50 protein-coding genes (2 of these 50 cut by a window edge) are annotated in these 57,671 nt (G+C 63.3%); 15 read left to right on the top strand and 35 right to left on the bottom strand.

Annotation, left to right across the window (positions count from 1 at the left end):
* Positions 1 to 445 carry the 5' end (the start) of a hypothetical protein gene (locus AC1RWL_RS02850; protein ID WP_493093348.1) on the bottom strand. Its footprint begins 725 nt before the window's first position, so the window shows 445 of its 1,170 coding nt (coding positions 1-445); the start codon lies at positions 443 to 445; its stop codon lies beyond the left edge, outside the window.
* Between the two features lie 316 nt (positions 446 to 761).
* Positions 762 to 1,994 (bottom strand): polysaccharide pyruvyl transferase family protein, encoded by a 1,233-nt coding sequence (locus tag AC1RWL_RS02845; protein ID WP_493093349.1) that lies wholly within the window; start codon positions 1,992 to 1,994, stop codon positions 762 to 764.
* A 340-nt stretch (positions 1,995 to 2,334) separates the two neighbouring features.
* Here AC1RWL_RS02845 and AC1RWL_RS02840 point away from each other — a divergent pair, with 340 nt between their 5' ends.
* Positions 2,335 to 3,819, top strand: a complete 1,485-nt coding sequence (locus AC1RWL_RS02840; RefSeq protein ID WP_493093350.1) for an oligosaccharide flippase family protein — start codon at positions 2,335 to 2,337, stop codon at positions 3,817 to 3,819.
* 13 nt (positions 3,820 to 3,832) lie between these two features.
* Positions 3,833 to 4,810 carry a glycosyltransferase family A protein gene (locus AC1RWL_RS02835; RefSeq protein WP_493093845.1) on the top strand — a complete coding sequence of 326 codons (978 nt, stop codon included), beginning with the start codon at positions 3,833 to 3,835 and terminating at the stop codon, positions 4,808 to 4,810.
* A 23-nt stretch (positions 4,811 to 4,833) separates the two neighbouring features.
* On the opposite strand, the gene AC1RWL_RS02830 is transcribed toward AC1RWL_RS02835, so the two are convergent.
* The 8 genes from AC1RWL_RS02830 to AC1RWL_RS02795 form a co-directional block, all read right to left on the bottom strand.
* Positions 4,834 to 5,688 carry a class I SAM-dependent methyltransferase gene (locus tag AC1RWL_RS02830; RefSeq protein ID WP_493093351.1) on the bottom strand — a complete coding sequence of 285 codons (855 nt, stop codon included), beginning with the start codon at positions 5,686 to 5,688 and terminating at the stop codon, positions 4,834 to 4,836.
* Between the two features lie 270 nt (positions 5,689 to 5,958).
* Positions 5,959 to 7,020 carry an aldo/keto reductase gene (locus AC1RWL_RS02825; RefSeq protein WP_493093352.1) on the bottom strand — a complete coding sequence of 354 codons (1,062 nt, stop codon included), beginning with the start codon at positions 7,018 to 7,020 and terminating at the stop codon, positions 5,959 to 5,961.
* Positions 7,021 to 7,090: 70 nt separating this feature from the next.
* Positions 7,091 to 8,128, bottom strand: coding sequence for an L-glyceraldehyde 3-phosphate reductase (gene mgrA, locus AC1RWL_RS02820; RefSeq protein WP_493158214.1), 1,038 nt, complete (start codon positions 8,126 to 8,128; stop codon positions 7,091 to 7,093).
* A 105-nt stretch (positions 8,129 to 8,233) separates the two neighbouring features.
* Complete coding sequence (locus AC1RWL_RS02815; protein WP_493093354.1) at positions 8,234 to 9,142, bottom strand: LysR family transcriptional regulator; 909 nt, start codon at positions 9,140 to 9,142, stop codon at positions 8,234 to 8,236.
* A gap of 64 nt (positions 9,143 to 9,206) precedes the next feature.
* A complete protein-coding gene (locus tag AC1RWL_RS02810; protein ID WP_493093355.1) occupies positions 9,207 to 10,064 on the bottom strand; it encodes an ABC transporter permease in 858 nt (285 codons plus the stop codon).
* Positions 10,061 to 10,942 carry an ABC transporter permease gene (locus tag AC1RWL_RS02805; RefSeq protein ID WP_493093356.1) on the bottom strand — a complete coding sequence of 294 codons (882 nt, stop codon included), beginning with the start codon at positions 10,940 to 10,942 and terminating at the stop codon, positions 10,061 to 10,063. The genes AC1RWL_RS02810 and AC1RWL_RS02805 overlap by 4 nt, the downstream gene beginning before the upstream one ends.
* Positions 10,935 to 12,005: an ABC transporter ATP-binding protein gene (locus tag AC1RWL_RS02800; RefSeq protein ID WP_493093357.1), complete on the bottom strand. Its 1,071-nt coding sequence runs from the start codon at positions 12,003 to 12,005 to the stop codon at positions 10,935 to 10,937. The genes AC1RWL_RS02805 and AC1RWL_RS02800 overlap by 8 nt, the downstream gene beginning before the upstream one ends.
* A gap of 69 nt (positions 12,006 to 12,074) precedes the next feature.
* Positions 12,075 to 13,202 (bottom strand): extracellular solute-binding protein, encoded by a 1,128-nt coding sequence (locus tag AC1RWL_RS02795; RefSeq protein WP_493093358.1) that lies wholly within the window; start codon positions 13,200 to 13,202, stop codon positions 12,075 to 12,077.
* Positions 13,203 to 13,444: 242 nt separating this feature from the next.
* Here AC1RWL_RS02795 and AC1RWL_RS02790 point away from each other — a divergent pair, with 242 nt between their 5' ends.
* The gene (locus AC1RWL_RS02790) at positions 13,445 to 14,374 is read left to right on the top strand and encodes a sugar phosphate isomerase/epimerase family protein (protein ID WP_493093359.1); all 930 of its coding nucleotides are present in this window, start codon (positions 13,445 to 13,447) and stop codon (positions 14,372 to 14,374) included.
* Positions 14,375 to 14,396: 22 nt separating this feature from the next.
* On the opposite strand, the gene AC1RWL_RS02785 is transcribed toward AC1RWL_RS02790, so the two are convergent.
* Complete coding sequence (locus AC1RWL_RS02785; protein WP_493158212.1) at positions 14,397 to 15,368, bottom strand: GlxA family transcriptional regulator; 972 nt, start codon at positions 15,366 to 15,368, stop codon at positions 14,397 to 14,399.
* Between the two features lie 134 nt (positions 15,369 to 15,502).
* Here AC1RWL_RS02785 and AC1RWL_RS02780 point away from each other — a divergent pair, with 134 nt between their 5' ends.
* Together AC1RWL_RS02780 and AC1RWL_RS02775 are read left to right on the top strand one after the other, a co-directional pair.
* A complete protein-coding gene (locus AC1RWL_RS02780; protein ID WP_493093361.1) occupies positions 15,503 to 16,144 on the top strand; it encodes an HD domain-containing protein in 642 nt (213 codons plus the stop codon).
* Between the two features lie 130 nt (positions 16,145 to 16,274).
* A complete protein-coding gene (locus AC1RWL_RS02775; protein WP_493093362.1) occupies positions 16,275 to 17,780 on the top strand; it encodes a S10 family peptidase in 1,506 nt (501 codons plus the stop codon).
* Between the two features lie 4 nt (positions 17,781 to 17,784).
* Here the strand turns inward: AC1RWL_RS02775 and AC1RWL_RS02770 are convergent, their stop codons facing one another.
* Together AC1RWL_RS02770 and AC1RWL_RS02765 are read right to left on the bottom strand one after the other, a co-directional pair.
* Positions 17,785 to 18,375 (bottom strand): 3'-5' exonuclease, encoded by a 591-nt coding sequence (locus AC1RWL_RS02770; RefSeq protein ID WP_435264540.1) that lies wholly within the window; start codon positions 18,373 to 18,375, stop codon positions 17,785 to 17,787.
* Between the two features lie 64 nt (positions 18,376 to 18,439).
* Positions 18,440 to 19,648 (bottom strand): ROK family transcriptional regulator, encoded by a 1,209-nt coding sequence (locus AC1RWL_RS02765; protein ID WP_493093363.1) that lies wholly within the window; start codon positions 19,646 to 19,648, stop codon positions 18,440 to 18,442.
* A gap of 158 nt (positions 19,649 to 19,806) precedes the next feature.
* Here AC1RWL_RS02765 and AC1RWL_RS02760 point away from each other — a divergent pair, with 158 nt between their 5' ends.
* The 6 genes from AC1RWL_RS02760 to AC1RWL_RS02735 all read left to right on the top strand — a co-directional run bounded on the left by AC1RWL_RS02760 (position 19,807) and on the right by AC1RWL_RS02735 (position 26,560).
* A complete protein-coding gene (locus tag AC1RWL_RS02760; RefSeq protein ID WP_493093364.1) occupies positions 19,807 to 21,360 on the top strand; it encodes an FGGY-family carbohydrate kinase in 1,554 nt (517 codons plus the stop codon).
* Positions 21,361 to 21,530: 170 nt separating this feature from the next.
* Positions 21,531 to 22,544 carry a substrate-binding domain-containing protein gene (locus tag AC1RWL_RS02755; RefSeq protein ID WP_256115052.1) on the top strand — a complete coding sequence of 338 codons (1,014 nt, stop codon included), beginning with the start codon at positions 21,531 to 21,533 and terminating at the stop codon, positions 22,542 to 22,544.
* Positions 22,545 to 22,691: 147 nt separating this feature from the next.
* Positions 22,692 to 23,678: an ABC transporter permease gene (locus tag AC1RWL_RS02750; RefSeq protein ID WP_493093365.1), complete on the top strand. Its 987-nt coding sequence runs from the start codon at positions 22,692 to 22,694 to the stop codon at positions 23,676 to 23,678.
* Positions 23,678 to 24,460, top strand: a complete 783-nt coding sequence (locus AC1RWL_RS02745; protein ID WP_493093366.1) for an ATP-binding cassette domain-containing protein — start codon at positions 23,678 to 23,680, stop codon at positions 24,458 to 24,460. Before AC1RWL_RS02750 ends, AC1RWL_RS02745 begins: the two co-directional genes overlap by 1 nt.
* 52 nt (positions 24,461 to 24,512) lie before the next feature.
* A complete protein-coding gene (locus AC1RWL_RS02740; protein ID WP_493093367.1) occupies positions 24,513 to 25,544 on the top strand; it encodes a hypothetical protein in 1,032 nt (343 codons plus the stop codon).
* Positions 25,541 to 26,560, top strand: coding sequence for a carbohydrate kinase family protein (locus AC1RWL_RS02735; protein ID WP_493093368.1), 1,020 nt, complete (start codon positions 25,541 to 25,543; stop codon positions 26,558 to 26,560). Before AC1RWL_RS02740 ends, AC1RWL_RS02735 begins: the two co-directional genes overlap by 4 nt.
* A gap of 55 nt (positions 26,561 to 26,615) precedes the next feature.
* Here the strand turns inward: AC1RWL_RS02735 and AC1RWL_RS02730 are convergent, their stop codons facing one another.
* From AC1RWL_RS02730 to AC1RWL_RS02690, 9 genes are all read right to left on the bottom strand, one after another.
* Positions 26,616 to 27,305: a pentapeptide repeat-containing protein gene (locus tag AC1RWL_RS02730; protein WP_493093369.1), complete on the bottom strand. Its 690-nt coding sequence runs from the start codon at positions 27,303 to 27,305 to the stop codon at positions 26,616 to 26,618.
* 241 nt (positions 27,306 to 27,546) lie between these two features.
* On the bottom strand, positions 27,547 to 28,842 hold the full coding sequence (locus AC1RWL_RS02725) for an aminotransferase class III-fold pyridoxal phosphate-dependent enzyme (protein WP_493093370.1): 1,296 nt from the start codon (positions 28,840 to 28,842) through the stop codon (positions 27,547 to 27,549).
* A gap of 39 nt (positions 28,843 to 28,881) precedes the next feature.
* Complete coding sequence (locus AC1RWL_RS02720) at positions 28,882 to 29,970, bottom strand: ABC transporter ATP-binding protein (RefSeq protein WP_493093371.1); 1,089 nt, start codon at positions 29,968 to 29,970, stop codon at positions 28,882 to 28,884.
* Between the two features lie 74 nt (positions 29,971 to 30,044).
* Positions 30,045 to 30,968, bottom strand: coding sequence for an aminotransferase class IV (locus AC1RWL_RS02715; RefSeq protein WP_493093372.1), 924 nt, complete (start codon positions 30,966 to 30,968; stop codon positions 30,045 to 30,047).
* A 1-nt stretch (position 30,969) separates the two neighbouring features.
* Entirely contained in the window at positions 30,970 to 31,761 is a 792-nt protein-coding gene (locus tag AC1RWL_RS02710; RefSeq protein ID WP_493158210.1) for an ABC transporter permease, read from the bottom strand.
* A 20-nt stretch (positions 31,762 to 31,781) separates the two neighbouring features.
* Positions 31,782 to 33,047, bottom strand: coding sequence for an ABC transporter permease (locus tag AC1RWL_RS02705; RefSeq protein ID WP_493093374.1), 1,266 nt, complete (start codon positions 33,045 to 33,047; stop codon positions 31,782 to 31,784).
* A 73-nt stretch (positions 33,048 to 33,120) separates the two neighbouring features.
* Entirely contained in the window at positions 33,121 to 34,167 is a 1,047-nt protein-coding gene (locus AC1RWL_RS02700; RefSeq protein WP_256115080.1) for an ABC transporter substrate-binding protein, read from the bottom strand.
* Positions 34,168 to 34,208: 41 nt separating this feature from the next.
* Entirely contained in the window at positions 34,209 to 35,456 is a 1,248-nt protein-coding gene (locus tag AC1RWL_RS02695; protein ID WP_493093375.1) for a 2-oxo acid dehydrogenase subunit E2, read from the bottom strand.
* Complete coding sequence (locus AC1RWL_RS02690) at positions 35,449 to 37,623, bottom strand: alpha-ketoacid dehydrogenase subunit alpha/beta (protein WP_493093376.1); 2,175 nt, start codon at positions 37,621 to 37,623, stop codon at positions 35,449 to 35,451. Before AC1RWL_RS02690 ends, AC1RWL_RS02695 begins: the two co-directional genes overlap by 8 nt.
* A gap of 327 nt (positions 37,624 to 37,950) precedes the next feature.
* On the opposite strand from AC1RWL_RS02690, the gene AC1RWL_RS02685 reads away from it, so the two are divergent.
* From AC1RWL_RS02685 to AC1RWL_RS02675, 3 genes are all read left to right on the top strand, one after another.
* Entirely contained in the window at positions 37,951 to 38,526 is a 576-nt protein-coding gene (locus AC1RWL_RS02685) for a VOC family protein (protein WP_493093377.1), read from the top strand.
* Positions 38,527 to 38,632: 106 nt separating this feature from the next.
* Positions 38,633 to 39,289: a GntR family transcriptional regulator gene (locus AC1RWL_RS02680; protein WP_493093378.1), complete on the top strand. Its 657-nt coding sequence runs from the start codon at positions 38,633 to 38,635 to the stop codon at positions 39,287 to 39,289.
* Between the two features lie 176 nt (positions 39,290 to 39,465).
* Positions 39,466 to 40,374 carry a LysR substrate-binding domain-containing protein gene (locus AC1RWL_RS02675; RefSeq protein ID WP_493093379.1) on the top strand — a complete coding sequence of 303 codons (909 nt, stop codon included), beginning with the start codon at positions 39,466 to 39,468 and terminating at the stop codon, positions 40,372 to 40,374.
* Positions 40,375 to 40,407: 33 nt separating this feature from the next.
* On the opposite strand, the gene AC1RWL_RS02670 is transcribed toward AC1RWL_RS02675, so the two are convergent.
* From AC1RWL_RS02670 to AC1RWL_RS02620, 11 genes are all read right to left on the bottom strand, one after another.
* Complete coding sequence (locus tag AC1RWL_RS02670) at positions 40,408 to 41,664, bottom strand: hydroxymethylglutaryl-CoA lyase-like TIM-barrel protein (RefSeq protein WP_493093380.1); 1,257 nt, start codon at positions 41,662 to 41,664, stop codon at positions 40,408 to 40,410.
* Between the two features lie 18 nt (positions 41,665 to 41,682).
* Positions 41,683 to 42,777, bottom strand: coding sequence for an ABC transporter ATP-binding protein (locus AC1RWL_RS02665; RefSeq protein WP_493093381.1), 1,095 nt, complete (start codon positions 42,775 to 42,777; stop codon positions 41,683 to 41,685).
* A gap of 4 nt (positions 42,778 to 42,781) precedes the next feature.
* Positions 42,782 to 44,512, bottom strand: coding sequence for an ABC transporter permease (locus AC1RWL_RS02660; protein WP_493093382.1), 1,731 nt, complete (start codon positions 44,510 to 44,512; stop codon positions 42,782 to 42,784).
* The gene (locus AC1RWL_RS02655; protein ID WP_493093383.1) at positions 44,509 to 45,888 is read right to left on the bottom strand and encodes an MmgE/PrpD family protein; all 1,380 of its coding nucleotides are present in this window, start codon (positions 45,886 to 45,888) and stop codon (positions 44,509 to 44,511) included. Before AC1RWL_RS02655 ends, AC1RWL_RS02660 begins: the two co-directional genes overlap by 4 nt.
* Positions 45,888 to 46,937, bottom strand: coding sequence for an ABC transporter substrate-binding protein (locus AC1RWL_RS02650; protein WP_493093384.1), 1,050 nt, complete (start codon positions 46,935 to 46,937; stop codon positions 45,888 to 45,890). The genes AC1RWL_RS02655 and AC1RWL_RS02650 overlap by 1 nt, the downstream gene beginning before the upstream one ends.
* 31 nt (positions 46,938 to 46,968) lie before the next feature.
* A complete protein-coding gene (locus AC1RWL_RS02645) occupies positions 46,969 to 49,047 on the bottom strand; it encodes a hydantoinase/oxoprolinase family protein (protein ID WP_493093385.1) in 2,079 nt (692 codons plus the stop codon).
* A 1-nt stretch (position 49,048) separates the two neighbouring features.
* Positions 49,049 to 50,836 (bottom strand): hydantoinase B/oxoprolinase family protein, encoded by a 1,788-nt coding sequence (locus tag AC1RWL_RS02640; protein ID WP_493158208.1) that lies wholly within the window; start codon positions 50,834 to 50,836, stop codon positions 49,049 to 49,051.
* A gap of 234 nt (positions 50,837 to 51,070) precedes the next feature.
* Positions 51,071 to 52,231 carry a tricarballylate utilization 4Fe-4S protein TcuB gene (tcuB, locus tag AC1RWL_RS02635; RefSeq protein WP_493093387.1) on the bottom strand — a complete coding sequence of 387 codons (1,161 nt, stop codon included), beginning with the start codon at positions 52,229 to 52,231 and terminating at the stop codon, positions 51,071 to 51,073.
* 1 nt (position 52,232) lies between these two features.
* Entirely contained in the window at positions 52,233 to 53,639 is a 1,407-nt protein-coding gene (gene tcuA / locus AC1RWL_RS02630) for an FAD-dependent tricarballylate dehydrogenase TcuA (protein WP_493093388.1), read from the bottom strand.
* An 81-nt stretch (positions 53,640 to 53,720) separates the two neighbouring features.
* Entirely contained in the window at positions 53,721 to 54,656 is a 936-nt protein-coding gene (locus AC1RWL_RS02625; protein ID WP_493093389.1) for a LysR family transcriptional regulator, read from the bottom strand.
* 238 nt (positions 54,657 to 54,894) lie between these two features.
* Positions 54,895 to 55,647, bottom strand: coding sequence for an SDR family oxidoreductase (locus tag AC1RWL_RS02620; protein WP_493093390.1), 753 nt, complete (start codon positions 55,645 to 55,647; stop codon positions 54,895 to 54,897).
* Between the two features lie 118 nt (positions 55,648 to 55,765).
* On the opposite strand from AC1RWL_RS02620, the gene AC1RWL_RS02615 reads away from it, so the two are divergent.
* Positions 55,766 to 56,383, top strand: coding sequence for a TetR/AcrR family transcriptional regulator (locus AC1RWL_RS02615; protein WP_493093391.1), 618 nt, complete (start codon positions 55,766 to 55,768; stop codon positions 56,381 to 56,383).
* A 9-nt stretch (positions 56,384 to 56,392) separates the two neighbouring features.
* Here AC1RWL_RS02615 and AC1RWL_RS02610 read toward each other — a convergent pair whose 3' ends face one another.
* Complete coding sequence (locus AC1RWL_RS02610; RefSeq protein WP_493158206.1) at positions 56,393 to 57,226, bottom strand: PIG-L deacetylase family protein; 834 nt, start codon at positions 57,224 to 57,226, stop codon at positions 56,393 to 56,395.
* A 79-nt stretch (positions 57,227 to 57,305) separates the two neighbouring features.
* On the bottom strand, positions 57,306 to 57,671 hold the 3' end of the coding sequence (locus AC1RWL_RS02605; protein WP_493093393.1) for an ROK family transcriptional regulator. Its footprint extends 822 nt past the window's final position; only the last 366 of its 1,188 coding nucleotides appear in the window; its start codon lies beyond the right edge, outside the window — the gene reads right to left on this strand; it ends in the stop codon at positions 57,306 to 57,308.

The following is a 57,671-nucleotide window of genomic DNA, read 5'->3' as shown; positions in this document are numbered from 1 at the left end:
GCGCCAGTTCGGCGGCTTCCGAGCGGCGGCCCGCGATAACGATGCGATCGAAGTAGAAAGCAAGGCCGAAAAGGATGATGCAGAGCGCGAGGGAGGAGCGGCGATGGGCGAAACACAACAGCGCAATCGCGAGCCCATAGGTCAGCATTTTGGCGAAGAACAGATAGGCCACCGCCGTACCGGTCAGAAAGCCGCGAAGGCGCTCCTCGTCGGCAAGCTGACCGAACCGGTAGAAGAAGTAGGCGCCCACCAGTGACAAACCCGCAGCGTAATAAAGCAGGCGCTTTTCACTGAAGACCAGATCGGGTCCCAATTTGGAATGTTTGCCAAGCTGCCACCCGACAGAGCACATGACGAGGCAAAGCCAGGAGAAAAAGATGGCGCCAGACAGCGCGGAATTCTGCGGCATGAAGCGGTCGTCGATCAGGCCCGGGATCTGCGGCAAGACGAATGTCAGGAACATCGCCGCGGCGAGAAAGGGGAAATCGAAGAAGCCGCCGCGTCTCCACAGACCCGAGACGAGCATGGCGATGGACGTGAAGAGCAACAGAACGACGCCAAGCCATGCCATGTCAGCCCCTCGACCCCTGATGCCTCCATGCTGGCAATGACAACCGAGTTAAGCAACTTACTCATCAGGCGTAGGGAATTGCCGCGGACAAAACCCCAGGTACGGTATCGGCGAATGACGGAGATGGAATCCACCTTTGATGGAACCCATCTACCGCTTTTGGATGAAGACGCGGCCGCGGCGATGGCCGTCAGCCAACCGTCGCGTGGGGAATGTAAACGGGCTTGAGCCCTCCAAGGCGGTCGGCGAGGATATTCTCCTGCGCCGTCAACCGTTGGCGGAAATCGGCGTTTGCGCCGAGTATCCGGCTGCGAATGGCCGCTCGATCGTCGAACATCCGCTGGAACTGCCGCTTCAAGAGTTCTAGGTCGAGATCCTCGATATGCTGGCAAAAGTCCCCCAGGCCCATTTCATCCATCAGGGCCTGGTTCTTTTGTGAATATTCGATCGAAATTGCCGGACGGCCGAGCTTCAGGGCACTGACCAGATTATGGTAGCGCGTCACGACGACGGCGCTGGTCTGGTTGATCTCGTCCATCAGGCCACGCAGATCGCTGGTTCGCACCGCCTTGACGCGTTCCTGCCCGGAATGCGTTATTGCGTCGGACGATGCTATCCGTTTGCGCAGATCCTCGACAGCCGGCCAATCCCCGACATCCCCCGTCAAAAGGCGGATATCGTAGCCTTGGTCGAGCAGCCAGGCGATGAACGCCTCCAGTTTTTGCAGGTATGTCTGGTAGATGCCCGCGCCGTTCACATTCGCCTTGAGCCAGCCAAAATAGGACATGACGCCCACGCCGACGACACGAAGGTCGTTGGCAGGATAACGCTCCGAGCCGGGCGGCAGGCTGAAGACGATATCCGGGTACACCCGGTCGTCGCTGACATCGAGGCCAAGGCTTTGCATGAATTGGCGCGAGTTCTTGTCGCGATAGGATCGGTAGCTCGCCATGCGCGCCACGCTGACCAGGAAGAACCGGCTGAGCGGATGCCGGATAGGACCCGCCCCGATGCTGACCAGGAAAATCTTCCGGCGCCAGATCCAGGCTGCCAGACACCATTTGAAGGCCATGAACGGCCAGCCGAAAGGGTTGTCCTGAAAGTCGTCCAGAAAGCCCGTTCCCGGCACGATCAGGATATCCACGGTGCGGGCGGATCGAAACGCGTACCATATGCCCATGATCCGGCGCGGGAGGTGCCAAAGCAGGGCGTCCATCCAGCGGGATACCGGCGTCGCAAAGCCGGCGGGGCTGCTTTCAATGGAGGAAACACCGTGATCCCGCGCCACGGCCTCGGGATTCGGGCAAATGCAGGTTATGGAATCGTCGGGGCGAAAACGGCGCAGGAAAATCAGCATCGAATCCAGGGATGCGTCGTTACCGCTGTTGCCGCATCCAAAGAGCCCGAAAAGCCCGATTTTCATGCCGACCTCCAAGCGGAACGACAAACTCGCCATTGCGGTCGGCAAGCCCGTTCGTGGCGCGCAACACCTCGTATAATGAGGCTTTACTGAAATGACTACCTGTCCTTTCGGCGAATGGCCGGGCGCGTGGGATGGTATCGGGACAGTTAGCGTCAACCGCGGCATAACCCGTTGATTCTATTCCCTTACAGGTGGCGCTTTCGTACGAAGCGACTACCCGGACGACTATTGCCCCTACTCCCTATGGCCGCGTTCCCGTTGTGACCAGTTCATATACTCTGGCATGCTCGCAGCCATTGAGGGCCTTGCAAGAATGATACGTGTTCGCAGCGCATTTCTGATGGCGACGCTTGGGCAGTATCTCGCGCTGGTGGTGAGCTTTGTCACCATAGCCGTCGTTTCCCACCTGATGACGCCGGCCGAGATTGGTCTTTCGGTCATCGGCGCCAGCGCGATAACAATGATCTTCTCGCTCCGCGAATTCGCCACGTCCGACTTCCTGATCCAGCTCGATACCGTCGAAAACAATGACGTGCGGACCGCCATGACCGTGATGGTCATCCTGACCGTCTTGCTGTCCCTCGCCTTGCTCATGGCCCTGCCGGCGCTAGTCAGTTTTTACAAGAGCGACGTGCTGAAGCCGTTCTTTCTGCTGATGATTCTGGCGGTGGCCATCGAAGGCCTCTCGTTTCCGGGGATGGCGCTTTTGCGCCGAGACATGCTGTTTGGCAAGGTTACCGTCATCAAGACCATTGCGGCGGTGGTCAATGCCGGAGTCACGATCCTGTTTGCCGTGCTGGACTGGAGCGTCGTCAGTTTCGCGCTGGGGGCAATCGCCGGTAGCGTCACGACGACAGGGCTGACACTGCTTACCAGAAAGGACTGGTGGAGTTTCAAGCCGTCGCTGAAGTCGCTTGCCGCGGTGAGCGAATTCGGGCGCTACAAGGGCGCCACGAACGTCGTCGACCGCTTTTACGATGCCCTTCCGCAAATCCTTCTCGGCAGCATCATGCCTTCGGCCGCGGTTGGCAAATATAGCCGGGCGGTCACCATCTCGGGCCTGGCGGATCGTCTGGTCCTGTCGGCGGTCTTTACCGTGGCTTTTCCGGCGCTGGCAGCCGCGGTACGCGAGAAGGTCGACATTCGACAGTCGTATTTGCGCGCCATCAGCTTCATTACCGTCGTCTACTGGCCCGCGCTTCTCATGCTGGTCCTCCTGATCACACCCATCTCCGAGGTTCTCCTTGGCGCTGGCTGGGACGAGGTGATCCCGGTCGCCCGCCTTTTGGCCCTGTCGGCCGTCTTCTGGTTTCCCGTCGTGCTGACCTATCCGGTGCTGATCGGGCTCGGCGCCAATCGTTCGGCCTTCACTTTCAACATCGTGTCGCGCTCCTTGTCCGCGATCATCATCTGTGGTGCCGGCTTCTTCGGCCTCATGGCGATCGCCTATAGCCAGTTCATCGCCCTGCCCATGCAGATGCTGCTCGCGCTGATTTATGTGCGCCGTCACGCTTACTTCGCCTGGTCGGAATTGTTCGCGGTCCTGTGGCCGAGTTTCGTGGTTTCGCTCACGACCATATCCGGCCCCGTCATCCTCATCGCCTGTCTTGGGTTCCGGCTGAGTTTTTCAGGCGCGGAGGCAATCTACATCAGTTTTCTGGGCGCCGTCGGCTGGTTCGCAGGCATCCTGCTGACGGCCCATCCCTTCCGCGACGAGATCCTGGCGGCGATGGGAGATGGCAATCGATGGCTGCGCGCATGGTCGCCGTCGTCTTTGAGAAGCGCGCCTTCGGAGGTTGGCGAGCGCACCAGCATAGGAGGGTAGAGCCGTGGCACGCATGGACATAGCGATACCGAACTATAATTACGGCCGTTTCCTGCACGAGTGCATCGCAAGCGTCTATCGGCAGGACATCGAAGACATTCGCATCCTCATCATCGACAATGCCTCCACGGACGACAGTGTCGCCATCGCGCGTGATCTGGCGGCGAGAGATCCAAGGATCGAATTGTGCCTGCGGCCGGAAAACCTCGGCCAGCACGCTTCCTTCAACACCGCCGTCGATTGGGCGCAGTCGGACTACTTCGTCATCCTCTGCTCCGACGACTACCTGCCGGACGGCGCGCTGGGCCGGGCAGTCGCAGCATTGGATCGACATCCCGAGGCTCATCTGGCGTTTGGCGATACGCTTTTTCTCACGGATGGTTCGGCACCCCCTGCCCGGGCAATACTGCCAGCAGATGAACGGGTGTGGAGTGGTGAGAGTTTCCTTCGAACATCGTGCCAGAGAGGGCGCAATCTCATTGGCGGCCCAATGGCCGTGGTGCGAACAAGCGCCCAGAAGCGGGTGGGGAATTTTCGACGGGACCTGCCGCACACGGACGACATGGAAATGTGGCTGCGCTTCGCGGCCATGGGCGCCGTCGTCGAGATCGACCATGTGCAAAGTATCGTTCGCATCCACGGCTCGAACCAGTCCGCCGTCGTGTCGAACGTGCATCATTGGAACGTCGCGTCCGAGGCGGCGTTCGAGGCTTTCTTCACAGGTTTCGGGCGCAGCCTGCCGCAAGCGCGCGAGCTTCTCGCGCTCGCACGGCGAAGCCTCAGCGACCGGGCTTACTGGTGCGCCGTCTCGCATGTTTTGCGGGGAGAACCGGGCGTGTGGGACCTCGCCAGATATGCGGTAAAACTTCGACCGACGAGCGCCGTCTTTCCGCCTCTCGGTTACGCCTGGCGCAAGGCGAGCTTATGGCAGCGGATGAGGACCATGCTGTTCGGCAGAACTCGCTTTCATGCTCAACAAACCGATCCTTGATCGATCCACTTCAGACGTGGTCGCTATGCATAACGGCGCCATGCGCTGCCGCCCGCGTCCGCCTCCATTTTACCCATCTCGCTGACGGCCGGCCCTGCCTTCTCAAGGATGAAATAGGCATAGCGTTCATCATCAACGAGATCGTCCTTGGGCCGAAGGGAAACGTATCTCGGCGTAAACGCAGCGGTTTCCGCCCGGTGCCAAAAGTCATCGATCGGGTAGGTCGTCATGTTCGCCAGGTTTCTGCGATATCCCCACTTTCGCGATTGCGTACGGCGTTCATGGGTTTGATATTTTATCTGGATGATCGCAAACCCGCCCGGCCGCAAAAGCTTGTACGCAAGATGCAGGATGCGCTGGCCATAGTCCTGGGACGGAAGCAGTTCGAAAACATAGGTACAGAGAAAGACGTCGGCCGTTGCAATGAGATCTTCGGCTGATTTTTCCGGCTCCGAGACATCGACCAGCAGCCGAGAAAAATTGTCCTGCCCGACGTTTCGCAACACCTTTTCGCACTCATCGAGGGACGCGCTCGACACATCGACGCCGACGAACGACTTGGCAAGCGGCGCGAAATGCACAGCATTCGCACCACCCCCGCACCCCCATTCGATGATCCGCTCCAGCGGAGCCGACTGGCCGCGAATTTTCATGTGCTCCTGGAGAAGCTGAACATGGGGCCTGCCAAGCTCCGACCAGACCTCTTCGCGAAGCCCGCCCTCACCCTTCCAGTGCGAATTCGAGTGAAACGCCGTTTGAGCCGGGTCCTCCCAGTATTTTTGCGCTTCGTTGGCGAGGCTGAGGTCTGACGGCGACCTGGGGAGGCGCTCAAGCAGCTGATAACCCGCACGTCGAAGCGCTCGAAATATCTGTCTCATTTGGCATCCTTTCTGCAACGAAACCGCGGCGCCCATTGATGGGCATCCGGTCGCCTCCCTTCAGGCAGAGGACCAGCCTAATCCCCTGCAAATGCCGGTAAAGATGGACAAAATAGAAAGCCACCGGGGTCTCTAAGCCAAAAGGTGGTGTCGTAATAGGCAAACACGCGCCTCAGCACAGCGTTCGGGCATGGCACAACGCATTCACGGCGCAAACGCGCCGCGAACGAGAGTGAGGATGTGGGTTGACCGCGAACTACCCGCTGCGCCTCAGGCGTCCTTCAAATAAGGGCCGATGAGAGCGAGATCGGCATCGCTCAGGCGATCGTTTGCCGTATTCCTCTGGTGCCAGTAGGGGTACTGAAGCCAGGGCTGGCTGATCTTGTCGAGCTTCGCGCGCTCTTCGTCGGTCAGCTTCAGCTCGGCGGACGCAAGGTTATCCTTGAACTGCGCTTCCGTGCGGCCGCCGATAATGACCGAGGTCACGCCCTTGCGGCCGATCAGCCAGGCAAGCGCGACCTGCGCCGCGGATACGCCGCGACCATCGGCAATTTCCACCAGCGTCTCCACGATATCCCAGAGACGGTTTTCGTCGCGGATCGGCGGCTCGGTCCAGCCGGCGAACTGGCGCGTGCCTTCGGGCGCCGCCTGATCGCGGCGATGTTTGCCGGACAGGAGGCCGCCGGCGATCGGGCTCCAGACGAGGATGCCCAGGCCTTGATCGATGCTGATCGGAACCAGCTCGTTCTCGGCATCGCGGGTTTCCAGCGTGTAGTGGATCTGCTGGCTGACGAAGCGCTGGTAGCGTTCACGCTCGGAAACGCCCAGCGCCTTCATGATGTGCCAGCCCGAGAAATTCGAGCAGCCGATATAGCGCACCTTGCCCTGGCGCACGAGCGTATCGAGCGCCTCCATGGTCTCTTCGAGCGGTGTCTGACCGTCCCATTCATGCACCTGGTAGAGGTCGATCACGTCCGTCTTCATGCGCTTCAGACTGGCCTCGCAGGCGGCGATCAGATGCTGGCGCGACAGGCCGCTCTGGTTCGGCCCGTCGCCCATCGAAAATCGGGCCTTGGTGGCGATCAGCACGCCGTTCTTGCGCGGGCCACCGATGATCTCGCCGAGGATTTCCTCGCACACGCCCTGGGAATAGGCATCCGCCGTGTCGATCAGGTTGACCCCGGCGTCGAGGCATATATCGACGAGACGGCGGGCGTCATTGACGCCCAGGTCCCCCACGGTCTTCGCCCAGCCGACGCCGCCGAAGGTCATCGTGCCCATGGTGATCGTCGAAACCTTGAGGCCAGAGCGGCCTAGCAAACGGTATTCCATTATCGCGCTCCTTGAGTAAGTCAGGCTGCGGTTGCGATGGGTTCGGCAAAACGCAGCGGAGAAAATAGCATCAAACTGCGTCTATGAGGCCTCGCCAAAGGTCAATGCTGCCTTCGGTGGCGTGGGTGTCGATCTCCTTCAACTCCTCGTCGGAGAAGGCCAAGTTGTCGAGCGCATCGAGCGAATCGTCAAGCTGAACGAGATTACGCGCGCCGATCAACGCGGATGTCACGCGTGCATCGCGCAGGACCCAGGCGATCGCCATCTGCGCCAGCGACTGGCCGCGCCGCTTGGCGATCTCATTGAGCGCACGCACGCGGGAGAGATTGTCGTCGCTGAGCAGTTTTTCGTTGAAGGACCCGCCCCGCGCCGCTCGGGCATCCTGCGGAACGCCGGCGAGATATTTGGAGGTCAGCAGGCCCTGCGCCAGCGGCGAAAAGGCGATGCAGCCGACGCCGAGTTCGCCGAGCGTATCGAGAAGCCCCTCCTCGATCCAGCGATTGAGCATGGAATAGGACGGCTGATGGATGAGGAGCGGTACGCCTTCGGCGCGAAGGATGCGCGCGGCTTCACGCGTGCGTTCGGGGCCGTAGGAAGACAGGCCGACGTAGAGCGCCTTGCCCTGACGCACCATCTGCACCAGTGCCGCCATGGTTTCCTCCAGCGGCACGTCCAGCGTGGGGCGGTGGGAGTAGAAGATATCAACATAGTCGAGCCCCATCCGAGTGAGGCTCTGGTCGAGCGATGCCAGAAGATGCTTGCGCGAGCCGCCACGGCCATAGGGACCGTCCCACATGTCCCAACCGGCCTTGGACGAGATGACGAGCTCATCGCGATGATGCTGGAAATCCTTGTTCAGGATGACGCCGAAATTCTCTTCCGCCGAACCGTAGGGCGGGCCATAATTGTTGGCGAGGTCGAAATGCGTGACGCCACGGTCGAAGGCCCGGCGGATGACGCTGCGGCCCGTCTCGAAGACATCGGCGCCACCGAAATTCTGCCAGAGACCGAGCGAGACCGGAGGAAGCTTGAGACCGGAACGGCCGGTGCGGCGATAGTCGATGCCGTCATAACGGCCCGGATTGGCGAGATACATGGTCGTCTCCATTGCAATACGGCCGGCGTGAAAAGCTTCCGGCTGCTCGGTGCAATGGGTACGCACCGGCGATCATTGAATCAATCGCCATCAACTCAACGGATCATTGATTTCAACTCAACGATCCTGCCGCTGCGCTTCCCGGATGCATTGGATCAGCATCTGCAGGCCATAGGGCAGTTGCCGGCGGCTGGAATAATAGAAGGCCAGCGGCGGACCGACGGACGACCATTCCGGCAGCACGAGTTCCAGACGGCCGGCGTGCAGATGCCGCTGGACCAGCCTTTCCAGGCAATAAGCAATGCCCACCCCCGAAAGTGCCGCCGAGATCGAAATGTCGGTGGAGCCGGAAATGAGGGAGCCCGGCACATCGATCTGGCGCCGTTCGTCGCCCCGGTCGAACTCCCAATGATAGATCTGCCCTCGCCCCGTTCGAATGCGCACACAGTTGTGAGACAGGAGATCGTCGGGATTCAAGGGCCGTCCGAAGCGGTCCAGATAGGCGGGCGAGGCGACGGCGACCCAGCTCAGCGGCTCCGTCACCGAAACGGCGATCATGTCTTCCGGAATGGTCCCGGCATATCGGAGGCCGGCGTCAAAGCCTTCCGCGGTGACATCGACGAAATAATCGTCGGACGCGACTTCCAGCTCGATGTTCGGAAACCGCTCGCGAAACAGCGGCAGGACCGGCGCCAGCAGCAGATCGACGGCGTCGCGCAGCACATTGATGCGAACACTGCCCGAGATGCCGCGAAATTGTCCCTGGAGTTCTTCGAGACCCGTATGGATGAGATCCAGACCGGCCGCGACCTTCTCGGCCAGAGCCGAGCCCGCAGCGGTTGGCGAAACGCTTCTGCTCGTCCGGTTGAGCAGCCGGACACCAAGGCGCGCCTCCAGTGCCTTCATGCGGTGGCTCAGGGCCGAAACCGAGATTTCGAGCTGATCGGCCGCCTTGCGGAAGCTTCTGTGCCGGACGATCTGGAGGAAGACAGCCAGATCGGAAAGCTCATTTCGGTTGGAGACCATGTTCACCGCCACCCCATCGCTCCCCGTCATAGGGGGAGCGCCGCAGCGCGTCAAACTGGGCTCGTTAGAGCTTGGCAGTCCGTTGAGACGACCTGCGGCTGAGTTCGAAGGCGACGGCCGCGATGACCGTCAGAGCGATCAGGACGAGGCCGAGGGCGTTGACGGCCGGCGTCAGGCCGGTGCGGACCTTCGTCGCGATATAGACCGTCAAGGGTGTCTCCGTGCCGCGCACGAACAGCGTGGTGTTGTAGTTCTCGAAGGATTGCAGGAAGGCGATGAAGGTCGCCGCCAGAAGCGACGGCTTGAGATAGGGCAGCAGGATGCGGCGGAACACCATGAGCCGCGAGGCGCCGAGGCCGATGGCGGCATCCTCCAGCGTCCGGTCGAACCTTTGCAGCCGGGCCGCCACCATCAGCATGACATAGGCGGTGATGAAGCTCGCCTGCGCCAGCACGATCAACAGCGTACCGCCGCCGACGCCCGCCTGCCGCCAGAGAACGAGCGTGGCGATGCCGATGGCGACGCCGGGCGTCAGCAGCGGCGAGACCATCAGCGCATAGAAGAAATTGCGGGAGCGATCCTGGAGGCTGTTGAGGAACAGCGCCGCCGCCGTGCCGATCGGCAGCGATATGGCGATGACGCCAAGCCCAATGAAGATCGACAGGCGAAGCGCCTTCCACATCGCCTGGTCGGCCCAAAGTGCTGCGAACCAGTCGAGTGTGGTGCCGAGCCAGGGCGTGACGGTGGGGAACTTGCTCGCATTGAAGGTGGCAAGCCCCATGACCACCAGAGGCAGGAACAGATAGAGGAAGAACAGCGCCATGTAGACGGCGAAAATGATGCGTGGCAGGGCGGCCAGGATGGTGGCGAACGCCGTGTTGCTTCGCGACGGCTTTGCCGCGCCTTCGAGGGTCATGGTCATTTCGCTACATCCGCAAGGTTGACCTTGAAAATCCGGAGCGCCACCATCACCACCACCATGCAGAGCGTCAGCAGCACCAGCGCATAGGCCGCACCCCGGTTCCAGTTGCCGCCCTCGAAGAACCAGTTGTAGATGACCTCGGTGAACCAGCGGCTGCCCGGAGCGCCAAGCAGCGCCGGAGCGACATAGCTGCCGGCCGCCAGCATGAAGGTGAACACGCAACCGGTCGCAATGCCGGCTTTCGCATGGGGAATGACGATCCGGCGATGGATCTGGATCGTCGAGGCGCCAAGGTTGCGCGCCGCTTCGATCTGCGCGGAATCCAGTGTGGAAATGGAATTGTACACCGGAAAAAGCATGAACAGGATATAGGCATAGACCATGCCCGCCAGCACGCCGGCATCGCCGAACCAGCGCATCGGCGTATCGAGAATGCCGAGCCCGACGAGGACGACATTGAGCGGTCCGTTGAAGGCAAGCAAGATATACCAGGCGAGCGTGCGCAGCACCTCGTTGATCCAGAACGGAATGATCAGCGCCACGGTCACCCAGGCGACGGCGCGGTGCGTCGCCACCTTGGCGAGCCAGAACGCCATCGGATAGGTGACGACGAGCGTCGTCAGCATGACCAGCGCGCTTGCCCAGATCGTCTTGAAGAAGATGGCCCGGTGCACGGGATCGGCAAACAGCGCGCTGAAATTCACCAGTGTGTAGTGATCGTCCGGACCGCCGATCTGCGCGGGCGTCAGGTTCGGGCGCAGCGAAAAATCCAGCATCATCAGGTTGGGTGCGAGCACCATGCCCACGAGCCAGACGGCAACGCCGAGGATGATGAGGCTGCCGAGGCCGGGGCCGAAGCGCTGGACGAGGCTATGCATGGGCGAGGACCAGCGCCTGCGCGGGCTCGAAGGAGAGCCGCACGCGTGCGCCGGCCGGCGGCGCATCGGTGAGGCGATGGTGCGGCAGCGCCGCCATCACAGGCTGGCCGCCCTCCGTGCGGGCGTGCAGCATCGCCGTCGCGCCCTCGAATTCGAGCTGTTCGGCAAGCGCGTCGAGGCCGTTGCCGCCCGCCCCGGAGCCAAGCGATATCGCCTCCGGACGAACATAGACCGTGGCGGCATCCCCCGCCTTCAGGCCCGCAGCACCCCGGCCGAGGAAAATGCCGTGTTCCGTCTCGACCGCCGCCAGCCCATCGGCGATCCGGTCGACCTTGCCGGAAAACGCATTCGTCTCGCCGACGAATTTGGCGACGAAGGCGGTGCGGGGATTGGCGTAGAGCTCGCGCGGTGTTGCCACCTGCTGCAGGACGCCGGCACTCATGACGGCGACGCGGTCGGACATGGCGAGCGCTTCCGACTGGTCATGCGTGATGTAGATGAAGGTGACGCCGGTACGTTTTTGCAGCGATCGGAGTTCCGAGCGCATGTGCTGGCGCAGTTTCAGGTCGAGCGCCGAAAGCGGCTCGTCGAGCAACAGCACCTGCGGCTCCACGGCGAGAGCCCGCGCGATGGCGACGCGCTGCTTTTGCCCGCCGGAGAGTTCGTGCACCATGCGGTCGGCATATCCGGGAAGTGCGATCAATTCGAGCAGTTCCTCGGCACGCCGGCGCCGCGCCGCCTTCGGCACGCCCCGAACCTCCAGCCCGAAGGCGATGTTTTCCCACACCGGCATCAGCGGAAACAGCGCCAGCGACTGGAAGATCATCGAAGTCGGCCGCTGGTTGGCGCCAATGCCGACCATGTCGCGCCCGCCGATCAGGATGCGCCCCGCCGTCGGCTGCATGAAGCCGGCGATCAGCCGCAGGATCGTCGTCTTGCCGCAGCCCGAGGGGCCGAGAATCGAGAAGAATTCGCCGCTCTCGACGGTGACGGAGAGCTTTTCGACCGCCCGGGTGATGCCGAAGGTCATTTCGATGTCGATCAGTTCGACGGAGCGGGTCATTGACTGCGTGATCCTTGAAACGCAACGGCGGGGTCATCGCCCCGCCGCTTCTATTGAGGTGAAAGCCGATCAGGCCGACAGGAACTTGTCCTGGTATTCGTTGCGGAGCGCGACGAACCAGTTGTCCTGCACCGGCCACCACCAGAGCTTCTCAAGCGCGTCGCCCGGATAGGCGGCCTTGAAGAAGGCCTGCGAGGCCTCCGACAGGAACTTTTCCGCGCCGACAGCCGTCGTGTTGATCGACGTGTGGTTGGCATAGAGGGCGCCTGCTTCCGGCGTCAGCACCCAGTTCAGGAAAGCATAGGCCTGTTCGACATTGGCAGCGCCGACCGGGATGGAAACCCCTTCCATCCAGGTGAGGGCACCTTCCTTCGGCGCGACGAAACCGATCGGCAGACCTTCCTTGGCAAGGCCGGCAGCAGACGAATCCCAGGTCTGGCCGATCGTCACGCCATTGGCACGGAAGGCGCCCTGGGCTTCGTTCTCGTTCGACCAGAACTGGGCGATGTTGCCCTTGCGGGCGATGGCTTCGACCATGATGGCATCGTAGTTGGCGCGCATCGTGGCTTCGTCCTTGAAGCTGTCACGCATCGGCTTCGGCAGCTTGCCCTGCGCTTCCATCCAGAGGCCGAGGCCGACGAGGCCCGAATGGCCGCGAACGGTGGCCTTGCCGGCCATTTCCGGCTTCCAGATATCGCCGTAGGAGGCGGTGCCGTATTCGAGCGGTGACGTGTTCTTGTCGAAGGAGATCGCTTCCGTGCCCCAGTCGGTCGGCACCTGGTAGCGCTTGCCGCCGACGACGGCGCCAAGGGTTTCCGATCCTTTCACGGCGCTCGTCAGGGCGCGGTCCCAGAGAACCTTGCTTTCGTCGATCGGCTGCACGAGGCCGAATTCGACATAGTTCGGAACGCGGTCGACGGCCGGCCAGATCACGTCATAGCCGGTGCCGTTGCTGGCGCGCATCTGGTTGAGAAGCTCGTCGTTCGTTCCGTAGGGCGTATAGACCGGCTTGATGCCCGTGTCCTTTTCGAAGGCGGCGAGCATGTCGTCGGAAATGTAGCCGGCCCAGGCGAAGATGTTGACGCTGCCCGAGGTGCCGGCGGCAAAACCGCTGCGCGAGACGAACGGCGCAGCAAGCGCAAAGCCGGCGGTGGCGGCGGCACCCTTCAGCAAGATACGGCGGCTAACATGTGTCATCGAAAACTCCTTGTGGCGACCACCATCGGCCCCTTGATGACCTCGCTCATAGGCGTGGCATATGACAGCCATGCGACCACTTCCTGCCGCGGCCACAAGAATGAAAGAGAAAAATGGAAAGCGGAAATTTCATAGAAATGTCATGCACTTGTCGACCGGCTGACATGGTGTTCCACTAACGCAGACCTTTCCGTCCGGCCATTCAGCCGGCGATTGTTTCCGGATGAAAAAGGTCTGCAAAAATGGTTTCCAGCGGCGTCAAGGGCATCGGCATTTCCGCCCACAAGAGGGCTCACGATCTTTCGGATTTTGGCGCCGAGCTGGACATGATCGAGGCGCTCGGCGTGGACTCCATCGAGATCCCGACCTTCGATCTCGATCTGGTCGTCGGCGGAAAGGTCCGCAGGCCGCAGCTCGATGTCCTGCTGCGCGCCACCCGCGGCCGCAGCGTCGGCTATTCCGTTCACGGCCCGCTCGCGATCAATTTCATGGACGACGCCTGGCGGCTGCCGCGCCATTTCGACGTGCTGAAAGCCTCGCTGGACGTGGCCGCCGAAATCGGCGCCGAACATTACGTCATGCATTCCGGCCTGATGCCGCGCCAGCAGGCCGCGGGAACCGAGGCCGCCTACGAGCGGCAGCGCGAGGCCTTGTCGAAGGCCGGCGACCTCGCCCGCCAGCATGGCCTTGTCGTCTGCGTCGAGACGCTGTTTGCCGACTTCAAGGGCGACGGCTACGCCTCCTCCCCCAGGCGCCTCGCAAGGGAACTCGCCACCATCGCGCACGACCATGTCATGGCGACAATCGACTTCAGCCACTCCTACCTGAAGATGGATTTCGACGGCGCGCGCGACGCCTTCGTCGCCGAGATCGCCGCGCTGGCGCCCTACGCAAAACACCTCCACATCCATGACAGCTTCGGCCGGCAGGACGATATCTGGATGTACACGGAAGGCGAACGCCTCGCCTACGGCCATGGCGACCTGCACCTGCCGGTCGGTTGGGGCGATATTCCCTGGCAGGCCCTCATGGAGCAATGCGTTTTCGCCGAAGGCGTCGTCTTCAACATCGAGCTGAACCAGCGCTACTGGTACGCCGCTGTCGAATGCGTTGAGGCGACGAAAGCACTGGCGGCGACCGCGCAGACCGACCGGCGCGCTGCTGCGGCATAATTTCGGTTTACCGGGATCGCCCTCATTTTCGGCGAACGTGCGGCAATCCGGCAAGACCGGCGAAGCGCTTGCGATACTCCGCGGGCGTGACACCGACATGCCGCGCAAAGGCGCGGCGCAACGTATCGGCATCGGCAAAGCCGCAATGCACCGCGACCCGCTTGGGCGCCTCATGGCCCTGCTCCAGCAGGCGCCGCGCCGCATCGACGCGCGCTTCCTCCACCCAGACCGCCGGCGTAACGCCGACCTCGCGCCGGAAGAGGCGCGCAAAATGGCGCGGGCTGAGGCCCAAACGTTTGCCCAGACTTGCCACGCTGTGGTCCATCGCCGGATTGGCGGCGACCCAGCGCTGAAGCTCCTGAAGGGCCGCGCGGCCGGCCGGCGCGGCCTCGCCCTTGCGGCTGAACTGCATCTGCCCGCCGGGCCGCTTGAAGAACATCACCAGCTGGCTCGCGACCCGGAGAGCAATATCGCGGCCGACATCCTCCTCCACCAGCGCCAGTGCCAGGTCGAGCCCGGCCGTGACACCTGCGGCCGTGCGCACCGGCCCATCGCTGACATGGATCGCATCTTCCTCCACGGTCACGGCCGGGAATCGTGCGGCAAGCCGCTCGGCCACGGCCCAGTGCGTGGTGACGCGCCGGCCGTCGAGCAGGCCCGCGGCTGCGAGGAAGAAGGCGCCGCTGCACACCGAGCCATAGCGCCGCGCCTCCGGCGCCCGCTGGCGTAACCAGTCGAGGACGAGGCTATCCATCGGCACCTCCGCCAAATTCGGGCACCCGGCAACGAGGAGCGTATCGATGGGTTCGGCAAGGTCGCGGCCGATCACGCAATCCGGCAGCAATCGCACACCGGAAGAGCTTCGCAGCGGCCCCGGGTCACGCGCGGCAACGAGCAGCCGATAGGCCTCGTACCCCGCCTGGCTGTTGGCCTCGGCAAAAACATCCAGCGGGCCGGAGACGTCGAGAAGCTGCACGCCGGGCAGCGCTACCATCACGATCGTTCTCGTCCTGTCTTTCATGCTGTCCGTCTCGGTCGGGATTTGTCTCTTTTAGACGTACTACGTCAATTGCAGACAAATTAGCGCACTTCTATTCTTCCGGCGAGTTAAAAAAGCAGGAGAACATCATGCCCCATATCCCTGAAGCCGCGGCCATTCCCGACACGAAGCTCGCCAAGGCCATCACGGAATTCATCCGTGACACCGAGACGGACCTCCTCTTCAACCATTCCAGCCGCGTCTATCATTTCGGCGCGCTTGCCGGCGTCCACGGCAACCTGAAATTCGATCGCGAGTTGCTTTATGCCGGCGCGATGTTCCACGATATCGGCCTCATGCCGAGCCACAGCAGCAAGCACGAGCGTTTCGAGGTCGACGGCGCGCATGCCGCCAGCGATTTCCTGCGCAGCCACGGCATCCCGGAAGCGGACGCCTATACGGTCTGGACCGCCATCGCGCTGCACACCACGCCCGGCGTGCCGCAACACATGCACCCCGTCGTCGCGCTGGTAACGGCCGGGGTGGAAATGGATGTGCTCGGGCTCACCTACGATCAATATTCCGAAGCCGAACGGACGGCCGTCGTCGGCGCCTTTCCGCGCACGCCAAAATTCAAGGAGGACATCATCCAGGCCTTCTACGACGGCATCAGGCACAAGCCGGAAACCACCTTCGGAAACGTCAAGGCCGACGTCATCGCGGACAAGGAACCGCATTTCCATCGCGGCAATTTCTGCAGCGTCATCAGCTGCTCGCACTGGCACGGTTGAGGCGACGGCCTCGACCCGATCAAGCGAAGTTGAACAGCCGTTTGCGGAAAGACGGGCCGACGCACCGTATAGTCTGCGCAAACCATGACCGCCGCGGGGATAGCCGGCGGCGGCAAAAGGGAGAGAGCGTTTGTCCCATAGCCGGTTCGTCGTCGGGTTCTTTCTGTGCCTGGCCATCCTCACGGGCGCCGCCGTCGCCCAGACGCCGGACGCGGAGAGCCGGCAACAGCCGGCCTCCGAAACGGGCATCTTCAGCCTCATTCCGGGCGATTCCGTCACGGAACACACTTTGCAGACGCAGGACGGTCCGCTTTCCTACACGGCAACGGCCGGCACGCTCGATCTCTACGGGCAGGATGGCAACCGCACGGCGAAGGTCTTCTACACCGCCTATGTCGCCGGCAAGGGCGATCCGGCGCGCCCGATCACCTTTGCCTTTAACGGCGGGCCGGGCGCCGCTTCAGCCTATCTGCATCTCGGCCTCGTCGGCCCGAAAGTGCTGGAATTCGGCGAAAACCGCGACGACGGTACGCGCCCGTCCCTCAAGGACAATCCGGATAGCTGGCTTGCCTTTACGGATCTCGTCCTGATCGATCCCGTGGGCACGGGCTGGAGCCGTGCAGCGAATGACGACGCGGCCGGCCAGTTCTATGGCGTGCGGCAGGATGCCGAAAGCCTCGCCAAGGTCATGACGCTCTACATGCAGAAGAACAAGCGCGTCGCCTCCCCTGCCTATCTGCTGGGAGAGAGCTATGGCGGGTTCCGCACGGCGAAGGTGGCCGCGGCGCTGAAGGAGACGCAGGGCATTCTCGTCTCCGGCGTCCTGATGGTCTCGCCGCTTATCGAAGGCCGCTTCCTCTTCGGCGCTGCGGATGATGCGCTGAACGCTGCGCTCCAGCTTCCGGCCCTTGCGGCGGCCGAGATGGAGCGGCGAAATGCGTTCGATATGGAAAAACTTCGGGAAGCGGAGCGCTTCGCCATAACGGAGTATCTCATTACGCTTGCCGGCCCCTCCCCGTCCGGCGCGCAGGCGGATGCCTTCTATCAGCGTGTTGCAGACCTCACCGGAATAGCGAAGGCGGATGTCGCGCGGGCGCGCGGTTTCCTGGACGGTCTCTATGCAAGGCTGTCCGGCGAAAGCGGGCGTGTCGTCAGCCCCTATGACGCCGCCTATTCGGTGCCCGATGCCTATCCGGAATCGACCACGAGCCGCAATGACGACCCGATCCTCGACGGCTTCACCCGCGCCTACGGATCAGCCTTCGCCGCCTATGCACGCGACGAGCTCGGCTTTCAGTCCGACATGACCTATTCCCTGCTCAACACCGGCGTCAACCGCCGCTGGGAATGGAACGACGGCAGGGGTGGCGACGGGCGGGCAAATGCCAGCGCCTCCGGCGACCTGCGCGATCTTCTCTCGACCATTCCGCGGTTCCGGCTGGCGATCTATCACGGCTATAGCGACGCGCTGACCCCCTACGGATCGAGCCGCTATGTGCTGGACCACCTGCCGCCAAGCCTCGCGGCGGGACGCGCCGAACTCAACATCTACCGTGGCGGGCACATGTTCTACGTCGACCCCGCCTCCCGGCGACAGATGAAGGAAGATGCCGGGAGATTCTACCGCCTGCCGTAATCGATCAATTTTTCCGGCAGGTACAGGCCTGGTAGCCGGTAGCGAACAACCGGCCGGCCTTCATGCCGATCGCATCCGGCACATCCTGAATGCGCGAGACCCGAAGCGAGCGCGCAATAGCGATGGCCGCCTCGGCGCAGATCGCGGCATCTTCTGCCGCGTTGTGGTGCGCAAAGGTCAGGCCGAGATGCGAGGCCAGGATGTTGAGCTTGTGCGACCCGAGATGCGGCCAGGCCTTCTGCGCCATTTTCACCGAGCAGAGATACTGGAGTTCAGGGTAGCTCTGCGCATAAAGATCGAGGCACGAACGCCAGACGCTGAAATCGAAGGCCGCGTTGTGCGCGATCATGGTCGCATCGCGGAAATCGTCGACGAACTCGTCCATCACCTCGGGAAACTCGCCCGCATCCTCCACATGTTCCGGCCGGATGCCGTGGATGGCGATGTTGAAGGACGAGAAGCGCATGGACTTCGGGCGGATCAGCCGCTCCTCGACGCGCACCACGCGGTTGTCCTCGATCCACGCCAGCCCGACGGAACATGCGGAGCCACGCTGTTCGTTGGCGGTTTCGAAATCGATCGCAATGGTTTTCAACACGGGCCTCGGCTTAGGGAAACCACGTCTTTATCGCCAGCCGGCTGATTTGGCAAAGCGCCAATTAGACCGGCCTGGCGGCAAACCGTTCGAGCAGGCGGTCGACCTTCATGGGCGCGAAAATGTCCTCCAGCAGCAGGTAGGCGGCGCCGAACAGCGCGCTGTCCTCCTGTGCTGTGGAAAGCACGATGGAGAGATCGCGCGTCGCCAGCGGAAGACAGCGCTGGTAGACGAGTTCGCGGATGCCCGACAGCAGGAAATCGCCGCCCCGCGCCAGCGTCCCGCCAATGACGATGAGGCTCGGATTGATGATGCTGACGGCGTCGGAGATCACCTCGCCGATCGTCCGCCCGGCGGCGCGCAGCAGCATCAGCGCCTCGGGCTTGCGCTGTTCGACGAGGTCGATCACGTCTCGCGCCGTCTCGGCGTGGAAGCCGCGTGCGGAAAGGTCCCGGGCAATAGCCCAGCCGGCGGCGCGGGCCTCCACGCAGCCGAACTTGCCGCAGCGGCACAGCGGCGCGTCGTCCGACAGGAACTGGATATGGCCGATATCGCCGGCCGCACCCTGCGCACCGCGGAACATGCGCCCGCCGGCAATCATGCCGCTGCCGATGCCGGTGCCCACCTTCACGAACAGCATGTCGTCGACGGTCGGGAAGCGGCGCTTATGCTCGCAGATCGTCATGAGGTTCACGTCGTTCTCGACATAGACCGGCACCGCGAAACGCGCCTGTAACTGGCCGATGATGTCGAAATCGTCCCAGCCGTGCAGCACCGAGGGACCGACGACGCAACCGCGCTTGAAATCGACGGGCGTCGGCAGGCTGAGGCTGATGCCGAGGAAGAAGCCGTGGGTTTTTTCCGCCTCCGCCGCAAGCGACGCGAACACGTCCCCCACCTGCTGGAGCGTCGCCTCCGGCCCGCTCGTCACGGAAAAGGGCAGCGTCGCCTGGGCGACGATGGCCGGCGTCAGGTCCATGGCCGCGAGGTGGATGTGGGTTTCGCCGATATTGGCGACCAGCAGGAAGCCGCTTGCAGCATTGATGGCGAGAACCCGCGTCGGCCGTCCACCGCTCGGCAGGGTCTCCTCGGTCTCGCGCACCAGCCCGCTGGAAAGGAGCGCATTCAGCCGCTGGGTGACGGTGACACGCGAAAGGCCCGACGCCTGCAGCAGTTCGGCCCTCGACGACGCCTGGCCTGTCGCGATCAAGGAAAGAATGCCCCCCGCGCCGTCCAGCGTCGGCCCCTCATGCCCCTGCTCATGCCGTCCCATGCAAAACTCCTGTTGCCTCCTCGCTTTAGCGGCAAAGCACAGAGAGATAAAGCGGCAGTTTCTAACGTCGCCTGCACTTATGTATAACATAATACATAAGATTGCGAATTATGTTTTATTTTGTATATATTCTCCGTGCGGCCAGACGGAGAAGCCCCTTGGACACCTACCTTATCGGATTGGACTACGGATCGGAATCGGCGCGGGGCGTGCTGATCGAGGTCGCGACCGGAAGGCAGGTGGCAAGCCATGTCCATGCCTACCGGCACGGCATTCTCACCCGCAACCTGCCCGATGGAACGCCCCTGCCGGCGGATTTCGCCTTGCAGAACGCAGACGACTATACGGAAGCGGCCTTCGAGATCCTCTCGCGGCTGGGGCGGGACCGCACCGTCGAGGGCATCGGCATCGGCTTCACTGCCAGCTCTCCCCTGCCCGCCCGCGCCGATGGCGCGCCGCTCTCTCGCCTGCGCCCGTCCGATCCGCATGCCTATGTCAAGCTGTGGAAACACAATGCGCAGGCCTATGCCGACGCGATCAATGCCAGGCCGGCGCCCTTTCTCGCCAATTTCGGCGGGCGGCTTTCCGGGGAGTGGCTGCTGGCCAAGGCCGCGCAGATCGCCGCGGAGGCACCCGCCGTCTGGGCCGAGACGGATCGCTTCATCGAGGGCGGCGACTGGCTCGTCTGGCAGCTCACCGGCAGGGAGGCGCGCGGCCTCGGCTTTGCCGCCTACAAAGCGCAGTTTTCCGGCGATGCGGGTTATCCGCAGGGCGTGGTGGCGGGCCTCGACCGGCGCCTTGCGATGCCACTCCCCGTCGGGTCCGCGGCCGGCCCGCTTTCGCCGCAATGGCGCGACCTCACCGGCATTCGCGGCCGGGCGACCGTTGCCGTCGCCGTCATCGATTCCCATGTGGTGCTGCCGGCGATCGGCGCCGTTTCACCGGGCTGCTTCGTCGGCGCGCTCGGCACCTCGGCCGCCTATCTCTACCTCAGCGACATCCAGCGGCCGCTACCGCCCGGCATCGAGGGCATGGCCTTCGACGGCTCGATGCGCCAGCTCTGGTGCTACGAGGCGGGCCAGCCGAGTTTTGGCGATACACTCGCCTGGTTCGTCACGACCTTCCCGCGCGGCAGCGACATGCAGGAGAGTTTTCGCGCTTACAACGAAGAGGCTGCCACGCTTGCGCCCGCGGCCGGGCGGGTTGTCGCGCTCGACTGGTGGGGCGGCAACCGCGTTCCCTTCGCCGATGGCAATCTCTCCGGCCTTCTGGCAGGGCTGACACGGCAGACGACGGCCGCCGAAATCTATCTTGCCCTGCTGGAAGGCCTCTGTTTCGGCGCAAAAGCGATCTTCGACCTCTTCCCCGAGAACGGCCTCGTGCCGGAGCGCGTGCTGATGGCAAGCGGCCTTGCCCGCGCCAATCCGCTGCTCATTCAGATCCTGGCCGATGTGCTCGACCGCCCCGTCGACATCCCGGAGATCGCCAACGCGACGGCCGTTGGCGCGGCCATCCACGGCGCGGTTGCCGGCAGGACGGTCAGCACCTACGCGGAAGGCGCGGAGCGGTTTGGCGCAAGGGACATCGGCCGCGTGCTGCCGCGCCCGGACCGGGTTCAGGCTTACCGCTCGGCCTACGCCGTCTATCGCGATCTTTCCCGCCAGAAACCCCTTCATACCGCCATGCATGCGCTGCGCCGTCTGGAGGGTTAAACTGGCAAAACAAGGCCATAGCCATTTATGGACAAAAATATACAAAAGAGAAGTTATTACTATTTGACTTTATCCAAAAGGAGTGACCTAATCCAGCATGGCCTTTGAGGAGAGGCCGGCCCGCCACGGAGCCCAAGGCTCGGCGGTATCGTAGATTTTGGGAGGTTTTCATGTCGTTTCATCGCATTCGCACGTCCGCACGTTCCAAAGCTCTCCAGGCCGGCATCAGCGCCCTCGGCCTGATGCTCGGTGTCGCCTTCGGCGCCGGCTCCGCCTCGGCGCAGGAGGTCATCGTCGGCCTCGTCACCAAGACGGAGGTCAACCCGTTCTTCGCCAAGATGCGCCAGGCCGCCGAAGCCCGCGCCAAGGAAAAGGGCGTCAAACTGATCGCCCGCGCCGGCAAGTTCGACGGCGACAACGAAGGTCAGGTCGCCGCCATCGAAGACCTGATCAGCGCCGGCGCCAAGGGTATCCTGGTCACGCCGAACAACTCGTCGGGCATGCTCGACATCATCAAGAAGGCCCGCGAGGCTGGCGTGCTGGTGATCGCGCTCGACACGGCGACCGACCCCGCCGACGCGGTCGACGCCACCTTCGCGACTGACAATTTCGAGGCCGGCGTGCAGCAGGGCACCTATGCCCGCAAGGCGATGGGCGACACCAAGGCGGTCGTCGCCATGCTGGACGGCACGCCGGGCGGCACGGTCGATACCTTCCGCCATGACGGCTACTTGAAGGGCTTCGGCATCGCCGAGGGTGACCCGTCCATTGCCGGCGCGGCCATCACCAACGGCGCGCAGGACAAGGGCCAGGTCGGCATGGAGAACCTGCTCTCCAAGAACGGCGACATCAACGCCGTCTACACGATCAACGAGCCGGCAGCGGCCGGTGCCTATGCAGCGCTCAAATCCTTCGGCAAGGAAAGCGACGTGATGCTGACCTCCATCGACGGCGGCTGCGCGGGCGTGCGCGACGTCAAGGACGGCAAGATCGCCGCAACGGTCATGCAGTTCCCCTACAAGATGGCGTCCATGGGCATCGATGCCGTGGCGGAATATGCCGCGACCGGCAAGAAGCCGAGCGGCTTCGTCAATACCGGCTCCTTCCTGATCACCGACAAGCCCGTCGAGGGCCTGGAATCGAAGGATACGGCCTGGGGCCTGGAAAACTGCTGGGGCGATTGATCGCCCTTCTCCCGGCGGGATCACGCACGGTCCCGCGCCTCCCTTGGCGCGGCGCCGGCGTGATCCCGATCGGGCGTCCACCGGTCACGGCGCGACGGCGCCACGGCAATCCGTCGGGGTGCGGCGCCCCCGAAGCATGAGGTTTCCATGAACACAGCCACCGCTTCTCCGCCCGAGACATCCCCGAGCCTGAAGGCCCGCATCATCGGCGCACCTTCCGCGGGGCCGCTGCTGGTTCTCATCGGCTTCTGCGTGATCTTTGCGCTCACCAATCCGCGTTTTCTTGCCACCCACAACCTGTCGATCATCCTGCAGCAGACGGTCATCATCGGCGTGCTGGCGATCGGCCAGACGCTGGTCATCCTGACGGCCGGCATCGACCTCGCCGTCGGCGCCATCTGCGTGCTCGGCACCATCGTCGCCGGCAAGCTGGTCAATCTCGGCTATGATCCGGTGCTCTCGATGGGCTTCGCCGTGCTGGTCTGCACGGCCGCGGGGCTTGCGGCGGGCGGGCTCGTCAGCGGTCTCAGGCTGCCGCCCTTCATCGTCACGCTCGGCATTCTCGGCATTCTGACCGCAGCCTTGCGCCTGATCTCCGAAGGCGGCGCCTTCGCCGTGCGCGATGCGTTCCTCTCCTGGACCGGCAACACGATGAAGCTCGGCGGCTTCGTGCTCACCTACGGCGTGCTCATCATGTTCACGCTCTATGCCGTCGTCTGGTACTTCCTGAACCAGACCAAGTGGGGCCGCCACGTCTACGCCATCGGCAACAATCCGGAGGCAGCCCGCCTCGTCGGCATCCCGGTGCGCCGCCACCTGCTCTCCGTCTATCTCGTCGCCGGCCTCATCTACGGCATCGCCGCCTGGCTGGCGCTCGGCCGCATCCCGAACGCCGATCCGAACGCGATGCAGACCGCCAACCTCGATTCCATCACGGCCGTCGTCATCGGCGGCACCAGCCTGTTCGGCGGACGCGGCGGGCTGATCGGCACGCTGATCGGCGCTCTCATCGTCGGCGTGCTGCGCAACGGGCTGACGCTCGCCGGCATCGACCCGCTCTGGCAGGACCTCGTGACCGGCATCCTCGTCATCATCGCCGTCGCCCTCGACCAGATGTCGCGGAGGAGGAACTGATGTCTTTCGAAACCAACCCCGAGACGTCGCCCCATGTCGTGCTGGAAGCGCGCAACGTCGTGAAGACCTACGGCCATGTCACGGCGCTGGCCGGCGTCGATTTCGAACTGCGCGCCGGCGAAATTCTCGCCGTGGTCGGCGATAACGGTGCCGGCAAGAGCACGCTCATCAAGGCGTTGACCGGCGCGTTGCATCCGACGAGCGGCGAAATCCTGCTCGATGGCGCGCCCGTCCACTTCCGCGGCCCGCTCGATGCGCGCCATGCCGGCATCGAGACCGTCTACCAGGATCTCGCCATGGCGCCGGCGCTCGACATCGCCTCCAACCTCTTCCTCGGCCGCGAACTGCGCGCCCCGGGCATCCTCGGCAGCATCTTCCGCCGCCTCGACAAGAAGCGAATGCGCGAGGAAGCCCGGCGCGCCATGAGCGAGCTGAAGTTCCGCCTGCCGTCGATCGACAATGCGGTGGAGGCGCTTTCGGGCGGCCAGCGGCAGGGTGTCGCCGTCGCGCGAGCAGCGCTCTTCGCGCGAAAACTCGTCATCATGGACGAGCCGACGGCAGCGCTCGGCGTGCGCGAGACCGGCCAAGTGCTGGAGCTCATCCGCTCGATCCGCGAGCGCGGCCTCGCCGTCGTCCTCATCAGCCACAACATGCCGAACGTCTTCGATATCGCCGACCGCATCCACATCATGCGTCTCGGCAGACGCGCCGCCGTGGTGACACCGAAAACCCATTCCATGAACGACGTGGTCGCCATCATGACGGGGGCGGCCACCGCCTGATCCTTCCCGTCCGGCTCCCGACGGGCCGGACCATACCGAACGGAGCCAATCCATGTATCGTCTCGACCAGAAACTCGACCGCATCCGCGCCGGCAAATACACCCGCAATGACTTCATCATCGCCGACGCCAAGGACGGCGACATGGGGCCGAGCATCACCTCCTGCGGCCCCAGGCGGGCGAAGGACGGCACATGGTCGCGCCACTATACCCGCCCGGAATTCCTCGAAAACATCCGCGCCGTCGTCGAGCAGGACATCGTCGACATCATGCTGACCTCGGCTTCCAACATGGAGGCGCTGATCGACATGGGCGTATACCGCAACAGTGCTGTCAAACCGGCGATCCGCGCCAACGACACGACCGACGTCTGGGTCTGCCGCGGCGCCACCTATTCGCAGCAGGCCTCCCGCCCCTTCCGCAGCGCCTCCCTGTCGCGCGTCGCCACCGGCACCATCGATCCCGCGCCCGGTGCACCGATCACCGGGACCGATCTCGGCCTCTATTCCATCACCTTCAACAACGATCTCGACCGCGACTACCAGGCGCTCGAAGCCTTCGGGGCCTTCCGCGAGGATGCCGCGCGCAACAATTTCAAATACTTCCTTGAAGTGTTCAATCCCAATGTCGATTCCAAGATCGCGCCCGAGACGGTGCCGCACTATGTCAACGACGTGCTGATGCGCTGCATTGCCGGGGTCACCAAGGCGGACCGGCCGCAATTCCTGAAGATCCCGTTCAACGGCGCCAAGGCGATGGAGGAACTTGCCTCCTACGATCCGAGCGTCATCGTCGGCGTGCTCGGCGGCGGCGCGGGCACCACCCGCGACTGCTTCGAACTGTTGCACCAGGCCGAACGTTTTGGCGCCCGCGTTGCGCTGTTCGGGCGCAAGATCAACCTGGCGGAGGATCCGCTGGCGATGGTGCGCTTCATGCGCGAAGTCGCCTCCGGCAATATTTCCCCCACTGAAGCCGTGAAGGCCTATCACGCGGCGCTTGCGAAAGAGGATATCACGCCGATCCGCGAGTTCGCCAAGGACAACGAGGTGACGGAAGCCGTCCTCAAGCCGGAGCAGAGCAAATGACGAGCGCGCGGCGAGGTTTCCTCACCGGCGGAACGTGGTGCGCCGACTACAATCGCAGCGTCAGCCACTGGCCGGGTGAGGACGGCCTTGCCGAGCTCTTCGAGGAGGAGCGCCACGGCGGCGGATCGAGCTGCAATCTGGCGCTCGACATGAAACGCCTCGACCCGTCCATGCCGGTCGAGACCGTCGGCCTCGTCGGCGACGACGACGATGGCCGCTACCTCAAGGCGACGGCCGAGGCGGCAGGCATCGACACGCGCCAGATGGCGGTGACCGATGCCGCCGCAACGCAATTCTGCGACGCCTATGTCTCACGCAAATCGCACCGACGTACCCACATCTTCCACGCCGGCACAGGCGCGTTGCTGACGCCGGACCATTTCGACTTTTCCACGACGCGCATGCGCTATCTCCATCTCGGCCTGCCGGGCGTTCACAGGACGCTTGATAGCCCCTGGCACGACGAACCGAACGGCTGGGTCGCCGTGCTCAAGAAGGCCCGCGCCGCGGGCCTTCAGACCAATCTCGAACTGGCCAGCATCGAAAAGAGCCTGATGGCGGCGCTCGTGGCACCCTGCCTGCCCCATCTCGATTTCCTGATCGTCAACGACATGGAAATCGGCGCGATTGCCGGCGTGGAGACTGTCGGCGCGGAGGCGACCGACCGGCAGGCCTGCGAGCGCGCCGCGCGCATTGCGCTCGAACGCGGCGCCATGAAAATGGTCGCCGTGCACTGCCCGGCCTTCGCCATCGCCGTCACGCGCGACGGAGAGACCGCGACGCTACCACCCGTCGCCATTCCCGAAACGGAAGTGCTCGGGGCAAACGGCGCAGGCGACGCCTTTGCCGCGGGCATGTTCTACGGCATCCACGAAGGCTGGAGCATGGAACAATGCCTCCGCCTCGCCCACGCAACAGCAGCTGCATCGCTGCGCAGCATCTCGACCACGGGCGCAATTGTCCCCTGGCAGGAATGTTTGGCGCTGGCGGAACGCTGGGGCGAGCGCGCTCTGTAGCTGCGTTCGCTTTTCAAAATCTACAGGGATAGGCGCTAGCCGAATAAGATACGTCTCATTCCTGTGCACATGGCCATGATGTCGGCGTCGTAAGGCCGTTCGGCAGCTTGGTCTCGGCGTCGCCGCAAGCAATGTCGATTTGGGACTGGTCGAGACCGGTAGCGCGGGAAAGATCGAGGCCCTCAATCCGCGTCAACAGCATGAACGCCCTGTTAAAGCCGAGCGCTCCCTCTATTTTGGCCTCGCTCAGATCGGCGCGCGAAAGGTTCGCATAGGTGAAGGTCGCGCCCGAGAGGATCGCCTGGTCGAAGTCCGCGCGGCTGACATCCGCTTTCTCGAAACTCGTATTGGTCAGGTCGGCACCGTTGAACGCAGCGCGCTGAAGTTCGGCGGATGCAAACGAGGCGCCCTGGGCAAAAACATTCTTGAAGATGGATCGATAGGCCTCGACCCTTGCGAAATTCGCCTTGTCCAGCCGCGCATCGGTGAACCAAGTTCGGACCAGGGTCGCCTTCTCCAGATCGGCCCCCGTCAGCGTTGTATTGCGCATGTCGGTCAAACTCAGATCGGCATCCCGCAAATTCGCACCGGTGAAGTCGTTGCCGCTCAGCATCAGGCTCTTCTTGGCGCAGTCGCTCCAATCGATTTCGGGCGCGGGGTCCGACCGGCAATCCGCGGCCTTGGCGTCACCGGAAGAAAAGCCCACCGCCATCCCCAAAAATGTCGCGGCGAAGCCGAAAAACATGCCCCTCTGCAGTGCACTCACCGTAATAACTCCCGTTGCAAATGCGACCTTTAAACTGACAGCTCCTTAAATATGGTGATCAACAGCGGAATGTCATTAGCTAACCCTCGATATGCGTATCTTTGGGGATTTGGCGGAACCTTGTAGATGTCACCACGCCTTAAAGCGGCAAAATGGACCACGGCGCGTCATAGGCCGTGATCCATTCCGAATTCCAGGTTTCGTTACGTCGACGATGCCGTCAGCGCGGGCTGAGCAACGCCTTCGCCTTGATACGCGCGAGGACGGCGGGGTTGGGTTGCGGTGGGATATTGGCCCATGCGCGCTTCAACTCCGCGAAGGCCTCGTCCGTGGCGGCGAGCGTTTTGGCGATATCCGCTTCCGTCAGCGCCGAGGTCGCGAACATGTTGTGATAGGGGTGCAGGTAGACGCCCCTTCTGACGGCGGCGGCGGCCCAGAAATAGCCGATGCGCATGTCGGGATCGTCGGAGAAGAAGATCTGCGGCATTTGTGCAGGGCCGGTCTGGCGGATGCCGAAGCCATGCGCGGCGGCCTGCTCGGCAATACCTTTGCGCATCTCCTCGGCGCGCGCGATCATGCGTTCCAGATAGTCCGATGTCCGGACGACCGCGAGCGTCGCGACGGCGGCGGCCATCGGCACGGCGGAAAACCAGAAGGAACCCGTGACATAGATGCTGGACGCGGCGGCGCGCAGCTTCTCGCGGCCGAGAAGCGCCGAGATGGGATAGCCATTGCCGAGAACCTTGCCCCAGGTGGTGAGGTCGGGTTCCACGCCGAGCAGGCTCCAGCTCGCATCGCGCGCCAGGCGAAAACCCGCGCGGACCTCGTCGACGATCAAGAGGGCATCCGCATCGTCGCAGAGTTGCCGCGCGCCCCTAGCGAATTCGGCCGAAGGCAGGAATTGGTCCTCGAACACTTCATGCCGGAAGGGCGTCGCGAAAACGCCAGCGACATCTCCATCGGCCTGACGGAAGGCATCCCGCAGGCTATCGAGATCGTCGTAGCGGAAATAGAGGATATGCGCCCGGTCTTCCGGCAGCGTGCCCTTCGGGTTGGGCGTATTCCAGGGCGAGGCGCCGTGATAGGCGCCCTGGGCAACCAGAATCTTGCGCCGCCCGGAATGGGCGCGTGCCAGCACCATCGCCATTGAGGTCGCGTCGCTGCCGTTCTTGCAGAACATCGCCCAGGCGGCATGGCTGATCATCGAGACGAGATCTTCCGCCAGCGTCACCATCGCCTCCGACGGTCCGGTCAGCGTGTCACCCATCGCGGCCTGCGCGCTTGCGGCCTCTTCGACGACCGGATTGCGGTATCCCAGAAGGTTCGGGCCGAAGGCGCACATGTAGTCGACATATTCGTTGCCGTCGGCATCCCATATGCGCGCACCCTCGCCACGGGAGAAGAACTGCGGGAAATCCTCCGGTAGAAGTGCCACGGATTCATGGCCGTACATGCCGCCCGGAATCACTGCGCGTGCCCGCTCCCTCAATGCGCGGTCCCTGGAATTCGTCGTCATCGATATGGCCTCTCCTGTTTAAATCCAACCTTGTGCCTGTCAGGCGAAGACGTGCCCGTCGCCGTCGTTCCAGCCGATCAGAATGTCCTCGCCGATTGCCGGCGGGCGGGCAAAATCCTGAAGCGGCTTGCGAACCACCATCGTCTGCCCCATGCCGATATCCACGAGCGCACGCAGATGGTCACCGAGATAGGTCGTGTCGGCGATCTTGCCGGAACATTGATTGAGACGATCGCGCGCCGGGGTGCCGATCACCAGATTTTCCGGCCGCACTGCGAGTTTCAACGGTCTTCCGGTGTCCGCGAAGCCGGCGGGTGCTTGCATGCGGACCGACTGGCCGCAATCGAGGAGAACTACGCCGCGCCCGTTGTCGTCCCGTCCCGCGGACTTGCCAGAGAGAATGTTGTTCTCGCCGATGAAGCCTGCGACGAAGACGCTGGCCGGTTGTTCATAGAGTTCCTGCGGGCTCGCGATCTGCGCGACCGCACCGGCCTGAAAAATGGCGATGCGATCGGACATGGCGAGCGCCTCGGACTGGTCGTGCGTGACGTAGACCATCGTGACGCCGAGATCGCGATGGATCTGCTTGATCTCGTATTGCATGTGCTCGCGCAATGTCTTGTCGAGGGCGCCGAGGGGTTCATCCATCAGGACGAGGTCGGGCTCGAACACCAGCGCGCGGGCCAGCGCCACGCGTTGCTGCTGGCCGCCGGAAAGCTCTGCCGGCCGGCGGTGCTGCATTCCTTCGAGCCGCACCATCTCGATGGCCTTATCGACCTTCATCTGCGTCTCGGCGCGGCTTTTCTTGCGCATCCTCAGCGGATAGGCGAGGTTCTGCGCCACGGTCATATGGGGAAACAGGGCATAGTTCTGGAAGACGACGCCGATGCCGCGGCGATGCGGCGGAAGATGCTCGATCGGCTTGCCCTTGACGAGGATATGGCCCCGCGTCGGTGTCTCGAAACCCGCCAGCATCATCAGAGTGGTGGTCTTGCCGGAGCCGGAGCCCCCGAGCAGGGTGAGAAACTCACCCTGCCTGACCGACAGGTCCAGATTCTGGATGACGACCGTGTGCCCGTCATATGTCTTCTGCACGCCGACGAACTCGACGATAGTGCCGGATTCCATATAAGACCTTCCATGCGCACCGCCGCGCATTCGCTGTTTCCAAGTGCTTTCCCGCCGCGTCCGCCGCGCGGTTTCTAATCCCTGTAGGCAACCTCGGTGCCGAGCCAGCCTTCCTCCTGGCGGCGCCAGTAGAGATCGTGAAGGCGGGTGGTGAGCGCGCCCGGCTTGCCGCCGCCGACCGCCTTGCCGTCGATTGTCGTCACCGGCATGATGCCGCCTGCCGTGCTGGTCATGAAGATTTCGTCGGCGCCGAGGATCTCGTCGATCCCGACGGTGCGGACCTCGCAGCGCAGTTGCAATTGCTCGCAAAGCTCGATGACGGTGCGCCGGGTCATGCCCTCGAAGACGCCGCTGACGGGCGTGCAGAGCACATTGTCCTTCACCACGAAGACGTTGAAGCCCGCGCCTTCGGTGATGTTGCCCTCGCCGTCGCGCAGCACGGCCACGAAGGCATCCCGGTCATAGGCCTCGAAAATACCCATGGTGAGATCCAGCCAGTGGAAATTCTTGATGCGCGGGTCCACGGCCTGCGGCTGGATACGCTGGACGGCGCTGACGATCATCGGGACGCCCTGCCGGCGCTGGTCGTCGTTGGCGATCCACACGAAGGGGGCGGCGAAGGCGTAGAAGCGCTGCGTGCACAGGCGCGGATCGCGGCTTCCGACCGGCGGCATGCCGCGCGTGCAGGTCATCTGCACATAGGAATCGCGCAGGCCGCTCAGGCTCACGCATTCGAGGAGGATGTCGGCGATCTGCTGGTGGGTATAGGGCAGCGACATGCGCAGGCCCCGCATCGAGGCGAAGAAGCGCTCGATATGGTCGTCGAGGCGGAAAAAGCGTCCCTTCCAAACATGGGCGACGTCATAGGTGGCGTCGGACCGCACGAAGCCGCGATCGAGGATCGGCACGCTCGCTTCTCCGATGGGCATGTACCTGCCGTCCATGAACGCGACGCCGGCCTGCGGGTTGGGGATGTGGATTTCGTTCTGCTGGGTCATGTCAGGCCTTTCCGAGGTTTCTTGCGTTGCGGTTCACCAGGAACAGCGCGGCGACGAGGCTGAGGACGGCAATGAGCATCAGGAATGTCGCCATTGCCAGAATGGACGGTTCGATATTGTCGCGCAGCCCCTCGAACATCTTGAGCGGCAGGGTGCGCTGGGTCGGTCCGGCAAGGAACAGCGTCACCACGACCTCGTCGAACGACGTCATGAAGGCAAAGAGCGCGCCTGAGATGATGCCCGGCGATATGACGGGCACGAGGACAGTCATGAAGGCCTTGGCGGGTGACGCGCCGAGGCTTGCGGCCGCGCGCAGCAGCCCCATGTCGAAACCCTGCAGCGTCGCGGTTACGGTGATGAGCACGAAGGGCGCCGAGAGAACCGTGTGCGCGATGATGACGCCCGGCATGCTGGCCGTCAGCCCCACCTTCGCCATCAGGAAATACATGCCGAGGCCACTGATGACGGGCGGCACGATCATTGGCGCAATGAGGAAGCCGAGGATGGCGGTGGGCATCGGCAGGTCGCGCCGGGCAAAGGCATAGGCGGCCAGCGTGCCGAGAATGGTCGCGGCGACCGTCGAGACCGCACCGATGATCAGGCTGTTCTTCAGCGAACCGAGCCATGGCCCGTCCTGGAACACGCGCTCGTACCATTGGGTCGATACGCCCGGCAGCGGATAGGACAGGAAACTGCCGGAGCTGAAGGACAGGGGAACGATGGCAAGCAGCGGCACGACCAGAAACAGCATCATCGCGACACCGAAGGCGTAGTAGAGGGCGCGCAGGGCCATGATTTTATGGCTGTACTGCATCATTTCAGCCCCGCCAGCTGGCGCACGCCGACCGTGCGCGCCGCAAGGAAATAGACGGCGACGGTGCAGGCGAGCAGGATGATGCCGAGCGCGGACGCCATGCCCCAGTTGATGGTGGTGTTGGCGAAGAAGGCGATGAAATAGCCGAGCATCTGGTCGCGCGCGCTCGCCACCAGCGAGGGCGTTATATAATAGCCGGCGGTGACGATGAAGGTCAGCAGAACACCCGCCCCGACGCCGGGCAGAGTCATCGGCAGATAGACGTTCAGGAAACCGCGGACCGGATGCGCCCCGAGCGATGCCGAGGCCTTCATGAAATGCGGCGGGATGCCCTTCATCGCGGAATAGAGCGGCAGGACCATGAACGGCAGCATCATGTGGATCATGACGATATAGAGCCCGGTGGTGTTGAAGATGAGTTCCAGCGGTTCCTGGATCAGCCCGAGATAGCCCAGAAGCGAGTTGACCAGCCCTTCGCGCTGAAGAAGCACGATCCAGGCGGAGGTGCGGGCCAGCAGCGAGGTCCAGAACGGCAGCATCACCGCAATGATGAGCGCGATCGAGAAGGGCCGAGGTGCTACGACCATCAGGTTGGCGAGCGGATAGCCCAGGAGCACGCATACCGCCGTGACGATCGCCGCGGTCTTGAGGGTGCGCAGGAGAATATCGATATAGGTGCGCTGTTCCTCCGGCGCCTGCACGATCTGCCCGGCATCGTCGATGCCAAGGTCGACCGCCGCCAGCATATAATAGGGCGTGTAGGTGGAAGACGCCCGCTTCATCGCGTGCCAGTAGGCGGGCTCTTCCCAGCGCGCATCGATGTCTGCCATGAAGCGCCGCGCGGCACCCTCTTCGCTGAGGTTCTCGGGCATGGTGCGCAGCTTGCGCACGGTGCTGGTGAGAAGCGTGCGATAGCCGCTCACCTCATAGTTCAGACGTCTCGCCGCTTCGCCGACAAGATTGCGCGGAGCGGCCGAAATCTCGTTCAGGAATGTCGTGAAGACGATATCGGGCGGCAGCTCGTCCAGGCTCTCCGGCTTCCATTGCCCGAGCGCGACGGTCGTTTCCGGCACGGCCCTGATCAGCTCGACATTCTCGACAGCCTTGTAGAGCATCATGCCGATCGGCAGCATGAAGGTCAGCAGGACATAGACGAACAGCGGCGCCACCAGCAGAAGCGAGATGGTGCGCCGGCGCTTGCCGGCCCGGCCCCAGGCGTGACGCAATTTCCGCGTCTCGGCGCTGTCTTGAACGGTCAGGGTCATCTGGGTTCGAGCCTCCGGAAATCCTGTCGGACAGCGACTGCCCGACAGGATTTCAGACGTTGTTGCGACGGGATTACTGGGCAACCCAGCTTGCAAAACGCTCCGCCAGTTCCTCGCCGTGGTCGATCCAGAATTCCGAATTGAACCGGACGGCATTCTTGAGGTTGTCCGGCGCGGAGGGAAGCTTGGCAAGGCGGTCGGCCGGCAGCGCTTCCATCGCCTTGACGTTGCTGACACCGTAGGCGATGGCGTTGGCGAAGGTCACCTGCGGATCCTTCGACATGAGGAACTCCACGAAGGCGATGGACTGGTCGAGGTTCGGCGTGCCCTTCATGACGGCCCAGAACTCGACGGAGTTGATCTGCCCGTCCCAGATGATCGAGAAGTTCTTGCCTTCCTTCTGCGCAGTGTCGACGCGGCCGTTATAGGCCGACGTCATCACGACGTCGCCGGACGACAGCCATTCCTGCGGCTGCGCGCCGCTTTCCCACCACTGGATATGCGGCTTCAGCTCGTCGAGCTTGGCGAACGCCCTGTCCTGCCCCTCTTTCGTGGCGATGACCTTGTAGACGTCCGCGGGCGCTACGCCATCGGCCATCAGGGCGACTTCCATGGTCAGCTTCGCGGTCTTGCGCAGCCCGCGCTTGCCCGGCCACTTCTCCACGTTCCAGAAATCGGCCCAGTTCTTCGGGCCATCGGTCAGCTTGCCGGCATCGTAGGTCAGGATGTTTGCCCAGCTCAGCGCACCGACCGCGCAATCCTTGAACTGGGAGGGGTCGATTTCATCCGCATGTGCGCGGGTCGACCAGTCCATGTCTTCGAGCAGGCCCTGTTCGCAAGCCATGGTCACCTCGTCGTCCTCCATCTGCATGACGTCCCAGGTGACATTCCCGGCCTCGACCATGGCCTTCTGCTTGGCGAGGCCGCCATTCGTGGTGTCCTCCAGCACCGTGATGCCCTTTTCCTTGGCATAGGGCGTGAAATAGGCTTCGCGGAAAGCATCCTGAACCGCACCGCCGAAGCCGACGACCGTCAGGTCGCGCGCCTCGGCCGCCGAAAGGCCGGCCGCCGCCACGACGCCGGCGGCAAGAAGCGTCTTCATGTATTTATGCATGATCATGTTCCTCTCTTTTCATTGTTGGTCGTTCGTACGGATTGATCTCAAATGAGAATTTGCATCGGGTTCTGGACAAGCTCCTTGAAGCTCGCGAGCCACTGTGCGCCCACCGCGCCGTCTATCGCGCGATGGTCGAGCGACAGCGTCACGCGCAACATGCGTGCGCTGACCGCCATGCCGCCTCGCGAGACGATGCGTTCCTCGATCGCGCCGACCGCCAGGATCGCGGCCTGCGGCGGGTTGATGATCGCGGTGAAGTCGCTGACGCCGTGCATGCCGAGATTGCTGATGGTGAAGGACCCGCCGCGATACTCCTCCGGCTTGAGCGCGCCGTTGCGGGCACGCAGCGCCAGTTCCGCGATCTCGCGGGAAACGACGGAGAGCGACTTGTTGCCGACGTCCTTGACGACAGGCGTGATCAGCCCGCCTTCCGTCGCAACCGCAACGCAGATGTCCGTCCGCTGCAATTGCAGGAGCGAGGGCTCGGTCCAGATGACATTGCAGGCCGGCACCAGACCGAACGCCGCCGCTGCCGCCTTCACCAGAAAATCGGTGATGGATAGCCTACCGCCATCGGACCTTTCCGCGTTGATCTGGGCGCGCAAAGCGATCAGCGCATCCATGGCAATGTCTGCATTCAGATAAAAGTGCGGAATTGTCCGCTTGGCCTCCGTAAGGCGCTGCGCGATCGTGCGGCGCATCGGCGAATGCGGCGTGGCCACATGCGGGATGTCCACGGCGATGGCCGGAGCTAGCTCCTCGGCAATGACGACCTTGGCGACCGGCACGGCTGCTGGCTTCACGAGAGATGTGGCAACAAAGGCCTCCACATCCTCCCGCATGATGCGCCCGCGCGGACCCGTTCCGCTGATATCGCCGAGGGAAATGCCTGCTTCCCGAGCGAGGCGGCGGGCAAGCGGGCTCGCGAAAATCCGATCGGATATCGCCAGTGCAGGGACTGCTGCCGCGGGAGAGACTGCCGGCGGCGCTTCCTCGACCGGTGCAGCGCCCGCCGCGCCCGACAGGAAGGCCGTTACCGTGGCATCATCCTCGCTTACCTCCGCCAAGACGCCGATATGCGTCTCGACGGGAACCGTCGCGCCGTCGCCATGCAATATGCGTGCGATGCGCCCGGCCTTCGGGCTCGGGATTTCGATGACGGCCTTGTCCGTTTCGATTTCGGCAAAGGCCTCGCCGGAGGCGACCATGTCGCCCTCGGCCTTCAGCCAGCGGGCGATCGTCCCGTCGCGCGCATTGGCGACGACGGAGGGGAGGACCAGGAACTCAGCCATTGCGGCGCTCCGGCAAGGCCTTCAGGGCGGTCGCGATCTCCTCCCGCCCGGCATAGGCCGCCCGTTCCAAAATCTTGGAAATGGAGGGCGACGCTTCCCGGCCGGTCACCCGCTCGATCGGATGATCCAGCCAGTCGAACAGGCGTTGCTGTATCTCGTCGGCGAGCCAGGAGCCGTAGGAGGAGCCGCGCGGTCCCTGCTCGACGATCATGACCATGTTCGTCTTCTTCACGCTGTCGGTGATCGTGTCCCAATCGATGCTTGCGCGATCGAGGCATCTGAGGTCGATGACCTCGGCGTCCAGCCCGGTCTCCGCCACCGCATCGAGCGTCGCCTGCACCATGGCGGAATAGGTCAGGATCGTCGCCGCCGAGCCCGCCCGCCGCACGGCGGCCTTTCCGAACGGGATGAAATAATCGAGATCGCCGGCCGCCGCCGGCCCCGTCGCCTGGTAGAGATCGACATGCTCGATCACCAGAACGGGATCGTTGGAGGCGAGCGCCGTGTTCATCAGGCCGACATAGTCGAAGGGCGTCGAGGGCGCGATGATCCGCCAGCCCGGCGAGGTCACGAAAATGCCAGCCGGGTCCATCGAGTGCTGCGACCCGTAGCCGGTGCCTATCGCGATCTTGGTGCGCAGCACCAGCGGCATGGCGATATCGCCGCCGAACATGTGGCGTGCCTTGCCGACCTGGTTGAACACCTGGTCCGCGGCGACCCACATGAAGTCGGGATACATGAACTCGACGATGGGGCGATACCGTCCGTCCATGGCAAGGCCGCCGCCAAGTCCCATGAAGGCGTTTTCGCTGATTGGCGTGCCGAGAATGCGATCGGGATATTTTGCCTTGAGGCCGCGCGTCGCGCCGTTTGTACCGCCCTTCAGGCGGTGAATGTCCTCGCCGAGAATGATGACGCTGTCGTCCGTCTCCATGCGCCGGTCGAGCACTTCGGCAATGACGTCGACGAACTTGCGCTGCTCGATCCTGCCGGCATAGCCGGATTGCTCAACATAACGCAGCGTCGCCAGTTCCGAGCCGTCGCTCCGCACACCGACATCGCAGAAGTCGGGCTTCGGCCACAGGCCGGGCTTGATCGACCGGCGGTTATCGACCCTATCCGTCAGTTCCTCGATCACCGCCTGCATGACCTGCTTGCACTGCGCCCTCAGCGCATCGACGGCCGGCTGGTCGATCAGGCCACGCGTGATCATTTCCTTTGCCACCCGGTCCAGCGGGTCGCGCGCCTTCCAGGCTTCTTCCTCTTCCTTCATGCGGTAGCCGAAGGCGCTGCCGGGGAAGGAGCCGTTCTGGTGGAAATAGCGGTAAACATCCGCCTCGATGATCGTCGGCCCCTTGCCGGCGCGCATATGCGCCAGCGCCTCTTTCATCGCGAGGCTGACTGCAAGCGGATCCATGCCGTCGACATGCCAGGAGGGAATGGCGAAGGCCTGTCCGCGCGCCGCCAGCCGGGTTTCCGCCGTCGATTCCTCAAGGCTGGTGGAGACGGCGTAACGGTTGTTCTCGATGAAGAAACACAGCGGCAGGCGCCAGATGGCGGCAAGATTCATCGTTTCCAGAACCGAGCCGATGTTGATGGCGCCATCGCCGAAATAGCTGACCGCAACGGCATCCGTGCCGGATTGCTTGTGGGCGAAGGCGGCACCCGCCGCCAAAGGCACGCCGCCGCCGACGATGGCATTGGTGCCGAGCGCGCCTGCCTCGTACCACCGCAGATGCATCGAGCCGCCGCGCCCGCCGCAAAAACCTTCCGCAAGCCCCATGATTTCGGCAAGCGAGCGACGAAGAAGCGCCACGACGGCCCCATCGAAATCCGCACCAACGGGCAATCCGCCGGGTGCGACATAGTTCAGGGCTTTTGCCAGGAACTGGTGGTGCCCGCGATGCGAACCGTTGATCTGGTCGTCCGGCCTCAGCGGCAGGATGGATCCAACGGCCCCGCCTTCCTGCCCGATCGAGGAATGCGCCGGCCCATGGACCAGCCCCTCGTTCGCCAGTTCGAGTACCGCTTCCTCGAAGGCCCGGATGAGGTGGAGGGAGGACAGAACGGTTTCCAGCTCGGCGGCTTTCGCGCCATCCCAGTCCTTCTTGGTGGTCCCGAAATCGAGCCAGCGCGTGGAACTCGACACGTTCTTCGTTTGCGGCATTTCTTCCCTCAACAGACAATAGCGTAGCCACGGCTTGCAAGAGGCTTGCAAACGACAGGCGATATGAAGCGTCACGCGCTCGGTGTCGGACGACCTGGATTTTCCCGGCTGAGCCGGTGTTGTTCCCACGTTTCTGATGGTCTTGTTATGCCAAGGCTTTCATTTTCCGCGTGCGATGTCAACGAATTGTATCCACAAATATTCACAGATCGATATTTAATGGCAATAATCGGCAAATTACGCAGTTTAATCGCTCGACAAACAGATAAATGTATCCAATCATTTGGAAATGGATTCATTGATGATTTTGCCTGGGGGAGAGACCGAATGTCCGAAGACGACAAGAGCCACCGGAACGAGGGCCTTCCGGCGGGGCGCGGCCTGCCGGGCCTGAGGGGCACGGAACATATCGGCTTCACGGTTCCGGACCTGGATGAGGCGGTGGATTTCTTCGTCAACGTCATCGGATGCGAACCGTTCTACGAGCTCGGCCCGTTCGCGTCGGATGGAGACTGGATGGAGGCGGCGCTGAACGTGCATCCGCGCGCCGTTATGAAGCGGCTGAAATTCCTGCGCTGCGGGAACGGCTCAAATTTCGAGATATTCGAGTACACTTCTCCCGATCAGAACAGGCGCCAGCCCCGCAACAGCGATGTCGGCGGGCACCATCTCGCCTTCTATGTCGATGACATCGATGCAGCACTCGACTATCTGCGCGCAAAAGACGTCCGCATCCTCGGCACGCCCGTGGTGCGGACGGATGGCCCGAGCGCCGGCCAGACCTGGGTCTATTTCCTGGCCCCCTGGGGCATGCAGCTCGAACTCGTGTGTTTTCCACGGGGCAAGGCCTATGAAGCGGACACATCGCGCCACCTCTGGCACCCTGCCGGCCCGGCGACCTAGATGGAACAAATGCCAGGCTTGTCGCGAAACAGTGGTGGACGGGTGGCGGATATTGCCTGTTATATCTGCGTTGTCGCCCCACGGCGTACGGGAGGAGCCCGCCTTTATGAATGACACCACCTTGGGCTTACGGGTCGCAGGAGAAATTCGCGAAAAAATCCTCACCGGCGAGTTCGCGCCGGGCCTGCGCATTCGCCAGGAGGAGCTTGCCGCGCAATTCGGCACCAGCCGCGTGCCGGTGCGCGAAGCCCTCAAGCAACTCGAAAGCGAAGGCCTCGTCGTCATCGTGCCCAATAGCGGCGTGTGGATCGCCCGCGTCGATATCGCGGAATGCGTGGAGATGTGGAAGATCCGCGAGCGGATAGAGCCGCTTGCACTCGGAGAAAGCCTGCCGCACCTCACCGACGAGGATATTCTCGGGCTGGAAGAGATTTGCGCTGCCATCGACAGCACGACCGATGTCGAGGAGTTCCTCAAGCTAGACCGGCAATTCCATCTCGCAAGCTATCGCGCGACAGCCATGCCGACGCTCATCCCGATGATCGAACGCATCTGGAACACCACCCAGCATTATCGCCGGGCGTACACGATGCTTCTCGGCCGGGAACGCTTCTGGATCATCCAGTGCGAGCACCGCCTTCTCATGGAGGCGATCAAGCGGCGGAATGTCGAGGACTCAGAAAGAGCCCTCTACAGCCACATCCGCCGCACCCGCATGGAACTGGAGCGAAACCGCAAGGCCTTCAGCAACATAACCTTCTGAACATCCGCTGATGATGCTCGGGCCGGCCCCATGAAATTGAGGCCGGCCTCGACCATGCACGCCTAAAGCTTGACCGCCATGTAGAGCTAAAAATAATATAACCTTCAATTATTATAGCTTTCCAGCATAATGAAAAGCACGCCACGCCGGCGCCGTCGAGCTATGAAGGAGCTGCCATGCCCCGCATGTTAAACTTGCGTCAGCTGGAGGCGTTTCGTGCCCTGATGCTGACGGGAACCACCGTCCAGGCGGCCGCCATGCTGGGGATTACGCAGCCGGTCATCAGCCGCCTCATCTCCGACCTGGAGTTTCAATCCGGCCTGTCCTTGTTTGTCCGCAGCGGCGGCCGTCTGCGTGCCACGCCAGAGGCCGACATCCTGTTCGCAGAGCTGGAGCGGACGTTTTATGGTCTCGACCACCTCAGCAGTTTCATCAAAGGCATCCGCAATGTTGGCGGGACGCTGAACATCCTGGCCACCATGCCCATGGCACACGGCATCCTGCCCTCCGTCTTCCAGCGGCTGAGCAAAAACAATCCGGACCTGCACATCACGCTGAAGACCGTGCTCAGCCGCGATGCGCGCGCCTGGCTCGACACGCAGCAGTTCGATGTCGCGCTGACCAACTATCCGATCGATTACCCCTCCTCATTCACGCAGGACTTCATTCGGGTGAACGCCGTCTGCATCATGCCGCCGGACCATCCGCTGACTGCGCGCGACATCGTCACGGCCGATGACCTGCGCGGTGTGTCCTTTGTCGCCATGCCGCCCGGCTCACGGCACCGCCAGAAGGTCGATCTGGCTTTCCAGCAGTCGGACGTGACGCCCAGGATATTGGTCGAGGCGCAGACAAGCGCGATCATCTGCGAAATGGTGGCGACGGGCATCGGTGTCTCGGTGGTGGACGAGATTTCGGCCCGCGCATTCTTGTCGAAAGGGCTCGTGCTGCGGCCCTTCCTGCCAAAGCTGATTTATGAGTTCCGCATCCTGCTGCCGATGCAGCGGGAAATGTCCCACACAAGCCGCATCTTCATCAAACACGCCCGGGAATATGTTGCGGAGGCCTGGCCGGGGCAGAAATAGGGAGGGGAGCCCGAAAGCTCCCCTCCTGGACGGTCAGCCGTAGATCTCGTGGATCACGGCTTCGACTTCCCGCTCGCCGATTTCGACCTTCTCGTAGATCAGCTTTTCCAACTTCTCGAAAACCCGCTCGATATTGGCGGAGTCCGGGTTGAGACCCATCGATTCGATCTTGACGGTGACCGGTGCGGTCTTGCCGCGCCGCAGCGAGGTCGAACCGAAGGACACCGAGCGCCGGTTGCCGACGGTCTCGGCCTTGATGTTCTCCCAGAAGTACCACTGGCCGCGCAGGATGCCGCCCAGATGGCTGCCGCCGTAGGAATACATGTGCGGGCCGGTGACCGGGCGGTTGCGGGCAATGGGGAACTTGTAAAGCTCGGCGACCATTTCGCTGAGCGGCGTCAGCTGGGTCATGTCGAGGCCGGTGCGGATGTTGTAGAGCGATTCCAGAACCGGCACGACCTGCTCGAAAGCCGCATTGCCGCAGCGATGGCCGGTCGAGTTGATGGTGACGTCGCAGGTCAGCGCGCCGGCGCGGATCGCCTCGATCGAGTTGATGGTGGCAAGGCCATAGTCGTCGTGGCAATGCACGCCGATCTCGATATCCGGCCCCGCCAATGCACGGACATAGCGCACAAGGAAGGCCATCGTTTCCGGCACGAACCAGCCGCGCACGTCGTAGACGACGATCCGGTCCGCACCCGCATCCTTGGCCGCACGCACGACGCGGGCCACGAGATCCAGGCGATGATAGTCCGTGCCGACGGCGATCTTGCGGGCGCCGGACTGGCGGGCGTGGCTGACGGCATCGCCGATACGGCCCTCGATGTCGCCGTTCCAGTTCTGCGGGCAAAGGGCGTTGGTCATGATATAGCCCCAGTAGCCCACCAGGTTCACCAGGTCCGCGCCGGAATCGATGGTCTTCTGGATCTCGGTCCGGTAGTCGGGATCGTAATAGCGGGTGTGCAGGCCAAGCTCCATCTTGCTGCCCGCGTTCCGTAGCATCTTCACGAATTCGATATGCTCCGGAATGGTGGGATAGCCGACCTCGGCTTCGACGACACCCATCGCCTCCAGCTTTTCGGCCAGCACCATCTTGATGCTGTTGTTGGCATAGACGCCGGGCGTGTTGATGCCGGAGCGCAGCGTATCGTCGCGAATGATGCAGCGGTCCATCACCCCCTGCGGCCGGTGGCCCATCGCCACCTTGTTGACGAGCGGCGTCATCCAGCGCTCCTGCTCGTCGATGTCGACCTCTTTGAGCAGGTCCGGGTGTTGTTCACGTAAGCTCATGATATCTCTCCCAAATGGTTAGTCGATGATGATGAAGCAGTCCTGCGGGGCGATGGCGGCATAGGCCGCGGCGCCGGGCTGCAGGCGGATGTAGGGGGGCACCTTGGCGGTCAGCGTCTGGCCGTCCTCGGTGACGAGAGTGTATTCGATGCCTTCGCCGAGAAAGACCGCATCGCGCACCGTCACGGGCCAGATGTTGCAGCCCGAAGGCAATGATGCGGTATCCTCGACCAGGCGGATGAGTTCCGAGCGGATGCCGAACTGCACGGCCGTGCCGGGGCCGCCGACATCCGGCCGCTCCGGCGCGCCGACAATCGCGCCGGCGGCGGTGCGATAGCGCGCCAGGCCTCCCGGCACGCCGCTGTCGGCCACCGTGGCGGGCAACAGGTTGACGCTGCCGAGAAAGCTTGCGGCAAAGCGCGTCCGCGGGCGTGAATAGAGCTCGTTAGGCCCATCGATCTGCACGATGAGGCCCTTATCCATCACCACGATCCGGTCCGAGATTGCCAGCGCCTCGGATTGATCATGCGTGACATAGATCGCGGTGATGCCCAAGCGCTGCTGGATCTCGCGGATCTCGCCGCGCAATTGCTCGCGCAGCCGCACATCGAGATTGCTCAGCGGTTCGTCGAACAGCAGGATCTGGCAGCGTGAGGCGAGCGCACGGGCGAGCGCGATGCGTTGCTGCTGTCCACCGGAAAGCCGGCCGGGCGAAGTATCGCGCGCATGCGCCAGCCCCACCAGTTCCAGTGCCTGCATGGCCTGCGCCTCGCGATCGGCCTTGGAGAGTTTCTGGCGCAGCAGCGGATAAGCGACGTTCTCGGCGACCGTCATGTGCGGCCACAGCGCATAGGACTGGAACACCATGCCGATGCGACGCCTTTCCGGCGGCAGGTCCAGCCGCTTTTCGGCGGAATAGACGCAGGTATCTCCCAGCCAGATTTCACCGCCGGTCGGCCCTTCCAGCCCGGCAATGCAGCGCAGCGTCGTGGATTTTCCGCAGCCGCTCGGCCCCAGCAGAGTGACGAGTTCGCCTTCGCCCACATTGAGCGAAACGCTTTCCACCGCGCGAAAGCTGCCGAAGGATTTTTGAAGATTGTTCAGGCGCAGCATGCGTCTACCCTGCCTTTTGTCCGACCTTCAGGCCGAAGATGAAATTGGAAACCAGATAGACCGCCAGGATGAACAGCGAGATCCCCGTGCCCAACGCCGCCACTTCGGGGTATTTTCCCTCGAAATAGGCGTCGAAGATCAGCACCGGCAGCACAACGGAATTGAAGGCATAGAGCAGGACCGACGTGTTCAGTTCCTTCACAAAGGAGATGAAGTAGAGCACCCAGCTCGACAACAGGCTCTCGCGGATCAGCGGGAAGGTGATGGTGAGCGCAGCCACCGTCTTGTTGGCGCCCGAGACCCGCGCGGCATTTTCAAGGTCGCCGTCGATCTGCGTCAGCGCGGCCGACATGTTGCGCACGCCGAAGGACAGGAACCGCGTGATATAGGCGATCATCAGGATCCAGATCGTGCCGTAGATCGGCAGCGGCACCCGTATCCAGGCCCACAGCAGCGCCACCCCCAACACCACGCCCGGCACGCCGACGGTCATCGAGCTCAGGAGATCCAGCGTGTGTCGCCCGGAAGCACGGGAGAAGGTCACGATATAGGCGATCACGGCGGTCAGCACGCAGGCGATCAGCCCGCCGACCACGGCCAGGAACAGCGTGTTCCAGGCAGCCCGGAAGAACAGGCCGCGTGAGAATACGGATTCGTAGTTGATGGTGGTGAAGTTGGTGAACTGGGTCGTCCAGTAGGACTGGAACGACGCGGTGACCATGGTGGCGAGCGGCATCAGCGTGGAGATGGACACGAACAGGATGAGGCCACCCAGCGCGACCCAACGCCAGGGTCCAAGACTGACCAGCATGGGGCGATAGCTCTTGCCGCTGACGGAGACATAGGTGCGGCCTGCGATGAACCGGCGCTGCAACAACAGTGCGACGGCGGTGATGATGACGAAGGAAATCGAGATCACCGTGGCATAGCCATAATCCGGCGGCGGATAGGCGACCTTGAGGTAGATTTCGGTCGGGATGAAGGGGATTTGCGACGGCATGCCGAGCACGGCCAGAACACCGAAATTCTCCATCGACAGCACGAAGACCAGCAGGCCGGCGGCGAGGATGCTGGGCGTGACAAGCGGAAAGGTCACCCGCAGCAGCGTCTGGAACATCGTCTGCCCGCTGAGGCGCGAGGCCTCTTCCATCGAGGAATCGATGGCCTTCAAGGGTGCCGAGGTGAACAGGAACACATAGGGCGTCATGTAGAAACCCAGCACCATGGCAATGCCGGCAAGGCTGTAGATGTTGATGCTCAGCGGCAGCCCGATGGCGGCGAAGATCCTATTCAGGAGCCCCACCTCCGGTGCGCCCAGCCCGCTCCACGCGACCGCGCCGATGAACGGCGAGATGAAGATCGGCAGCGTCACCAGCACCTCGCAGATGCGGCGGCCGGGAATATCGGTGCGCGCGATCAGAAAGGCCGCCCCCACGCCGCTGACGGTTGCAATCAGCATCGAGCCGGTGCTGACGATCAGCGTGTTGCGCCATGCCAGCCAGAACTGGCCACTGGTGAAGATGCGCGAGAAATTGGCGAGCGACAGTCCGCCGTCAGCTGCGCCCCCGTGCGAGGCGAAGCTGCCGTAAACCAGGCTCACCATCGGGTAGACGACCAACAGACATAGAATGGCGATCAGGCCGTAGCAGAGCAGCGTCTGGCCAGATATCCGGGTGAAACCCCACCCGGAGCCGGATACCTGCCGATGCAGGTCGCGGTTTTCGCTGACGCTCATGCGTGTTCCCCCCGGCAGGCATCGTCCAGTGCCGCGATGAGCACCGCAGCCGAATGGCGCTCCAGTTCCGCCGCGATCGAGATGACCCGCTCGGCCGATGCCGCGCCACCGACCGGGGCGACCATGCGGCGGAACTTCGTGGCGATCTCGTCGAAGGAGGGTGGCGTGTCGGCGTCGCCGGAGGGCGACAGGATGACCTCCTCGACTGAACGGCCGTCTTTCAAAAGCGCTTTGACCGAGGCACCAAAGCGCGGCATCGCGTCATCCGCGACCAGCCGAACGGAGGGCATGTGCGCCCGGATGGCGGGGCTCCACAGGTCTTCGTCATAGATATCGGCCGTCCAGACATGACCGCGGTCGAGCACGAGCGCCAGGTTGAATTGCATGCTCAGGCGAGCGGCCAGAAGCGTGCCGGCCTCGGGATCGTTGTTGTCGCGCTCCACCACCGGATGGCAGCGCACCGCGATTTCGCGGATATCGTCCACGGGGATGCCATGCGTGACCAGCAGCCTCTCCGTCGCGGCCGAGGCTGCCAGCGTCGAGTTGCAGCCGTAATAGAGACGGAAACTTGTCTCCTCGATCAGGTAGCGCTCGCCGAGATTGCGGGTCAGAACCTCCAGGTCATAGCTGTCGGAAAGCGCGCGGCAGAAGCCCTTGTCGCCCTCCAGCACGGTGACGGGGCCGGTCAGTCCATGTTGCACCAGGATGCAGGCTTCGACCCCGTTTTGCGCCGCGCGCCCGGCGTGAAAGACCATGGTCAGCGCGCCGTCGTGATGGAATTCGTAGAGGCCCGCCGCCTGTGATCCGGCGACGCCGAAGGCATTGGCCAGCAGGTCCGCATTGAGACCCATCAGGTTGCCAGCGGCGGCCGTCGCGCCGAAGGTGCCGACGGTGCCGGTCGTGTGAAAGCCCCGCTCGCGGTGGCTTGGCGCGGTGGCCGTGCCCACGCGAGCGTTCATTTCATAACCGGCGACCAGCGCGGTCAGGATATCGCCGCCGTCACGGCCGAGCCATTCGGCGACAGCCAGCGCCGGCATCACGATACAGCCGCCGGGATGGGACGTGGAGGGCTTGTGAATGTCGTTCAGCCCCACACTGTAGAGCGTCATGGCATTGGCATAGGCCGCATTGCGAACGCTCGAGCGGAAATCGCCTGTACCCGCAAAGACCGTGCAGTGCGGATGGCCGCCGAGGAGGCGCATGGCCTCGACGGCGCCCTGCCCCACCGTGCCGCGCGTGCCCAGCACCAGGCAGGCCAGCCCGTCGAGAAGCAGCAGCCTTGCCCGCTCCACCGCCGAGGCGGGAATGGCGTCGAGGCGCAATTCCGCCAGATGCCGCGCCAGTCGCCGCGTGGCGCCCAAACCCTCCGGTTTCATCAGTATCCCCAGGCGCTGCGGACGGTGGTCTGCACGGTGTTCTGCTGCGCGATCATGTCGGCAAGCGGCATGTCCAGCACCTTGATGTCGCTCAGCGGCACCATGCCTTCGCGCGGCTTCACCGCGGGGTGCAGCGAATAGGAATATTGCGAGTTGAAAATCTGCTGGCCTTCGGGCGAGGCCAGGAAGTCCATCATCACCTTGGCCGCATTCGGGTGCGGTGCCTTGGCCACGATGCCGACCGGGCTCCAGATCATCGGCGCGCCATCCGTCGGGAAGAGCGCCTTGATGGGCGCGCCCTTCTCCAGGATCGCCTCGTCGGTCATGTAGTTCAGACTGACGCCGACCAGCAGTTCGCCGGTGATGATCCTGTCGTTGATCGGGCCGTGGCCCGGAAACAGCTTGGGCTCGTTCTTGGCCATTTCGGCAAAAAATTCAGGCCCATAGAGTTTCCACACCGCATATTGCCAGGTGTAGGCGCCGCCGGCCAGGCGCACATCCATGATGCCCACCTTGCCCTTGAACTTGGGATCGGCCAGGTCGCGAAGGGATTTGGGCGCATCCGCGTCGGACACCTGTCCCGCATTGTAGGCGATGTTGAGGAAGTGCGCACGGGCCACGAACCAGGTCTTGTCCGGGTCCACATATTGCGGATCATAGGCCGCGTATTCGCTTGAAGCATAGGGCACGAGACGCCCGGCTTCCTTCAGTTCGGCGATCGTGCCGACGTCGGACACATGGATGATGTCGCCGTTGACGCGGTTGGCGTCCTGCTCGGCGATCAGGCGTTCGTAGACCTGCGAGGATCCCGCGCGGTAATATTCGGCGGTGATCCCGGGATATTTGGCGTTGAACGCCTTCGTCAGCGAATCGAGCAATTCGGACGGCGAAGCGCTGTAGATGACAACCGAACCTTCCTGTCGCGCCGCCTCCAGCGTCGCCTCGTCCATGGCCAGAGCCGGTTGGCTCGAATAGGCTCCCATGGCGATGGCCAGGGCGACCGCTGCGAGGGTTGTGGCTGATCTTTCTGTTCTAAAATGTTCGTGCATGGTTTCTCCTCCCAGGAAACGATGTGAATTTTCAGTGCTGCTTCGGATCCAGTTTGACAATGAGATTAAAATACTCGTCGACTGTCAGTGTTGTGTCTGGCGGGATCACGGTCGTGGACTCATCTTCCTCGATGAGCAGTGGGCCGCGCAGTTCGATGCCAGGTTTGAGGATGCTGCGCGGGATGGCGGATGTCGGCAGCCGACCGCCGGCCGCGGCGAAATAGGCCATGCGCTCGCCCACACTGGGGTTTGTTGCGCGTGCCACGGCTTGGGCGGTCGCCAGTTGCGGCTTGGGTCCGCTGACCTGGACCTGCCAGTTCAGGGCTTCGACCCCAACGCGCCGGTTGGCCCTGCCGTAGACCCGTTCGAATTCGTCCGAAAAGGCCGTCGTCAGGTCGTCCATCGTCGCCTCGTCCAGCGCCGCGTTCGAGAGCGTGATCTTCAGTTCCGAGCTTTGGCCCCGATAGCGCAGCGAGGCGAAGCGACGCAGCCGGATCTCGTCATCCGCCACTCCGGCGTCCTTCAGGAAGCGGCGGCCTTTTTCCTCCAGCCGCATCAGCAGCGCATTGATCGCCGCGGTGTCCGCGCCCTTCAGCGCGGTCGGATGGCCCTGCATCAGCGTGATCGACAGCGGCGCGGCGAGGAACCCGAAGGCCGAGGCGACACCGGCGGCATAGGGAATGATGACTTCGGAAATGCCGAGCTTGCGGGCCAACCCGCAGGCGTGCAGAGGTCCTGCACCGCCGAAGGCCAGCAGCGCGAATTTTCGGGGATCGACCCCGCGTTCCAAAAGGTGCAGCTGCGCGGCCTGCGCCATGTCCTCGGTCACGATCTCGTGGATCCCCCAGGCCACCCGCTCCGGCGACAGGCCGGACGACGCGCATAGCGGCTCCATGGACGCTTGAGCCGAAGCTGCGTCCAGCTTCATGCGGCCACCGAGGAAATAGTCGGGGTTCAGGTATCCGAGCAGCAGGTTTGCATCCGTCACCGTGGGCAGTTCGCCCCCGCGGCCATAGCAGGCCGGCCCCGGCTGCGCGCCTGCGCTGTGCGGACCGACCTTCAGTAGTCCCATCTCGTTCAGCGCGGCGATGCCGCCGCCGCCCGAGCCGATTTCGAGCATCTCGACCACCGGGATGCGGATCGGAATCCCGCTTCCCCGCTTGAACCGGTAACGGCGCGCGGTTTCCAGCTCGTCGGCGGTTATGATCTCGCCATCGGCGATGAACATGATCTTGGCGGTGGTTCCGCCCATGTCGAAGGCCACGAGATTGGGCCGCCCCAGAAGCTCGCTATAGTAGCGCGCGGTGACCGCACCGCCAGCCGGGCCGGACTCCATCAGCCTGATCGGAAATGCGGTTGCCGTATCGACGGTCGTCAGCCCAGCATCCGAGAGCATCAGATAGAGGTCGTGGTTGTATCCCGTACGGGCCAGTTCCTCGGCCATGCGATCGAGGTAGCGGCGCATGATGGGCTGGGTATAGGCATTCGCCACGGTTGTCGACGTGCGCTCGTATTCCCGAACGTCCGGCGACACCTCGGACGACAGGCTGACCGCGATATCGGGTGCGACTTCGCGGATCATCTCGCGCACGCGCTCCTCATGCGCGCCGTTGCGATAGGCATGCAGGAACGAAACGGCGATCGCCTCGACCCCCTGCGCGACCATCGTCTCGACGGCGGCCCGTGCATGGACATCGTCCAATGGCTCGATCGCCCGGCCGGTGTGATCCATCCGTTCGGCGATCTCGCCGACGCGGCTGCGCGGAACCAGCGGTGACGGCACTTCGATGAACAGGTCGTCGATGTCGAAGCGCTTGCCGCGGCGCATTTCCAGAATATCGCGGAAGCCCCGCGTGGTGAGCAGACCCGTGCGCGCACCCTTTTGCTCGATCAGTGCGTTGATCACCAGCGTGGTGCCGTGGATCACATGCCGCAGATCACTCGCCTCGATGCCGGCATCCTCAAGCAGCCGCTTCACGCCATCCAGCGCACCCAGCGAGGGATTGTCAGGCGTGGTCAAAACCTTGCCCAGGAGCTGGTCGCCGGTAGCGGCGTTGACCAGAACCAGATCGGTGAACGTTCCGCCGATGTCGATACCCAGACGATACATGTCAGACTCTCTCAAGAAGGGCGGCAGAGGCGGCGGCAGGTTCGCGCAGCCGGAGGGTTTCGACCTCGTCGACAGTGCCGTCCGGGTGCAGCGCGACGCCGTAATGGGTGGTGGCGGCCTCGCGGCTCACCCAGCCTTCGGCGACATCCGCCAGAACCTCGGCCAGTGGGCGTCGATGGGGATCGGACATGCCGCCACCACCTGACAGGCCGATTTCCAGTTCGTCGCCCAGGGAGAGCCGCACCTGCGTTTTTCCCGGCAACGTCCGTCCGTCCAGCCGGTTATACCCTTGCCCGCCCGCGCCGCCACCGGCATAGCCGGCGGCCAGCGTATGGACCTTAATATTCTGTACCAGCACGCTGAGCGGCCGGTCGCTTTCGCAGCGCAGCCCGATGCTTTGGCCGAGCCCTCCGCGATAACGCCCCGCACCACCCGAGTCCGAAATCAGCGACTTGTGCGTCACCGTCAGGGGCAGGGAATTTTCCAGCATTTCCACCGGCGTCTCGGCGCCTGCGGCGGGGAAGGACATGCAGGACACGCCATCCTTGCTGGACCGTGCGCCAAGCCCTCCCATGAAATGCGGCGTCTCGGCGATGTTGCGGCCCTGCGCATCCGTCCCGAAGCAACGGATCACGCATTTGATGCCCGATTCCGCAATCATCCGGTCCGGGGCGACCTCGGCGAGCGCGCCGAATATCGCGGCGGGAATAAAGTTTCCGGTCGAGGATTTCATGCGCACCGGCGCGGGGTGGCGGGCATTGATAAAGGTGCCGGACGGCGCTTTCAGCCGTACCGGGCTCAGCAACCCCGCATTATAAGGAATGTGCGGTGCGACGATGCAGCGGATGGCATAGGCCGTCCAGGCTTCCGTATAGGCTTCGGTGCAGTTGATGCCGACGGCGCTTTGCGGCCCGGTGCCGTCATAGTCGACGGTCACCGATCCATCCTCATGCCGTTCGATCGAGACGGAGATCGACAGCGGCTCGTCGGTTTCCACGCCGTCGAGCAGGATGGTGTTGCGGTGTTTTCCCGCGGGAATGGTCGCGAGCAACCCCGCACGCATCGCAGCTTCGGAACGCGTGATGATTTCGTCCGCAATGGGTTGCAGATCCTCCAGCCCATTGTCCTCCAGGAACGCCGTGACCCGGCGCTGGTCTAGATACAATGCGGCGATGAAGGCGCGGATATCGCCCTCCAACTGGTCGGGCACGCGCACATTGGCGCGGATCAGCGCCCAGACCTCGGGCACGTCATGCCCGCCGCGCAGCAGGTGGACGACGGGCAGGCTCAGCCCCTCCTCGAACACCTCGCGGGCGTCGCTGGAAAGGCTGCCGCCGATGTCGGGCACATGCGCCATCGTCTCGGCGAAGCCGACCAGCCGGCCGCGATGGAACAGCGGCTTGATCACCGAAATATCGTAGAGATGGCCGCAGCACAGCCAGGGATCATTGGTGATGAAGACATCGCCTTCGCTGATGTCGTTTGTGCCGAAGCGTTGAAGGATCGCGGTGACGGTGCGCGGCGACGGCGCGAGCTTGCTGGACACGCCGGTGTCCTGCGCGATCATCCGCCCTTCCCGGTCGTACAGAAGGCAACCGAAGTCGCCACCCTCGCTGACGATCTTGGAGAAAGACGTCTTGACGATGGTCAGAGCGGCCTCCGAAAGGAAGGAAATCAGCCGCTGCCATTGGATTTCAATATCCACGGCATCCATACCACTGCGCCCCATGAATGCTTTCCCCTTTGAAGATCGTGGGCCCATCATTGAGGTGGGGAGGCTATTAAGCAACCTAATAGACTGCATAAGCGTATGTCTATTTGCTATAGGCGAACGAGCCGCCTTTGAGGGCCTCGGCATGGACGTCAAAAGACCCGCAAGGGCTGTGCAAGCGCCTTGCGGGTCAGAACGAAACCGATATCGAATGATGAAAACTGAAACACCCGGCTTCGCTCCGAAGCCGGGTGTTTCAAGGCACAGGACAAACCTTCGAGCCGCCCCGGAAGGGCGCCCCGCCTTCACGCGTCAATCCGCTCCCGCCTGCACGGGGTTCGGCCGCCGCTTCTCGATTGCGTGTTTGAGAAGCGCCGCACAGCGGAAGATGCCATGGGCGAATTTCCCGTAGGGCAGCGTCACGAACAGCCCCATCACGAAGCCGAGATGGATGGCCAGCAGCAGCGGCATCGCGGGGCTGTCGCGCCAGGCGAGAAGCGCGAGGCCGGTGAGACTGATGAAAAACAGCAGCGCGATGAAGCCGCGGTCCATGGTCTTCTGCCTGTCGTCCATCTGCAGCGGGTTGCGGCGCATGTTCAGCCAGAACAGGCCGGCCGGTCCGATGAGAAGGCCGATGCCGCCCAGCGTGCCGAGGATCACCGGCAGACTGAAGATCGGATACGGCGCCTCCAGACCGAAGAGATAGTGGTAGAGCGTCGCCACCGACGTGGACGCGAAGCACAGCATGAAGCCGTAGAAGGTGAAGTGATGGAACCGCCGGCGCCAGAGCGTGAAGGCGTCGTCCTCGTTGTTGCAGCCGTCGCCATGGCCGCCGCCGAGATATTGCAGCGTCAGCGCCGATTTCGCCGCCTCGCCGACGGCGGCAGGCATCGCGATGGGTTTTCCGGGCTCGGAGACCTGCCGCCAGAAGCGCGTGACGCCGATCGCCAGCGCGACGACCGAGAACAGCGACGCTGCGCCGAACACGAGGGCGAGCGTATTGTGCGGGAAGATGGCATAGAAGTCGCCTTCGAGGCCGGGCACGAACAGACTGCCCTTGATCAGGATGGTGGCGATGAGGAACGCCGCAACGCCGAGGCTTACCGCCATGGCGACGGTCAGGCCGTTGCAGCGATAGAGTTCACCGAAGGCTTTCGGGAAGGCGTATTCGATGTAAGTGTCGCGGCGCACCTGCGCCAAGGCCTTTGGGACATTCACGCCGAATTCGTGCGGGGGCGCGTATTGGCAGGCATAGAGGCAGGCCGAACAGTTGTGGCAGAGATTGGCGAGGTAGTGGGCATCCGCGACGTTGAAATCCAGCCGCCGCGTCATGGCGGGAAACACCGCGCAGAAACTCTCGCAATAGCGGCAGGCATTGCAGATATGGAGGATGCGATCGACCTCCGCAACATTGGCATCCAGCTCCCGTTCCGCCTTGCCGGCGAGGTCCATCAGCGTGTCGATGGCGGCCATGTCAGTGTCTCCCGATCGTGTGCGCGGCGCGCGCCGCTGCGGCTGCGCCCGTTCCGGCAATCCGGCCGAAGGCCGTGCCGATGCTCATGCCGACGCCGGCCGTGTATCCCTTGCCGAGCACATTGCCCGCCATCATCTCGCCCGCCACGAACAGGTTTGGGCTCGGCCTGTCTGCGAACCGGACGGCCGCGGTGTCATCGACCTTGAGCGAGAGGTAGGTGAAGGTGATTCCGGGCCTCAGCGCATAGGCATAGAAGGGTGCCGTATCGATCTTCTGCGCCCAGTGGGTCTTTGCGGGCGCCACGCCTTCGGTCATGCAGTCGTCTAGGACCGTGTGGTTGAAGGTGCCGGGCTGACAGGCAGCGTTGTAACCATCGAGCGTTTGCATGAAGGTCTCGACGGGAAGCTGCAGCTTCCCGGCCAGTTCCGGCAGGCTGTCGGCGACCACGCCGGGAAAGACCGGCGGCATGAAGCGTCCGACGACCTTCCTGTCGATGATCGAATAGGCGATCTGGCCGGGCTGCTGGGCAACGAGGCGCCCCCAGATCGCATAGCGCTTCGGCCAGAAATCCTCGCCCTCGTCGTAGAACCGTTCGGCCTGCCGGTTGACGACGACACCGAGCGAGACACAGTCGATGCGGGTACAGATGCCGCCATCATAGAGCGGTGCGCGGGCATCAATGGCGACGCAGTGGCCCTGCGAGGGATCGCCGATCATATCGGCACCGGCCTTCATCATGGCCTTCAGGAGAACGCCCTGGTTGAAGCGCGTTCCGCGAATGAGAAAATTGTCCGCCGGCCACTCGCCGCGATCGTTGCGGCCCCAGGCTTCGCGCAGCCATTCGCGGTTGGATTCGAAACCGCCGGCGGCGAGGACACAGGCCTTTGCCGTAATCCTTTCGCCGGCTTCGGTGACGACGCCGACGAATCGATCGCCATCGAGCAGCATCTCGGTAACGGGCGTCTCGTAGCGGACCTTCACGCCAAGCGCCTCGGCGCTTCGGTAGTAGGCGTTGACCAAGGCCTTGCCCCCGCCCATGAAAAACGCATTGGTGCGCGCCACATGCAGCGCGCCGGACAGCGGCGGCTGGAATCGAACGCCGTGGCGGCGCATCCAGTCCCGACAGTGCGACGAGGCGCGGATGACGAGGCGCGCCAGATGTTCGTTGGTCTCGCCGCCGGTGACCTTGAGAAGGTCCTGCCAGTATTCTTCCTCGGGATAGGCCTCGACCAGCACATCCTGCGGCGCGTCATGCATGCATCGGAGATTGCGGGTGTGCTGGGAATTGCCGCCGCGCCAGTCTTTTGGCGATGCTTCGAGCATCAGCACGGAGGCGCCCGCTTCGCGCGCCATCAGGGCGGCGCAAAGCGCAGCATTGCCGCCCCCGACAATCAGAACATCGACCACGATGCGTGTCTCCTCAAAGGTTTCGACCAACCTTTAAGGAACGCACCGGATATCGACCATCATCGAAGACTGAAGGCGGCTTCACGATTCGTGAAGAGTAGCGCCCATCCATCGCCCGTCACGCACGAGCCCGCCGACGACCTTACGCAGCTGCGCACGCAGCGCGAGGGCCGCGGGAGACAGCTCATGCTCCGGAAGGCTTACCAGGAGATTGGTTCTACGGGCTCCCTCGTCGGAAACGGGCCGAACAACGAGCGCCGATGTGGAGGGGCGGGCAAGCGCTGCGCCGGGCTGTATCGTGTAGCCCAACCCTTCCGTAACGGCCTCCATGATCACGGCCAGGGAATCGATTTCCATCGCGATGTTGGGGACGATATCGGCGGCGCTGAACGAGCGGTCGAGGCTTGCCCGAAGACCGTGCGTCCTGCTCGGAAGGATAAGCGGAAGTCCTGCCAATTCCGCCAGAGTGACAGGCTCGCTTGCCGGTTCCCCCTCACCTTCCACCGGTGCACCGATGAGAAAAAGGCTCTCATCGAGCAAGGGAATTGCCTCGGTTTTTGCAAACGTCACGGATTCGGCGTTGAACAGCACGGCCAGATCGATCTGGCGCAGTTTCAGCATCCCCGCAAGATGGCCCGACATGCCCTCCACGAGTTGAAGACGAATGTTCGGATGGCGCCGTGCCATAGCCTTGATGAGCGGCAGGGCCAGGACGGACGCCGTGGTTGGAGCCAATCCCAGCGAAACCATGCCCGAAAGCCGCGCCCCTTGCGCGGTGGCGGCCGCGGCATCGACATGCCTGAGGGCCAGCGTCGCATGCCGGCAGAAGGCGGCACCAGCCTCCGTCGGCGTGACACCCGAGGCGCCGCGCACAAGAAGCCGGGTGGAAAGCTCGCTTTCGAGGCGGCTGATCTGCTGGCTCAACGCCGACGTTGCCATTCCAAGCTGTGACGCTGCCTTTCCAAGGCTGCCACATTCAACGGCCGTCACCAGATATTTGAGCTGCCTGAGTTCCAAAACATGCTCCACGGTTGGTCTCGCCCGACACCGTAGGCACATCCGCGCGGTTCGGAAAGCGCGCCTATATAAATGCGGTTTCGCACAGCGGGGCACGGATGATGAGGATAGCGATCCATGCCCCGCCGCGTTGGTCAATACCGTGAAGGCCATGCCTGCCAACGCGACCCAGTCATCTGCGCAGAGCGGGCAAGAAACGAAACGTCAAGGCAAGCGAGGCTTTCGCCCCGCCCGCCCCTCACCAAGCCACGGGGCCATCCTCGTCCGAGAACGTGCCGGTCGGACCATCCGGTCCGAGGAGGGCGAGCCTTACGGCTTGCCGGGCGCCCTGCTCGACCGTGCGCGTTCCGCGGAAACCGTTGAGATCGGTGGCCGTGAAGCCCGGGCATGCTGCATTGACCTTGATGTTCGTGTTCTCAAGCTCGATCGCGAAAGCCAGCGTCACGGCGTGGACCGTGGCCTTGGAAGGGCTGTATGCCGCGCCGAAGACATGGCGGTATTCGAAGGTCGGATTTGCATTCAGCGTGAGGGATCCGGACGAGCTTCCAAGGTTGACGATCCGGCCGGCGGGCGCCTGCCGGAGGAGCGGCAGCATGGCCTTCGTCACGGCCATGAGGCCGAAGACGTTCGTCTCGTAGATTGCCCGGATATAGTCCATGGAGGCCGTGCTCGGGACATTCTGCTTCAGGCGCTCCTCGAAGGAGGTTCCGGGCTCCGCCGTGCTGGCTATGCCCGCATTGTTCACAAGCACGTCGAGGCGGCCGAACTCCGTTTGGATGCGTTCGGCAGCGGCTGCGATGGAGGCTTCGTTCGTGACATCGAGCTGAATGGCGATGGCGTTACCGGCAATGTCGGCGGCGGCCTCCTCTCCTTTCGTAAGGTCGCGGCTCCCCACGAGGACCGTCAGGCCATTGGCGGCAAGCTCCCTTGCGATCTGGCGTCCAATACCCTTGTTGGCGCCCGTAACGAGGGCGACTGGCTTGTCGTGCATTTTTGTTCTCCTGGATTGTTCCTATGGCCAACCGCGCGCTGTTGGTTTAGACAAAGGTAACCGGAACCATGATCCGAATATATGGAACGACGTTCCGTTTAACAAGTGGGAAACTGTGATGGACGACAATCCCGAGATCGCGAACACATCCGGGGATGATAACGGCGCCGACCGCAAGCATCTGCGCGCCGACGCGCGGCGCAATATCGACGACCTTCTCGTTGCGGCCATGGCGGTCTTCTCGAAGTCCGGCGTCGATGCGCCGGTCCGGGAAATCGCGAAGGAAGCCGGTGTGGGCGTCGGCACGCTCTACCGCCATTTTCCGCAGCGCTCCGATCTCATCAAGGAGGTGTTCCGGCGCGAGATCGACGCCTGCGCCGATGCGGCCGCAGCGCTTTCGCAGGACAATGCGCCCTTCGAGGCGCTGGCCAAATGGATGAACCGTTACGTCGCGTTCATCGCAGCCAAGCGGGGTCTCGCCGCAGCGCTGCATTCCGGCGACCCTGCCTATGAAGCCCTTCCCGCCTATTTCGAGAAAAAGCTGCGCCCGGCCCTGCAGGGGCTTCTCGACACGGCGGTCGAGGCAGGCGAGATCAGAGATGGCCTGAAGCCGAACGAGTTGCTGCGCGCGGTCGCAAGCCTTTCCAATCCCGCACCGGACGTCGGCACGGATTTTACCGACAATATGATGCGGCTGATGCTGGACGGCATGCGTCGCGGCGCGGGCGACAAATAGAAGCAGCGCCTATTCCTTGATGGGCGTGCCGGTGCACAGGAGATCATATACGTCCGCGGCCGTCGTCTCGCGCCCGTAGTCGGCCAATTGAAAGCTCTCCGCGAAGCTCGGCGCTTCGGCTTCGCTGTCGAGCGCGGTCAGCGCCTTGAGCATGTCCGGGCTGGCATACATGAACTCCCCCCAGTTTTTCAGGATAAACGCGCGCCGCTCTTCCCAGCTCGATTGAGCAATCGTGTCGTTGCGCATGCCCCGCTCGTAGAGGGCGAATTCGTAGAACTGGCTGGCATGTTCGTCGCACGCCCTCAGTTTCTGGTCGATAAAGGGATCCACCCCGATAACGACATCATGGCGATGGGCTGCGAGAGCCCAGTGGTCGGTGATTTTGAGGCAGATGGGTGGCCTTGCAAGCGCGGGCATGCCGGGCACGACATTGGCATTGGCAAAGAACCCGGCAGCTTCGCGCACCGCCCGCCCGGCCATGCGGTTGTCGGTATGGCCGGGGCAATCGTCATGGAACGTGATGACGATATCGGCCTGCCACCGCCGCACCGATGCGATCAGGGCCTTGCGCAGGGCTGCGTCGGGCATCAGTTCGCCATCGTGGATATTCAGGATTTCGTAGTCCAGCACACCCAGATGGCGTGCCGCCGCATAGGCCTCGTTCGCCCTCCGGCGGCGCAGGGGCTTGCGTGAAACCTGGTGATGTCCGGCGTCGCCATTGGTCAGCGACAGATATTTTACCGCCGCACCGGCGCGCGCCAGCCGGGCCGTCGTGCCGCCGGTATAAAGCTCCGCCTCATCGGGATGCGCGACAACGACGATGACCTTGAGGGGATAAGACATTCTGAAACTCCTGGAAAATGAAGAGCGCAAAGGACCGTTCCCGGTTCGCGCGGGCGATCGCTTGAATGATGAGGGATATTTACGGCTGCCCGCGTGCGGCACTGCCCCCGGCAAAAAGGCGCTCGCGCGCATGGCGCAGCGCCAGCGCGACAGCACCATCGCGCGCGCCGCTCTCCTTGACGGCTGAAGCGACGATCACCGGCAAGGAGACGATCAGCGGACGGAGATTTTCGATGACATGTTCCACCAGCGGCGCCCCGGCCGCCCTGCCCATGACGCCGCCCAGCACCACCATCTGCGGATCGAGAATTCCGATCGCACCGGCAAGGCCCGCCGTTACGCGCTGCGCCAGCTCGGTAAAAAAGCCGGGATGGTCGTGGGCTTTGGCAGCCCTGCGGATGGCGTCGACACAATCCGCGCCCGTCAAGCCGTAGCTCGCGGCCAG

It is taken from the genome of Shinella sp. GW821-FHT10F02, from assembly GCF_058809275.1.
This window is presented reverse-complemented; position numbering and strand designations above follow the sequence as displayed.

Bases quoted from the DNA above. Each gene is read 5' to 3' on its own strand.
- AC1RWL_RS02610 (WP_493158206.1), bottom strand. From the start codon at position 57,226: ATGTCTTATCCCCTCAAGGTCATCGTCGTTGTCGCGCATCCCGATGAG.
- AC1RWL_RS02800 (WP_493093357.1), bottom strand. From the start codon at position 12,005: ATGACCCGCTCCGTCGAACTGATCGACATCGAAATGACCTTCGGCATC.
- AC1RWL_RS02720 (WP_493093371.1), bottom strand. From the start codon at position 29,970: ATGGAATCCGGCACTATCGTCGAGTTCGTCGGCGTGCAGAAGACATAT.
- AC1RWL_RS02845 (WP_493093349.1), bottom strand. From the start codon at position 1,994: ATGAAAATCGGGCTTTTCGGGCTCTTTGGATGCGGCAACAGCGGTAAC.
- AC1RWL_RS02725 (WP_493093370.1), bottom strand. From the start codon at position 28,842: ATGACGACGAATTCCAGGGACCGCGCATTGAGGGAGCGGGCACGCGCA.
- AC1RWL_RS02785 (WP_493158212.1), bottom strand. From the start codon at position 15,368: ATGGTAGCGCTGCCCGGCGTGCAGCTTCTCGACGTCTCCGGCCCGCTG.
- AC1RWL_RS02675 (WP_493093379.1), top strand. From the start codon at position 39,466: ATGCCCCGCATGTTAAACTTGCGTCAGCTGGAGGCGTTTCGTGCCCTG.
- AC1RWL_RS02745 (WP_493093366.1), top strand. From the start codon at position 23,678: ATGTCTTTCGAAACCAACCCCGAGACGTCGCCCCATGTCGTGCTGGAA.
- AC1RWL_RS02825 (WP_493093352.1), bottom strand. From the start codon at position 7,020: ATGGAATACCGTTTGCTAGGCCGCTCTGGCCTCAAGGTTTCGACGATC.
- AC1RWL_RS02670 (WP_493093380.1), bottom strand. From the start codon at position 41,664: ATGAGCTTACGTGAACAACACCCGGACCTGCTCAAAGAGGTCGACATC.
- AC1RWL_RS02735 (WP_493093368.1), top strand. From the start codon at position 25,541: ATGACGAGCGCGCGGCGAGGTTTCCTCACCGGCGGAACGTGGTGCGCC.
- AC1RWL_RS02780 (WP_493093361.1), top strand. From the start codon at position 15,503: ATGCCCCATATCCCTGAAGCCGCGGCCATTCCCGACACGAAGCTCGCC.
- AC1RWL_RS02680 (WP_493093378.1), top strand. From the start codon at position 38,633: ATGAATGACACCACCTTGGGCTTACGGGTCGCAGGAGAAATTCGCGAA.
- AC1RWL_RS02620 (WP_493093390.1), bottom strand. From the start codon at position 55,647: ATGCACGACAAGCCAGTCGCCCTCGTTACGGGCGCCAACAAGGGTATT.
- AC1RWL_RS02795 (WP_493093358.1), bottom strand. From the start codon at position 13,202: ATGACACATGTTAGCCGCCGTATCTTGCTGAAGGGTGCCGCCGCCACC.
- mgrA (WP_493158214.1), bottom strand. From the start codon at position 8,128: ATGGAGACGACCATGTATCTCGCCAATCCGGGCCGTTATGACGGCATC.
- AC1RWL_RS02690 (WP_493093376.1), bottom strand. From the start codon at position 37,623: ATGCCGCAAACGAAGAACGTGTCGAGTTCCACGCGCTGGCTCGATTTC.
- AC1RWL_RS02650 (WP_493093384.1), bottom strand. From the start codon at position 46,937: ATGCACGAACATTTTAGAACAGAAAGATCAGCCACAACCCTCGCAGCG.
- AC1RWL_RS02665 (WP_493093381.1), bottom strand. From the start codon at position 42,777: ATGCTGCGCCTGAACAATCTTCAAAAATCCTTCGGCAGCTTTCGCGCG.
- AC1RWL_RS02755 (WP_256115052.1), top strand. From the start codon at position 21,531: ATGTCGTTTCATCGCATTCGCACGTCCGCACGTTCCAAAGCTCTCCAG.
- AC1RWL_RS02685 (WP_493093377.1), top strand. From the start codon at position 37,951: ATGTCCGAAGACGACAAGAGCCACCGGAACGAGGGCCTTCCGGCGGGG.
- AC1RWL_RS02750 (WP_493093365.1), top strand. From the start codon at position 22,692: ATGAACACAGCCACCGCTTCTCCGCCCGAGACATCCCCGAGCCTGAAG.
- AC1RWL_RS02645 (WP_493093385.1), bottom strand. From the start codon at position 49,047: ATGTATCGTCTGGGTATCGACATCGGCGGAACGTTCACCGATCTGGTT.
- AC1RWL_RS02790 (WP_493093359.1), top strand. From the start codon at position 13,445: ATGGTTTCCAGCGGCGTCAAGGGCATCGGCATTTCCGCCCACAAGAGG.
- AC1RWL_RS02710 (WP_493158210.1), bottom strand. From the start codon at position 31,761: ATGGCCCTGCGCGCCCTCTACTACGCCTTCGGTGTCGCGATGATGCTG.
- AC1RWL_RS02730 (WP_493093369.1), bottom strand. From the start codon at position 27,305: ATGTTTTTCGGCTTCGCCGCGACATTTTTGGGGATGGCGGTGGGCTTT.
- AC1RWL_RS02695 (WP_493093375.1), bottom strand. From the start codon at position 35,456: ATGGCTGAGTTCCTGGTCCTCCCCTCCGTCGTCGCCAATGCGCGCGAC.
- AC1RWL_RS02740 (WP_493093367.1), top strand. From the start codon at position 24,513: ATGTATCGTCTCGACCAGAAACTCGACCGCATCCGCGCCGGCAAATAC.
- AC1RWL_RS02765 (WP_493093363.1), bottom strand. From the start codon at position 19,648: ATGGGACGGCATGAGCAGGGGCATGAGGGGCCGACGCTGGACGGCGCG.
- AC1RWL_RS02615 (WP_493093391.1), top strand. From the start codon at position 55,766: ATGGACGACAATCCCGAGATCGCGAACACATCCGGGGATGATAACGGC.
- AC1RWL_RS02660 (WP_493093382.1), bottom strand. From the start codon at position 44,512: ATGAGCGTCAGCGAAAACCGCGACCTGCATCGGCAGGTATCCGGCTCC.
- AC1RWL_RS02655 (WP_493093383.1), bottom strand. From the start codon at position 45,888: ATGAAACCGGAGGGTTTGGGCGCCACGCGGCGACTGGCGCGGCATCTG.
- AC1RWL_RS02810 (WP_493093355.1), bottom strand. From the start codon at position 10,064: ATGACCATGACCCTCGAAGGCGCGGCAAAGCCGTCGCGAAGCAACACG.
- AC1RWL_RS02715 (WP_493093372.1), bottom strand. From the start codon at position 30,968: ATGACCCAGCAGAACGAAATCCACATCCCCAACCCGCAGGCCGGCGTC.
- AC1RWL_RS02815 (WP_493093354.1), bottom strand. From the start codon at position 9,142: ATGGTCTCCAACCGAAATGAGCTTTCCGATCTGGCTGTCTTCCTCCAG.
- AC1RWL_RS02700 (WP_256115080.1), bottom strand. From the start codon at position 34,167: ATGATCATGCATAAATACATGAAGACGCTTCTTGCCGCCGGCGTCGTG.
- AC1RWL_RS02705 (WP_493093374.1), bottom strand. From the start codon at position 33,047: ATGACCCTGACCGTTCAAGACAGCGCCGAGACGCGGAAATTGCGTCAC.
- tcuB (WP_493093387.1), bottom strand. From the start codon at position 52,231: ATGGCCGCCATCGACACGCTGATGGACCTCGCCGGCAAGGCGGAACGG.
- AC1RWL_RS02840 (WP_493093350.1), top strand. From the start codon at position 2,335: ATGGCGACGCTTGGGCAGTATCTCGCGCTGGTGGTGAGCTTTGTCACC.
- AC1RWL_RS02835 (WP_493093845.1), top strand. From the start codon at position 3,833: ATGGACATAGCGATACCGAACTATAATTACGGCCGTTTCCTGCACGAG.
- AC1RWL_RS02805 (WP_493093356.1), bottom strand. From the start codon at position 10,942: ATGCATAGCCTCGTCCAGCGCTTCGGCCCCGGCCTCGGCAGCCTCATC.
- AC1RWL_RS02830 (WP_493093351.1), bottom strand. From the start codon at position 5,688: ATGAGACAGATATTTCGAGCGCTTCGACGTGCGGGTTATCAGCTGCTT.